The following is a 57,671-nucleotide window of genomic DNA, read 5'->3' as shown; positions in this document are numbered from 1 at the left end:
CTGGTGATCCTGGACAAGGAATCGCCAACCAAGCCCGTCGTCAAAGAGATGAAGGAACAGGAAGTCTACATGGGCGAATTGCCGCTCATGACGACCACCGGTTCGTTCGTGATCAACGGCACGGAGCGGGTTATCGTTTCCCAGTTGCACCGTTCGCCTGGCGTGTTCTTCGAGCACGACCGCGGCAAGACCCATTCGTCCGGTAAACTGCTGTTCTCCGCGCGTATCATTCCTTACCGCGGTTCGTGGCTGGACTTCGAGTTCGACCCGAAAGACATCCTGTTCTTCCGCGTCGACCGCCGCCGCAAGATGCCAGTGACGATCCTGCTCAAAGCCATCGGCATGTCGCATGAGCAAATCCTGGCGAACTTCTTCGTCTTCGACAATTTCAACCTGCGCTCCGAAGGCGCGGAAATGGAATTCGTTTCCGAGCGTCTGCGCGGCGAAGTGGCGCGTTTCGACATCGTCGACAAGTCGGGCAAGACCCTGGTGCTGAAAGACAAGCGTATCAACGCGAAACACGTGCGTGATATCGAAGCTGCCGGCATCAAGCACATTTCCGTGCCGGAAGACTACCTGCTGGGCCGCGTATTGGCGAAGAACATCGTCGATGGCGATACTGGTGAAGTCGTCGCTTCCGCGAACGATGAGCTGACCGAAGATCTGTTGGGCCGCCTGCGCGATGCCAACATTTCCGAAATCCAGACCTTGTACACGAACGACCTGGATCAGGGCGCCTACATCTCGCAAACCCTGCGTATCGACGACACCGCCGACCAGATGGCTGCGAAAGTGGCGATCTACCGCATGATGCGTCCAGGCGAACCGCCAACGGAAGATTCCGTTGAAGCGCTGTTCAATGGCCTGTTCTACAACTCGGACCGCTATGACCTGTCGGCCGTGGGACGCATGAAGTTCAACCGCCGCATTGGCCGCGATGAACTGACCGGCGCCATGACCCTGTCGAACGAAGACGTGCTGGCCGTGATCAAGATCCTAGTGGAACTGCGCAATGGCCGCGGCGAAGTCGACGATATCGATCACCTGGGTAACCGTCGCGTACGTTGCGTGGGCGAACTGGCCGAGAATCAATTCCGCGCCGGCCTGGTGCGTGTTGAGCGCGCCGTCAAGGAACGCCTCGGCCAAGCCGAAGCGGACAACCTGATGCCGCACGACCTGATCAACTCGAAGCCGATTTCGGCCGCGATTCGCGAGTTCTTCGGTTCGTCCCAGCTGTCGCAGTTCATGGACCAAACCAATCCTCTGTCGGAAATTACCCACAAGCGCCGCGTATCGGCTCTGGGACCCGGCGGTCTGACACGCGAACGCGCCGGCTTTGAAGTGCGCGACGTGCATCCGACCCACTACGGCCGCGTCTGCCCGATCGAGACACCGGAAGGTCCGAACATTGGTCTGATCAACTCGCTGGCTCTGTATGCCCGCCTGAATGAATACGGCTTCCTGGAAACCCCGTACCGCAAGGTCGAAGGCTCCAAGATTACCGATCAGATCGACTATCTGTCCGCCATCGAAGAAGGCCGCTACATCATCGCTCAGGCGAATGCGACCATCAACGACGAAGGCATGCTGTCCGATGAACTGGTCTCGGCCCGTGAAGCCGGCGAAACCATCCTGGTCTCCCCGGAACGCATCCAGTACATGGACGTGGCGCCAGGCCAGATCGTTTCCGTCGCTGCCTCGCTGATTCCGTTCCTCGAACACGATGATGCAAACCGTGCATTGATGGGCGCCAACATGCAACGCCAGGCTGTGCCTTGCTTGCGTCCGGAAAAAGCGCTGGTCGGTACCGGTATCGAACGCACTGTTGCGGTCGACTCGGGCACCACCGTGCAAGCGCTGCGTGGCGGTATCGTCGATTACATCGATGCGGGCCGTGTCGTGATTCGCGTCAACGATGACGAAGCAACCGCTGGTGAAGTGGGCGTCGACATCTACAACCTGATCAAGTACACCCGTTCGAACCAGAACACCAACATCAACCAGCGTCCTATCGTGCAAGTGGGCGACCGTGTTGCCAAGCGCGACGTGATCGCCGACGGCGCATCGACCGACCTGGGTGAATTGGCTCTGGGCCAGAACATGACCGTGGCCTTCATGCCATGGAATGGTCTGAACTTCGAAGATTCGATCCTGATCTCGGAAAACGTCGTCAAGGACGACCGCTACACCTCGATTCACATCGAAGAGTTGTCGGTTGTTGCCCGTGACACGAAACTGGGCGCGGAAGAAATTACGCGCGACATCTCGAACCTGGCTGAAAATCAGCTGGCACGTCTGGATGAGTCCGGTATCGTCTACATCGGCGCTGAAGTACAAGCCGGCGATACCCTGGTTGGTAAAGTGACGCCAAAAGGCGAAACCCAGCTGACCCCGGAAGAGAAGCTGCTGCGCGCGATTTTCGGCGAAAAAGCATCCGACGTGAAAGATACGTCGCTGCGCGTGCCATCGGGCATGATCGGTACCGTGATCGACGTGCAAGTCTTCACCCGTGAAGGCATCGTGCGCGACAAGCGTGCCCAGCAAATTATCGATGACGAACTGAAACGCTTCCGTCTGGATTTGAACGACCAGATGCGTATCGTTGAAGGCGATGCCTTCCAGCGTCTGGAAAAAATGCTGATCGGCAAAGTTGTCAACGGCGGCCCTAAAAAGCTGGCCAAAGGCGCCAAGATCACCAAGGATTACCTGGCCGATCTGGACAAATACCACTGGTTCGACATCCGCCCTGCGGACGACGATGCAGCGGTAGCGCTGGAAGCGATCAAGGAATCGATCAACGAGAAGCGTCACCAGTTCGATCTGGCCTTCGAAGAGAAGCGCAAGAAACTGACGCAAGGCGATGAGCTGCAACCAGGCGTGCAAAAAATGGTCAAGGTGTACCTGGCCGTGAAACGCCGCCTGCAGTCGGGCGACAAGATGGCAGGTCGCCACGGTAACAAGGGTGTGGTTTCCCGTATTGTTCCTGTGGAAGACATGCCATACATGGCCGACGGCACGCCAGCCGACGTTGTGCTGAACCCGCTGGGCGTTCCTTCGCGGATGAACGTTGGTCAGATTCTCGAGACTCATTTGGGCTGGGCTGCCAAGGGCCTGGGTATCCGCATCGGCGAAATGCTGAAGGCGCAAACCAAGGTCGAGCAAGTGCGCAAGTACCTGACGACGATCTACAACGACAACGGCCGTGCCGAAGAGTTGAACGACTTCGACGACGAAGAGATCATGAAGCTGGCGGAAAACCTGAAAAAAGGTGTTCCATTCGCCACGCCAGTGTTCGACGGCGCCAATGAAGAAGAGATCCGCCGCATGCTGGACCTGGCGTATCCGGACGACATCGCCAAGAACCTGGGCATGACCGCTTCGAAAAACCAGGTGACCATGTATGACGGTCGCACCGGTGAAGCGTTCGAGCGCAAGGTCACTGTCGGCGTCATGCACATGCTGAAACTGCATCACTTGGTGGATGACAAGATGCATGCGCGTTCGACCGGTCCTTACTCGCTGGTGACGCAACAGCCACTGGGCGGTAAAGCCCAGTTCGGTGGTCAGCGTTTCGGTGAGATGGAAGTCTGGGCACTGGAAGCGTATGGCGCGTCGTATGTCTTGCAAGAGATGTTGACCGTCAAGTCCGATGACGTGAATGGCCGTACCAAAGTGTACGAGAACCTCGTCAAGGGCGACCACGTGATCGACGCCGGCATGCCGGAATCGTTCAATGTGCTGGTCAAGGAAATCCGTTCGCTGGGTATCGATATCGACCTCGAACGCAACTAAACGACAGGCTTATTGACCCAATAAGCGTCATTTGGTTTGGGAAACACAAAGCCCGGCTGGGAAACCACGCCGGGCAATGTAGTCTCAGGAATATAGAAATTTAATCACCTCTGGAGTGATACATGAAAGCACTGCTCGATCTATTCAAGCAAGTACAGACCAACGAGACCTTCGATGCAATCAAGATCGGTCTCGCTTCGCCTGAGAAAATCCGTTCGTGGTCCTACGGCGAAGTCAAGAAGCCGGAAACCATCAACTACCGTACCTTCAAGCCTGAGCGCGACGGCCTGTTCTGCGCCAAGATCTTTGGCCCGATCAAGGATTACGAATGCCTGTGCGGCAAGTACAAGCGCCTGAAACACCGCGGCGTGATCTGCGAAAAGTGCGGCGTCGAAGTCACGCTGGCCAAGGTGCGCCGCGAGCGCATGGGCCACATCGAGCTGGCCTCGCCGACCGCCCACATCTGGTTCCTGAAATCGCTGCCGTCGCGTCTGGGCATGGTCCTGGACATGACCCTGCGGGACATCGAACGCGTGCTGTACTTTGAAGCATACGTCGTGACCGATCCAGGCATGACTCCGCTGAAAAAGTGCCAGATCATGTCGGAAGACGACTACGCCGCCAAGTACGAAGAGTACGGCGACGACTTCACCGCCTTCATGGGCGCCGAAGGTATCCGTGAACTGCTGCGCTCGATCGACATCCACCGCGATGCCGAAACCCTGCGCGTGGAACTGAAGGAATCGAAATCCGAAGCCAAGATCAAGAAATACGCGAAGCGCCTGAAAGTGCTGGAAGCGTTCCAACGTTCGGGCATCAAGCCTGACTGGATGATCATGGAAGTGCTGCCAGTGCTGCCGCCGGAACTGCGTCCGCTGGTACCGCTGGATGGCGGCCGTTTCGCGACCTCGGATCTGAACGATCTGTATCGCCGCGTCATCAACCGTAACAACCGTCTGAAACGCCTGATGGAGCTGCGTGCTCCAGAGATCATCACGCGCAACGAAAAGCGCATGCTGCAAGAAGCGGTCGATTCGCTGCTGGACAACGGCCGTCGCGGCAAAGCGATGACCGGCGCCAACAAGCGTCCGCTGAAATCGCTGGCAGAGATGATCAAGGGCAAGGGCGGCCGTTTCCGTCAAAACTTGCTGGGCAAACGCGTCGATTACTCCGGTCGTTCGGTCATCGTCGTGGGCCCGCAATTGAAACTGCATCAGTGCGGCTTGCCGAAACTGATGGCGCTGGAACTGTTCAAACCATTCATTTTCAATAAACTGGAACTGATGGGTCTGGCGACCACGATCAAGGCCGCGAAAAAGCTGGTCGAGATTCAAGAGCCGGTCGTGTGGGACATCCTGGAAGACGTGATCCGTGAACATCCGATCATGTTGAACCGCGCACCTACGCTGCACCGCCTGGGTATCCAGGCATTCGAGCCAGTCTTGATTGAAGGCAAGGCCATCCAGTTGCACCCGCTCGTCTGCGCCGCATTCAACGCCGACTTTGACGGTGACCAAATGGCGGTCCACGTTCCTCTGTCGATCGAAGCGCAGATGGAAGCACGCACTTTGATGCTGGCATCGAACAACATCCTGTTCCCATCGAACGGCGAACCGTCGATCGTTCCTTCCCAGGATATCGTGCTGGGTCTGTACTACGCGACCCGCGAAGCGATCAATGCGAAGAACGAAGGGATGATGTTCCCTGACGTGTCGGAAGTGATCCGCGCCTACGACAACAAGGAAGTCGAACTGACGACCCGCGTCACCGTGCGTATTACCGAATACCCGAAAAACGCCGAAACGGGCGAATTCGAGAAAACGGTTACCCGCTACGAAACGACGATCGGCCGTGCGATCCTGTCGGAAATTCTGCCTAAAGGCTTGCCGTTCTCCGTCCTGAACCGCGCGCTGAAAAAGAAAGAAATTTCCAAGCTGATCAACACGTCGTTCCGCAAGTGCGGCCTGCGCGCCACCGTGGTGTTCGCAGACAAACTGATGCAATCGGGTTTCCGCCTGGCGACACGCGCCGGTATCTCGATCTGCGTCGACGACATGCTGGTACCACCGCAAAAAGTCACGCTGATCGCGACGGCCGAATCGGAAGTCAAGCAGATCGAACAGCAATACGCCTCGGGTCTCGTGACCGCCGGCGAGCGTTACAACAAGGTAGTCGATATCTGGGGCAAAACCTCCGATGAAGTCGGCAAGGCCATGATGGACCAGCTCAAAGTCGAAGACGTGATCCGCCGCGACGGCACCAAGTCGACGCAAGAATCGTTCAACGCCATTTACATGATGGCCGACTCCGGCGCGCGCGGTTCCGCAGCCCAGATTCGCCAGTTGGCCGGTATGCGTGGTCTGATGGCCAAACCGGATGGCTCGATTATCGAAACGCCGATTACCGCGAACTTCCGCGAAGGTCTGAACGTTTTGCAGTACTTCATTTCGACCCACGGCGCTCGTAAAGGTCTGGCCGATACGGCGCTGAAAACGGCTAACTCCGGTTACCTGACGCGTCGTCTGGTTGACGTGACGCAAGACTTGGTGGTGATCGAGGACGATTGCGGCACCATGAACGGCGCCGTCATGAAGGCACTGGTCGAAGGTGGTGAAGTCATCGAACCGTTGCGTGACCGTATCCTCGGCCGCGTGGTGGTGCATGACGTCGTCAATCCTGAAACCCAGGAAACGCTGTACGAAGCCGGCACCTTGATGGACGAAGACATGGTCGAAGAGATCGAGCGTCTGTCCATCGATGAAGTCAAGGTTCGCACGCCACTGACTTGCGACACGCGCTTCGGCCTGTGCGCCAAGTGCTATGGCCGCGATCTGGGCCGCGGCATGCTGGTCAACGCCGGCGAAGCCGTCGGTGTGGTGGCAGCGCAGTCGATTGGTGAGCCTGGTACCCAGCTGACCATGCGTACGTTCCACATTGGTGGTGCGGCATCGCGTGCAGCAGTGGCATCGTCGGTGGAAGCCAAGTCGAACGGTACCATCCGCTTCACGGCAACCATGCGTTACGTGACGAACGGCAAGGGCGCGCAAATCGTCATTTCCCGTTCCGGCGAAGTGCTGATCACCGACGACCATGGCCGTGAGCGTGAGCGTCATAAAGTACCGTACGGTGCGACCCTGATCGTCAAGGACGGCATGGTCATCAAGGCCGGTACGGCCCTGGCAACGTGGGATCCGCTGACCCGTCCGATCATTACCGAATACGCCGGTCAAGTGCGTTTCGAGAACGTCGAAGAAGGCGTCACCGTAGCCCGTCAAGTCGACGAAGTGACCGGTCTGTCCACCCTGGTGGCGATCGATGCGAAACGTCGCGGTTCGTTGACGAAAACGTTGCGTCCGCAAGTCAAGCTGATCAACGACGCGAACGAAGAAGTCAAGATCGCCGGCACCGAACACTCGGTGGCGATCGGCTTCCAGGTCGGCGCGCTGATCATGGTCAAGGACGGTCAACAGGTATCGGTTGGTGAAGTGCTGGCACGTATTCCTACCGAATCGCAAAAAACGCGCGATATTACCGGTGGTCTGCCACGCGTTGCGGAACTGTTCGAAGCGCGCTCGCCGAAAGATGCCGGTATGCTGGCGGAAGTCACGGGTACGGTTGCGTTCGGTAAAGAAACCAAGGGCAAGCAGCGTCTGGAAATCACGGACATGGACGGCAACAAGCATGAGTTCTTGATCACCAAGGACAAACAAGTGCTGGTGCATGACGGCCAAGTCGTGAACAAGGGCGAGATGATCGTGGACGGCCCGGCCGATCCGCAAGACATCCTGCGCCTGCTGGGTATCGAAGCGCTGGCACGTTACATCGTTGACGAAGTGCAAGACGTGTACCGTCTGCAAGGCGTGAAGATCAATGACAAGCACATCGAAGTGATCGTGCGTCAGATGCTGCGCCGTGTTCAGATCGTCAATGCCGGCGACACCAACTACATCGTTGGCGAGCAGGTAGAGCGTTCGGAACTGCTGGACGAGAACGATCGCATGGCCGTTGAGAACAAGATTCCAGCGACCTACGAAAACGTCTTGTTGGGTATTACCAAGGCATCGTTGTCGACCGATTCGTTCATCTCGGCCGCATCGTTCCAGGAAACCACCCGCGTGCTGACCGAAGCGGCGATCATGGGCAAGCGCGATGGTCTGCGCGGCCTGAAAGAGAACGTCATCGTCGGCCGTCTGATTCCTGGCGGTACGGGCCTGGCCTTCCACCGCGCACGCAAAGAGAAAGAAGCGTGGGAAGTGGAAGAGCGTCAAGCACTGCTGCTGGCCGAGAAAGCCTCGATGGCTGGCGAAGCTGCCGAAGCGCTGCAGGACATCGAAACCCAGCAACACCACGGCGACGAAGCGTAATCTACGCTGCTAGCTGACAAGAACGGCACCTGCGGGTGCCGTTTTTTTATGCGCGCTGCCGTAATTTGCACCGGTAAATTGCACCGAATACGCAAAGAGCTAGCAGCGTGGGAAAGTGAAGAGCGTCAGTTGCCACGCTGCTAAAGGGGAATCGGCTACCTCGGCAATTAATAATCACGGTACCTGGGAGAAATTCCTGGTGCCGTTTTTTATGCCCGTATTTCCTTCATGCGCCGATTTATCCGGTATCGGGCATTCAATGAAAAGCTGGCCAATTTGAATCATGCAAGTGTTAATCAATTGAATGGAACGGGTTTCCTGTTTTATTAAGGCGGGCTATTGAATGGCATTATTGAAGAACGGAGCATTCAATAATCTGTTGCACGGACATGGCAAATACAGGCATTGATCCTGGCGGTTTATCGGGTGGCATTGCCCGGCGTTTTATCGAGTTGCCGCGGTTGCCGCTGCGTGGCGAGGCGAGGCGCGGAAAGTTGCGGTTGGAAGCAGTCATAGTAGTGAGCGCTCACAAGCTTGCCTGGTGCCGCCCGCTTTTCTGCCGGCGCGGCTGGCCGGAGACGGCGTGGCGGCGCACTGTTGCGCCACCGCCTGCGATTAGCCCTGCCGCGCCAGTTTCCAGTTTATTCATGCTAAGATTTGGCACATGATTGCCCAAGCCCTGTTTACTCCCGCCCAGCAGAAATTGCTGGGACTGCTCTTTGTCCGCGTGAATGAAGGCTTTCACTTGAACGAGATCATGCGCTTGACGGGATTGGGCAGTGCGTCGGCGCAGCGGGAACTGCGCCGGCTGCATGAGTCCGGGCTGATCACGTCGGAGCGGATCGGTAATGTGCGGCGCTTTTGGCCCAACAAGGAAAGCCTCGTGTATCCGGAGTTGAGCGGACTGGTGCAGAAGACCTTCGGCATCGTCGGCGTGCTCAGCATGACGCTGGCGCCCTTGCGTGCCCAGCTGCACCTGGCCTTCGTGTCTGGCGCCACGGCGAAGGGACAGGACATGCCTGGCAGCGCCATCGATTTGCTGCTGGTGGGCGAAGAAGCCAATTATGGCGATCTGTTGACGGGATTGGCCCCGGCCGAGCGAACCTTAAGGCGTAAAATCAATCCCAACTTATATACGCTGGCCGATTATCGCCGACGCCTGCGTGAAGGCCAGCCATTTCTGCTGCAGGTATTACAGCAGCCGAAGTTGTTTGTCATCGGCGATGAATCGCTATTGCAAGCGCTGGCTTTGCCAGATTCCTCAATGCAGACGAATGACATGCCATCTGTATTTTAAAGGCCGGGCCTGGCATTCAATTTTTAATGCATGACATTGTTGGCCAGGAAAATATCTGAGGCGGATTGATCGTATGATGAATAAACTACAGGCTTTCGGTTTAATTGTTTCCCAGGCGGTGCGCGGTGAATTAACATTTCCCACAAGTGTTAATTCCGCACTGCAATTGCAATTGGCCCTGGCTGAACCGGATTGCCATATCGACCATGCCATCAAACTGGTACTGGCCGAACCCTTGCTGGCGGCGCGCACGGTCGCGCTGGCCAACTCGGCCGTGTACAGCCGCGGCGATGCGGCGCCGGTGACCAGCGTGCGCGCCGCCGTCATGCGCATGGGCTACCGCAATCTGTACGCGCTGGTGGCGGCCATGGTGGTGCGCCAGTTCGGCAGCAAGATCATCGACCCCATCCTGCGCCAGAAGGCGACACAGCTGTGGGAGCACACGGCCCACGTGGCGGCGCTGGCGCACGTGCTTGCGCGCCGCGTGACGCACGTTGATGCCGACACGGCACTGTTCGCCGGCATCGTGCATGAGGTGGGCGGTTTTTACCTGCTGTCGCGTGCCGATGAATTCCCCGGGCTGCTCGATGACGATGCGGATCACTGGATGGAGTCCGCCGAAGAGATCATTTCCCGCGAAGTCATGAAGAAGCTGCTGATCCCGGCGGCCGTGAGCGAGGCCATCGAAGGCTTGCGCGATGGCTTGCTATCGATCCCGCCCGATTCCCTGCTCGATACCTTGTTGTTGGCCAAGCAACTGTCGCCCGTGCCGTCGCCCTTGCAGGTGACGTACGTGGAAATGCTCACCCCATCCGATTCCGTCATCGATTTCATTATCGACAACGAGACCCTGCAAAGCATCCTGGCCGAATCGGCCGAGGAAGTGCGCTCGATGAGTGCCGCACTTCTGGTGTAGTCTCAAACGCTCAGGCGAAAAAAACGGCAACCCCGTCAAGGGCTGCCGTTTTGCTTTCAGGTGCGGTCGCTTACTTCTGTTGCGCGATCCACCGGTCGACCTTGGCTTCCAGCAGTTTCAAAGGCAGGGTGCCGTCGCCAAGTACCACTTCGTGGAACTTCGGCAGGCTGAATTTGTCTCCCAGCGCTTGCTGCGCGCGCTGGCGCAGTTCGACGATCTTCAGCGAACCGATCTTGTAGCCCAGGGCTTGGCCCGGCCACGCCATGTAGCGCTCCGTCTCGCTTTTCGCCACGGCGTCATAGCCGAGGGTGTCGCGCATGTACTTGATCGTCTGTTCGCGCGTCCAGCCCTTGGTGTGCAAGCCCGTGTCCACCACCAGGCGCACGGCGCGCAGCATCTCGTCGTTCAAATGGCCGAAATACTGGGCCGGATCCTCGAACAGGCCCATTTCCTTGCCCAGGGTTTCCGCATACAGGGCCCAGCCTTCCGTGAAGGCATTGTTGCCGCCAAAACGGCGGAAGTTCGGCAAGTCCATCTCTTGCACCAGCGCCAGGTGGAAATGGTGGCCAGGTTTGCCTTCGTGCAGGAACAAGGTGGTCATGCCCGTGTCGCCATACAGTTTCGGATCGGTGACGACGGACCAGAACACGCCGGGGCGCGAACCGTCGGCGGCCGGTGCCGTGTAGTGGTCGGCGGCCGTGTCGCGGCTCAGTTCAGGCTCCAGGCGCAAGTCCAGCGGCGCCTTCGGCACCAGGGTGAACAGGGCGGGCAATTTGCTGTCGAGCAGCACGTTCAGCTTGCGGTAGACGTCGAGCACTTCCTGTTCCGTCTTGAACGGGCGGTATTTTGCCTGTTCCGACACCCACACGGGCAAGCCGGCGGCCGGGCCGTTGTAGCCCATCTTCGGGCCCACGATCGCATATTGTTCCTGGATGCGCGCCACTTCCTTCAAGCCGATGGCGTGGATCTGCTCCGGCTTCAAATCCGTGGTGGTGCTGCTGGCCACGCGCGCCTGGTACCAGGCAGCGCCATCGGGCAGGGCGCTCCAGCCGCTGCTCGCGCGGCCGGCCGGCAGGTAATCGCGTTCCATGAAGGTGGCCAGGCGCTGCAGCGCGGGCATCAGTTTGGCCTCGATGATGATGCTGTAGGTTTGCGTCAGGCGCGCCTTGTCCGCGTCGGAAAAGCTGGCCGGCAAGTTCTTGATCGGCGTGTAATAGACGCTGTCCTGCGGCGTGGCGCTGACGAGTTTCTTGAATTGCGGCAGGGCCGATTCCGTCAGCGCCTTCGGCAGCACGATGCCCTTTTGCATGCCGACTTTCATGTTGGCGATGGCCTGGTCTATCCAGCCCGGCAACTGGCCAATACGGCTCAGGTAAGCGTCATACTCCTTGACCGTGGTCAAAGGCTGCGATGCCTCGCCGCCCGCATAGTTGGCCAGGGTGACGGGCATGCTGTCCATCTGGTTCAAGGGCAGCAGGTATTCGGGGAAGCGCTCGAAGCTCAGTGCCGTGGCCAGTTCATAGTCGAGAATATCGTAGTTGATCTGGTCCTGGTGCGACAGCTGCGCGCGGGCAATGCTGCGCAGGGTCTTCTGGTACTGGCGGTACAGCGCGAACTGTTTTGCGCGCGCGGCGGGCACGATGGCTGAACCGAGCTGGTCGTCAAAACGGTTGTCGCCGCTCTCGGTGGCATTGATCGGCTCGAAACGGGCCAGCGCATCGTAGTACTGATCGGCCACGACCTGCAATCGCTGCTTGGCTTGCGGCGCGCTGACGGCGACGGTTTTGGTAGCGGGCTGGGCCGCTTGCGCCATGGGCGCATGGGCGAGCAACAGGGAGATGGCCAGGGTGCCGAGGGTGCCGGCGGCAATACGATGCTTCATGCGCGATGTCCTTTGTAAGGAAGGAGAATGAACGGAGGCGTAGCGAGGTCGGGGTGGCCGGTCGCGATGGAACAGCCGGGGCGTAAGCATACGCGATTGCCCAGTGCGTTTGGACAAATTATTGGGGAGGAATGTTGCTATTTGTCCGCTGGCGCGACCACGGCTTTCATCGCCTGCCAGTGCTGGCTGTTCAAGGGGACGCAGGCGGGGCAGGGCGTGGCGGCGATCAGGCTGCGGATCTGCTGCGCGCGCGCCGCCGTCTGCGGGTGAGAGGAAATCCATCCCGGCACGCTGGCCTTGTCCTTGTCGTCGAGCTTCTGGAAAAAGCGCAGCATGCCGTCGGGACGGATCTGTGCGCGCTGCAAGGCAAGCAAACCCAGGCGGTCCGCCTCTTCTTCCATGTCGCGGCTGAAATACAGGGTGCCGGCCTGGTGCGCCAGCATGGCGGCCACGGCGCTGATGTCGCCGATGGTCACGCCCACCAGGGCGCCCCAGCCCAGGCTGCTGATCATTTGCCGCAGCGAATGGCGTTGCTCCACATGCTGCACTTCATGCGCCAGCACGCCGGCCAGTTCGCCCGGGTCGGCTGCCTGGCGCAGCAAGCCCGTATGTACGACGATGATGCCGCCCGGCATGGCAAACGCGTTGACCGTGTCGTCCTGCTTGACCAGCCAGCGGTACTGGTAGCGCGAACCGGCCGTCAGCTTGCGGCCGATCTCCTGCACCGTCTGCTGCGCCACGCCGCTTTCGCTGATGCCGCCCTGCGCGCGCACTTGTGCCAGGGCCAGTTCGCCCAGCTGCTTTTCCGTCGACAAGGGGATCCATCCCGCCAGCGCGCCGACGGCATGGCCGCCCTGCCACCACAGCAGGGCGGCGGCGACGATGGTCGCGCCCGTCAAGCCGGCCAGCCAGCCCGATACTTGCCGCCGGTTGCGCTGGCGCTCGCCCCACAGGCGCTGCAGTTGCGGCTGCAGCGCGGCCGGCGCTTCGCGCAAGACGGTGGCGATGTCGTCCGCTGTCAGCGGCTTGAGCGAGGCTTGCCGGCCTTGTCCGTCGAGCCAGTTCAGGAACAGTTCCGGTCCGTCGACACCGCCCACGCTGACGACCAGCTGCGTCACATCGACAGTGGAGCCGGGTGCATCGATGGCCAGCTGGCTGCCGAAGAAGTGCGCGCTGACGGCCGTGCCGGCGGAGCCGCCATCGGGGCCGGCCAGCAGTGCCTGGAATGGCGTCATGCCACCGCCTCGGCAAAGCGGCTTTCGTACAGGGCTGCCATCAGGTCGGACTGGCTGATGATGCCGGCCAGGCGCTCTTCATCGTCGAGGATGGGAATGTGATGGTAGCCGGCATCGGCCATCAGGGGCACGAGGTCGATGATGGGCGTGCCCAGGCGGGCCGTGTGCGGCGACGGCGTCATCAGCTGGCCCACCACTTCCGGTTTGTCGCTGTGGGACAAGCCGCTGCGCTGCAGCAGGCCGCGCAGGCGCTGGCGCATGCCCTGATAATCGTCGAGGCCGCCGTGGCGCAGGAAATCCGTCTGCGTGATGATGCCGATGACGCGGCGCGCCCGGTTCAGCACGGGCAGGGCGCCCACCTGATGCTCGCGCATGGTGCGCCAGGCAACATCGAGCGGCGTGCCGAATTCCACGCTGAGCACGTCTTTCGACATGATGTCGGCGCAGGTGACGACGCCGAAGCGGCGCTGGTAGGCGCGCATTTCCGTTTGCAGGAAGATGGCCTGCAAGTCGTCGCGGCTGATGTCGAGCACTTCGCTGTGCTGGCGCAGCACGGCATCGAGGTCGTCCGGCGAAAAGCCCAGGCGGTTGCTGGGCACCTCATCCTTGGTGTCGTGCGGATGCGGCGCCACCAGTTGCTGGATGTGCGGGTAGCGGCGCCCCGTCAGGTTGTTGTACAGCACGGCGCAAGCGACCAGCACGGCGGAATTGAACAGCACGGTGATGAAGACGAATTCAAAGCCGGCCGCATGCACGCTGGCGCCGCCAACCACCGTGGTCAGGGCCACGGCGCCGCCCGGCGGATGCAAACAGCGCAGGGCAAACATGGCGCCGATGGCCAGGCAGGCGGCCAGCGCCGCCACGCCCACGCTGGGGCCCAGCCATTTCACGCAGGCCATGCCGACCAGGCCGGAGACGACATTGCCACCCACCACGGACCACGGTTGCGCCAGCGGGCTGGCCGGCAGGCAGAACAGCAGGACGGCCGAGGCGCCCATGGGTGCGATCAGGTAGACGCTGGCGCTGTCGGGGGCCAGCAGGAAATGGCAGATCAGGCCCGTCAGCAGCAAGCCGCAGATGGCGCCCGCGCAGGCGCGTAATTGTTCGCGGCGGCTGCCGTTGTTCGGTTGCGGCAGCCAGCGTGCCAGGAAAGAAGTCGTCATGGGGGAGGGCGCGTTCGGGCCGCGTTGCTCAGTGTGAGCCCCATATTATCCCATGCGTTCCATTTCGCTGCCTGCGGGCACTAATCCTCGGCGCAGACGGCCTGCAAGCCATGCTGTGCCAGCAAGTTCTTGGCGGCCTCGACGCTGGACGGCTCCGGCTGGCTGCTGGCGCAGGCATAGATATCATTGAGGACCGTCTCAGCATCCTTGTGCGTGACGGCGGCCATCAGCTCGGCCAGGTTGCGGTCGGAAAAGTGGTCATACAGCAGGGCCAGCACGGCGAAATACGCCGTGTCTGGCATGCCGCCGGGATAGGCGCTGCGCAGCATGCGCGCGGCGCCGGACAAAATCGGGGGCAGGGTATCTGGCGTGCTCAAGCGGCTTCTCCTTGGCGGTGCTTATACGTTTTCCGCATAAGCACAGTGCAATTAAATGGTGGATATTTCCTACAAGCAGGCATATTCTAGACAATCACGCCCGCTGGCAGTTGTTCAGCTGGCTTCACGATTTCTCTCAGGAGCCCCGCATGCGCGTTTCCCGTTTCGTTTCCCTTTTCCTTGCCAGCCTGCTGCTTGCCGGCACCGCCGTTGCCGCCGCCCCCACACCGGGCAACCCTGTCGCCACGCCGCATTTGCCGTACAACGCGGCGGCCGACGCCAAGGCCGACGTGGCGCGCGCGCTGGCCGAGGCCAAGACGGCGCACGTACCGGTTTTGCTGATCTTTGGCGCGAACTGGTGCGAGGATTGCCGCGCGCTCGACAGGGCCTTGAAGGAAGGCAAGAACGCCGAGCTGATGCAACAGCAGTTCAAGGTCGTCAAGGTCGACGTGGGTAACTTCGACCATAACCTCGATGTGGCGCAAGCCTATGGCAATCCGCTCAAGAAAGGCATCCCCGCTGCCGTGCTCGTATCGAGCGACAACAACCAGGTGCTGTACGCCACCAAGGGCGGCGAACTGGCAAATGCCCGTCGCATGAGCGAAAGCGGCATTTATGATTTCTTCAAGCAAGCGGCGAGCGTGAAGTCACCTGCCCTGTAATTTCCTTAAAACTCTTCCCACGCATCGCTGGCCGGCACTGTCGGGCGGGACGGCGTGGGCAGCATGGGCTTGTGCGCCGGCTGCTGCGGTGCCACATGCCCGCTTTCCTCCAGCTTGAAGACGCTGACCACCTGCGCCAGCCGCCCAGCCTGATCCTGCAGGGATTGGGCTGCTGCCGCCGCTTCTTCCACCAGGGCCGCGTTTTGCTGGGTGGCGTCATCCATCTGCGTGACCGTGGCATTGACTTGCGCGATGCCCTGGCTTTGCTCCTGGCTGGCCGAGGCGATTTCGCCCATCAGGTCGGCGACTCTCTGGACGGAGACGACGATGTCCTGCATGGTGGCGCCGGCCGAGTCGACCAGCTTGCTGCCCGCCTCCACCTTGCTGCCCGAGTCGACGATCAAGTCCTTGATTTCCTTGGCCGCCTGGCTTGACCTCTGCGCCAGGTTGCGCACCTCGGTCGCCACCACGGCAAAGCCGCGGCCCTGTTCGCCCGCGCGGGCCGCCTCGACCGCCGCATTCAGCGCCAGGATATTGGTTTGAAAGGCAATGCCGTCGATCACGCCGATAATGTCGGCGATCTTGCGCGAACTTTCCGTAATCGCGCCCATCGTCTGCACGACTTGCCCGACCACTTCGCCGCCCTTGACGGCGTGGCTTGAAGCCGACACCACCAGCTGATTGGCCTGGCGCGCATTGTCCGCGTTCTGTTTCACCGTCGACGTCAGCTCTTCCATGGCTGCCGCTGTTTCTTCCAGGCTCGACGCCTGGGCTTCCGTGCGCGCCGACAGGTCCAGGTTGCCCGAGGCGATTTGGCTCGATGCGCTGGCAATGGCCCCGGTACTGTCGCGAACTTCGCGTATCGTCACGTTCAGCGATGCGACGAAGCGGTTGAAGGCGGCGGCCAGCGCACCGACCTCGTCTTCCGATTCGACGGGCATGCGGCGGCTCAGGTCGCCATTCCCGCTGGCGATCTCGCTGAGCATGTCGGCCGCCCGCGCGACGGGGGCGGCGATGGCGCGGCTGATGACATAAATGATGAGCAGGGCGATGCCGCCACCGACCAGGCCGGCGATCAGGGCGGCGATCAGGGCCGATCGCGTCACATTGCCCAGCACTTCCGCTTCCGGTACTTCAGCCATCACATACAGATTCAATTCCGGCACGAAGGAGGCGGCGACGAACTGGCGTCCCGCGGGCGCGTCATAGATGGCGTACGCGTATTTTTTGCCCGTCAACAGGCTCTGGCTCAGGGTATCGCTAAAGCCCGGTAAATCCTTGAGCAGATGCTTGCCGTCGGCCAAGGCCGTGTCGCGGTGCACCAGCAGCACGCCGTTGGCGCGCGCCAGGTAGACATGGCCCGTCTGGCCGATCTTGTAGCTACGGATGGTGTCGGCCAGCGCATTGATGGACAGGCCCAGTCCGGCCGCGATCTGCTTGCCGCCCGCCGTCTGGCCACGCGCATTCAGGTACAACATCAGGTCGCTGGAGTTTTCCGCCTTGTCGATATCGAGCGTATAGGCCTTGTCGCCGGCCAGCAAGCCATAAAACCACTGGTCGGCCACCTGGTTCTTGTCCAGGGTGCGCAGCAAGCCGTCCGTGGTGAAGTATTTGCCCGTACTGGCGGAAGCCCAGTTGATTGAAGCCGCCTTGTTCTTTTCCTTGACCACGCTGGCGTAGCGCTGGAAGGTGGCGATGCCGCTGTCGGGCAAGCCAGCGTCTTCCCAGTCTTGCAGGTAGACATCGTTGGCCATGGTCTGCACCACGGACAGGGGCTGGCTGATCTGGCGCAACACGTCGTTGCGGATCTCGCCCACTTGCGCCGGCAATTCCTGGCTGACGACGCGCTCGCGCACGTAGTCGCTGCTCATGCGCACGCTGAGGAAGGACGAGATCGCCATGAAGAGCAGCAGGCACAAGCCCATGCTGAACAGGAGTTTTTTCTGGATGGAGAGGCGGCGGAGCAGAGACATGGAAGACCTTGGATGGTGGCCTGCACAAGGTGCAGAAAAGCGGGCAGACAAGCGGACAGTATACCGGCCGCGCTGCGCGTCCCGCCGCACCATTGCTGCTTTTCGTTCATTTATGTTGCATTGCAGCAACGTGATTTTCCACGTCCGCCTGGCGTGGATGGAAAACGCTTCAGGCAGGCAAGCCGTGGGCGATCAATTCCAGCGGCAATTCCGTGCTGCATTTGATCTGTTCCATGGAAAAGGCGGAGGACACGCCCGTCAGCTGCACGGCCTTGATGAGCTTTTTGTAGAAGGTATCGTAGCCCTTGATGTCGGTGGTGACGACTTTCAGCAGGTAGTCGATATCGCCGCTCATGCGGTGGAATTCCTGTACTTCCGGCAAGACGATGACGGCGGCGGCAAAGCGGCGCAGCCATTTCTCATCGTGCTGGCCCGTGCGCACGCTGACGAAGACGGTCACGGGCAACCCCACTTTTTGCCGGTTGACGATGGCCACGCGGCTCTCGATATAACCTTCTTCCTCCAGGCGCTTGACCCGTTTCCAGCATGGCGTGCTGGACAGTCCGATCTTTTCGCTGAGGGCGGCGATCGACAGGGTGCCGTCCTGCTGCAGGGCTGCGAGGATGGCGCAGTCGAATTTGTCGAGCGAGGTGTTTGGTGAATTCATTTTATTATTCCGGTTTTTATGGCATGAACATGCTGCATAGTACCGTAGTTGCAGTGTCTTTTGGCATATCTTCACGGGCGCAGGCCGGTAGACTATCCATATGTTTCAGCCGCTTGCTCTGCCCCTTTTTAGCTGTGCCCTTTTATAGAATACTCAGACTGCCATCATGAAAGAAATCTACCTCGACAGCAATGCCACCACCTGCGTGCTGCCCGCCGCCGTTGCCGCCGCCCGGCAAGCGATGGAGCAGGGCTATGGCAATCCCAGCAGCACCCATGCCACGGGATTGCAGGCCAAGGCCATGATGGATGGCGTGCGCCAGCGCGCCGCCCGCTTGCTGGGCGTGGGCGACGGCCGGTTGATGTTCAATAGCGGCGCCACCGAAGGTATCCAGACGGCCGTGCTGTCGGCCCTGTGCGCGCTGCGCGAACGGCGCGATGCGGGCAAGCGCATCGGCAGCCTGCTGCTGTATGGCGCGACCGAGCACAAGGCCGTGCCGGAAAGCCTGGCGCACTGGAACCGCTTATTGGGCCTGAACCTGGAAGTGCGCAAGCTGCCTGTCGATGCGCAAGGGCGCCACGATCTGCAGGCCCTGGGCGCGCTGATCGGCGATGCGGCCATGCTGTGCACGATGGCGGCGAATAATGAAACGGGCGTCGTCAGCGATTTGTCCGCCATCGCCCAGTTGCTGCAGGAACGGGGCGCCGACGCCTACTGGATGGTCGATTGCGTGCAGGCGCTGGGCAAGCTGAAACTGAACCTGGCCGCCACGCGCATCGACTACGCGCCGTTTTCCGGCCACAAGTTGTATGCGCCCAAGGGCATCGGCATGCTGTACGTGCGCGCCGGCGCGCCGTTTACGCCCCTGATGATGGGCGGCGGCCAGGAAGGTGGCCTGCGCTCGGGCACGGAAAACATGGCCGGCATCGCCGCGCTGGGCGCCGTGCTGGCCGCGCTCGACGATGGCAAGACCTTCCGCAGCCACGCCGACCTGGCCGCTTTCCGCGAGCAGCTGGTGGCCAGCCTGGAACGGGCTTTTCCCGGCATCGTTTTCAATATGCCGTTCGACTTGTCCTTGTCGACGACGCTCAATTTTTCCGTGCCGGGCCTGTCCTCAAAAGAGCTGCTGGACCTGTTCGACGCGGCGCGCGTGCGCGTCAGTTCGGGCAGCGCCTGCTCCGCCGCCAAGGCGCTCCCCAGCTATGTCCTCGAAGCGATGCATGTGCCGCAATGGCGCGCCAGCTCGGCCATCCGTCTGTCGTTCGGCCCCCTGATCGACGCGGCGACGATTGCCGCTGCCTGCGCGCGCATCGAGCGCTGTGGCGAGGCCCTGCGCAGCAGCTGTCTGCTGCCGTCGGCGCTGGCGCCATCGCCGCAGGACGGCGCGCAGGACGGCATAATCCAGCTGAGCGTGGATGGCCAGTGCACCTGGCTGATCAGCGACGCTGCCAGCGCCAGTTGTGTCGTCATCGATCCGGTCGCCGCGCTCGTGCCGCGCCTGGCCGCCTTCATCCGCTGCCAGCAGCTGGCCTTGCGCGCCATCGTGCACACGGCGCCGCCAGCCGACCATGGCGTGGCGCGCCTGGCATTGCTGCAGGAACTCGCCATCGAGCAGGTGGGCCGCATCGATATCGACGGTGAGCTGGCACTGGGCCAGCAGCGCCTGCGCCGCGTCGAGTGTGGTGAAAACCATGTGTACCTGCTCGATCAGCGCTTCGCCTTCATCGGCAACCTGGCGCCCGAGGCGCTGGCGCCCCTGCTGGATGCGGCGCTGCTGACGCAAGACACCGTGCTGTGCGCGTCAGGCGACGACGGCAGCATTTGCGGCACCGTGCGCAGCGTGCACGAAGGTATCGTGCCTGCCGCCGAACTGCAGCTCGATGCGGCCGCCTTGCCGGCCTTCCTGCGCCAGCATCCCGACGCCATCCTTGTCGACGTGCGCGAAGCATATGAACACGCGGCTTGCGCCGGCACGGTATTCGAGGGCTGCGCCGTGCGCAGTGTGCCGCTGAGCCGCCTGGCGGGCCAGGTAGCCGCGTGGCTGCAGCAGCCGCAGCGCCCGCTGGTCTTTTTCTGCCGCAGCGGCAACCGCAGCGCGCGCGCCGCCGCCTGCCTGCGCCGCCTCGGTCACGGCGCGGCATGGCAACTCAACGGCGGCATGGCGATGGCGGAGGCGACACGCCACCCGCTGGCCATCGCTGCCTGAGCGGCTTGAACTTTCTTCCGTGAAATATTGCGCCGTGCCATCATTGGCACGGTGCTGCTACTCATTTCCCTCTGTTCATTTCCTCCAGGAATTTTTCTCCCGTTTTACTCGCTGATTTCTTTGCCGGTACGCCCCTAAAGCGCCGGGTATGTACGCTAGCGCACGGTCTTGCGCACAGGGCGCCCCTACGATGAAGTTCAGAAAATCTCCCTATACCCTGAGATTCGTCGCAACGCTCCGGCGCTTCGCTTTCCGTCTTCGCCAGTGTCCGATCGTGTTCTTCAGACTGGGCCAGCGTGACGGCGGCCGCTGGCTGCCTGCGCGCACCTAGCGAGGCCAAGTTGAAAGAGTACACAGCAGTTGTCACGCAGCAGATCAAGGACCAGGTTTCCAAAGTCAGGGAAATCTTCCGCGACCATTCCCTCGCACCGGACACCTTCGACGCCGCGCGCGACGACGCCTTGCCCCTGCGTTCCGAATTATTCAGCGCCATCCAGATGGCCGCCCACGGCAAGCACGTGGCCGCCGGCCATGCGGTAGGTCGGCATCATGGCCGCGACCGCCTGCTGGCGCGCCTGGCCGACAATGCGGCCCTGATCACGGCTACCGTGAACGAGCTGACGGCCACGGTGAAAAGCGGGCGCCAGGTCACGCCCGCCTCGGAATGGCTGCTTGATAATTTTTACCTGATCGAAGAGCAGATCCGCACCACGCGGCGGCATTTGCCGAAGAACTACAGCAAGGAGCTGCCACGGCTGACCTCTGGGGCGGATGCTGGCTGTCCGCGCGTGTACAAGATCGCGCTGGAAATCATCTCGCATGGCGATGGCCGCGTCGACCTGGAAAACCTGTGCCACTTCGTCGAGGCGTACCAGGACGTGGCCACCTTGACCCTGGGCGAGCTGTGGGCCGTGCCCATCATGCTGCGCCTGGCCCTGATCGAAAACCTGCGCCGCGTCGCCGTACGCGTGGCCGATGACCGCATGCAGCGCGACCTGGCCAATACCTGGGCCGACCAGATGACGGAGATCGCCGAGCGCAATCCCAGCGGCTTGATACTGCTGGTGGCAGACATGGCACGTTCGAATCCGCCGATGACCAGCGCCTTCGTGGCCGAATTGTCGCGCCGCCTGCAGGGACAGAGTTCCTCGCTGACCCTGGCGCTATCGTGGCTGACGCACAAGCTGGCCGAGTCGGGCCTCACCATCGAGCAGCAGATCCAGTCCGAGATCGGGCAGCAGGCGGCCGACCAGGTGTCGATCGCCAACAGCATCGGCAGCCTGCGTTTTCTCGGCACCATGGATTGGCAGGAATTCGTCGAAACCATGAGCGTGGTCGAGCAGACCCTGCGCCTGGACCCGGCCGGCACGTATGGCTTGATGGATTTTGCCACGCGCGACAGCTACCGCCATGCCATCGAACGCATCGCCAAGCGCAGCGCGCGCAGCGAAGTGGAGGTGGCCGAGATGGTGGTGCAACTGGCGCACACGCACGGCAACGGCAATGACGCGCGCCGCGGCCACATCGGCTTTTACCTGGTGGGGCGCGGCGTGCTGGTGCTGGAAAAGCAGGCCGGCGCCAGGCTGCCTTTCATCGAGGCGCTGCAGCATACGGCGCGCGCCGCGCCGCTGGCCGTCTACCTGGGCGCGATCTCGTTCCTGACCCTGGCGACGAGCGCCTTGCTGCTCGAGCGCGCCGTGCGCCATGGCGTGCAGGGCTGGCCCCTGGCGGCGCTGGGCGCGCTGGCGCTGCTGGGCAGCAGCCAGCTGGCCGTGGCCGTGGTGAACTGGCTGGCGACCCTGATGACGTCGCCGCATCCGCTGCCGCGCATGGATTACCAGGCCGGCATTCCATCGGATGCGCGCGGCATCGTCGTCGTGCCGACCCTGATCTACAGCCAGGAAAACGTGGCGGCCCTGTGCGAGGCGCTGGAAGTGCGTTATCTCGCCAACCGCGACCCGAACCTGCGCTTTTGCCTGCTGACCGACTTCGTCGACGCGGAAGTGCAAACGATGCCGGGCGACGAAGCCCTGCTGCGCCAGGCGCAGGAGACCATCCGTGGCTTGAACGAGAAATACCGCGTGGAGGGCGTGGCGGCCAAGGAAAACGGCGACCCGGCCGACCCGGAACAGCTGGGCCAGGTGGGGCCGTTCCTGCTGCTGCATCGTCCGCGCCTGTGGAATTCGCAGCAGAATGCGTGGATGGGGCAGGAGCGCAAGCGCGGTAAATTGTCCGACCTGCACGCATTTTTGCGGGGCGGCGCGCGCGACAAATTCTCGCTGGTGGAAGGCGAGTTGCGCGGCCTGCGCACCATCAAATACGTGATCACGCTCGACACGGATACGCAGCTGCCGCGCGACGCGGCGCGCGAATTCATCGCCACCATGATGCACCCGCTGAACCGTCCCGTGCTGGACGCGGCCGGCACGCGCGTGGTGGCCGGCTACGGCATCTTGCAGCCGCGCGTGGCCGTGGCGCTGCCCAGCGCCAACGCCTCGCGCTACGAGCTGCTGTGCGGCGGCGAGCCGGGCATCGACCCCTACACGCGCACCGTGTCCGACCTGTACCAGGACGTGTTCTATGAAGGCTCCTTCATCGGCAAGGGCATCTATGACCTCGACATGTTCGAGCGCGTGCTGGGCCAGCGCCTGCCCGACAATAAAATCCTCAGCCACGATTTGCTGGAAGGCTGCTACCTGCGCGCCGGCTTGCTGAGCGACTCGCAACTGTACGAGGAATACCCGGCCCGCTATGACGCCGACGTGAGCCGCCGCCAGCGCTGGATCCGCGGCGACTGGCAACTGGTCGGCTGGCTGCTGGGCCGGGTGCCGGGCCGCGCCGGCAAGCGCGAACGCAATCCTTTGTCGATGCTGTCGCGCTGGAAGCTGTTCGACAACCTGCGCCGCAGCGTCGTGGCGCCGGCCACCACCTTGTCGCTGCTGCTGGCGTGGGGCTTCCTGCCGCAGGTGGCATTCTGGAGCGCGGCCGTGCTGGCCATCATCTTCCTGCCGCCCGTGTTTTCAGCCCTGTACGATTTGCTGCGCAAACCGCGCGACACCCTGTGGCGCCAGCACCTGGCCGCCTTCGAGCGGCGCTGCGGCGTGCAGTTTTCGCACGCCATGCTGACCCTCGTCTTCCTGCCGTATGAAGCGTGGATCAGCCTGGACGCCATCGTGCGCACCCTGTGGCGCCTGGGCGTGTCGCACAAGCACTTGCTCGACTGGCGCGCTTCGAACCTGCATGTATCGTCGGGTTCGCAGGCCGACAGCTGGCGCGCCATGTGGTGCTCGCCCGCGCTGGCGCTGGCCGCCTTCGGCGCCTTGCTCTACTGGCGCCCCGAGGCCTTGCCCGCCGCCGCCGTGGTGCTGCTGCTGTGGCTGGCCGCACCCGCCATCGCCTGGTGGATCAGCCGCCCCATCGAGCGTGCCGTGGCGCGCCTGTCGGCCGAGCAGGGACGCTTCCTGCATGGCGTGGCGCGCAAGACCTGGGCCTATTTCGATACCTTCGTCGGACCGGACGACCACTGGCTGCCGCCCGATAACATGCAGGAGCATCCGAACCTGGTGGTGGCGCACCGCACCTCGCCGACGAATATCGGCCTGGCCCTGCTGGCCAATTTGACGGCCTACGATTTCGGCTACCTCACCCTGGGCCAGTTGATCGAGCGCAGCCGCGCCACCCTGCACAGCATGGGTGAGCTGGAACGTTTCCAGGGCCACTTCTATAACTGGTACGACACGCAGACCCTGAAGGCGCTGCAGCCGATGTACATCTCGACGGTCGACAGCGGTAACCTGGCCGGCCACCTGCTGACCTTGCAGCCGGGACTGGTGGAACTGTATGACGCCCCGATCATCGGCGCGCAGGTGGTGCAGGGCATCCGCACGACGGCACAAGTGCTGCAGGAATTCATCGCCGCCGAAGGCGAGAGCAAGGCCATGCGCGAGAGCATGAGCCTGCTGCAGGCGCAGGCCGCGCCCGCCAGCCTGGCCGAATGGCATGCCTATCTCGCCGCCGCGAATGGCGCCGCCGAGGCGCTGCTGTCGCTGACCTTGCAAAGCGAGGATGGCGAGCTGTCCATGTGGAGCGGTGCGCTGGCGCGCCAGTGCCGCGCGGCGATGGCCGAGTTGCTGCAGCTGGCGCCATGGGCGGCGCAGGCGGGCGTCGATCCGGCGTGGCTGCGCGTGCCGACCCTGCGCGAACTGGCCAATCTGGAAACACCGGAAGGCACGCCTTCGGAGTTGGCCGCCTTGCTGGCGCAGGGCCGCGAACAGGCGGGCCGCCACATGCGCGATATCGCCCACGCGGCGGGCCAGGCGCGCGACTTCGCGCAGATCGAGTACGCGTTCCTGTACAACCCATCGACCAAACTGCTGGCCATCGGCTACAACGTCAGCGAGCGGCGCCTGGACCCCAGCTACTACGATTTGTTGGCTTCCGAAGTGCGCCTGGCCAGCTTCATCGCCATCGCCCAGGGCCAGCTGCCGCAGGAGCACTGGTTCGCCCTGGGCCGCCAGCTGTGCATGGTGGCCGGCCAGCCCGTGCTGCTGTCGTGGAGCGGCTCGATGTTCGAGTACCTGATGCCGCTGCTGGTGATGCCGAACTACCCGAATACCCTGCTTGACCAGACCTACCACTCCGTCATCGAGGCGCAGATCGACTATGGCCGCCAGCGCGACGTGCCATGGGGGATTTCCGAATCCGGCTACAACACGGTCGACGCCAGTTTGAACTATCAATACCGCGCCTTTGGCGTGCCGGGATTGGGTTTGAAACGGGGCCTGGCTGACGATCTGGTGGTGGCGCCATATGCCAGCATGATGGGCCTGATGGTCCAGCCGGAAGCGTCTTGCCAGAACCTGCAGCGCATGCAGGCGGCCGGCTACATGGGCCGTTACGGCTTCTTTGAAGCCATCGATTTCACGACGGCGCGCCTGCCGCGCGGGCAGGGCAGCGCCATCATCCGCTCCTTCATGGTGCACCACCAGGGCATGGGCTTCCTGGCCCTCAGCTACCTGCTGCACGACCGTCCGATGCAGCGCCGTTTCGAGTCCGATCCGCTGCTGCAATCGGCCTTGCTGGTGCTGCAGGAACGCACGCCGCAGGCCGGCGCGTTCTACTCGAACACGGCCGAACTGGCGGTGCTGCGCAGCGGCGCGCCCGAGCAAGCCATGCCGATGCGCATCCTCACGCAAGCCAACAGCGCCGTGCCGGAAACGCAGCTGCTGTCGAATGGCCGCTACCACGTCATGGTGAGCAATGCAGGCGGCAGCTACAGCCGCTGGAAAGACCTGTCCGTGACGCGGTGGCGCGAAGACAGCACGCGCGATAACTGGGGCAATTTCTGCTACCTGCGCGACCTCGACGACGGTGCCGTCTGGTCCACCATGTACCAGCCCACCTTGGCCGAACCGAAGAAATATGAAGTGATCTTTTCCGAAGGGCGGGCGGAGTTCCGCCGTGCCGACCATGGCCTCGACCTGTACACGGAAATCGTCGTCTCGCCCGAGGATGACATCGAAATCCGCCGCACGCGCATCAGCAATAATTCGAACCGCCAGCGGCGCATCGAGATCACCAGTTTTGCCGAAGTGGTGATGGCGCCGGCGGCGGCCGATGCGGCCCATCCCGCGTTCAGCAAGCTGTTCGTACAGACGGAAATCCTCGCGCATGAAAAAGCGATTTTATGTACGCGCCGGCCCCGCTCCAAGGAAGAGCAGATGCCGTGGCTGCTGCATGTGATGACCGTGCACGATATCGAGCGCTACGAAGTATCGTTCGAGACGGACCGCGCGCGCTTCATCGGCCGCGGCAATACGGTGCAACTGCCGCAGGCGCTGCAGGAAAGTGGCCCGCTCAGTGGCGGCCACGGCTCCGTGCTCGATCCCATCGTGGCCATCCGCTATGTCATCACGCTCGAACCCGACCAGGCCGTCACCGTCGACAGCGTCACCGGCATGGTGGAGCAGCGCGACGCGGCACTGCACCTGATCGACAAATACCAGGACCGCCACCTGGCCGACCGCGTGTTCGAACTGGCCTGGACGCACAGCCAGGTGGTGCTGCGCCAGTTGAATGCCAGCGAAGCGGACGCGCAGCTGTATGCGCGCCTGGCCAATGCCGTGATCTATCCGAATGCGGCCCTGCGCGCCGAGGCCAGCATCCTGATCAAGAACCAGCGTGGCCAGTCGGGCCTGTGGGCGTATGCCATTTCCGGCGACTTGCCCATCGTGCTGCTGCAGATACGCGACGCGGCCAATATCGAACTGGCGCGCCAGATGGTGCAGGCGCATGCCTACTGGCGCCTGAAAGGCCTGATCGTCGACCTGGTGATCTGGTATGAAGAGCAGTCGGGCTACCGCCAGCTGCTGCACGACCAGATCATGGGCTTGATCGCCTCGGGCATCGACGCGCAGGCGATCGACCGCCCGGGCGGCATCTTCGTGCGCCTGGCCGAGCAGATCGCCAACGAGGACCGCATCTTGCTGCAATCGGTGGCACGCGCCATCATCAGCGACCTGCGCGGCACTCTGGCCGAGCAGGTCAAGCGTCCGCCGAGCCCCGTGCTGCGCATGCCGCCGCTGCTGCAGGACCCGGCCCGCGAACATGGCGGCGTGCCGCACCGGGCGCAGGCGCGCGAGCTGATCCTGGAAAATGGCCTCGGCGGCTTCACGCCCGATGGCCGCGAATACGTGATTACCACGGGAGAGGGCAAGCAGACGCCGGCGCCGTGGTCGAACGTGCTGGCCAATGCGCAATTCGGCACGGTGGTGTCCGAAGCCGGCCAGGCGTATACGTGGAGCGAGAATGCGCATGAATTCCGCCTCACGCCATGGCAGAACGACCCCGTGTCCGACCTGTCCGGCGAAGCGTTTTATGTGCGCGATGAGCAAACGGGCCAGTTCTGGTCACCCTCGTCCCTGCCCGCGCGCGGCAGCGGCGACTACGTCACGCGCCACGGCTTCGGCTACAGCGTGTTTGAACACAGCGAAGGCGGCATCGCCACGGAACTGTGCACCTATGTGGCGCTCGATGCGGCCGTCAAATATTCGGTCATCAAGGTGCGCAACGACAGCGGCGTGCCGCGCCGCCTGTCCGTCACGGGCTATGTGGAATGGGTGATGGCCGACCTGCGCGCCAAGTCCGGCATGCATGTGGCCACGGAGGTCGACACGATCAGCGGCGCCCTGTTTGCGCGCAATAACTACAATACGGAGTTTTCGGGCCGGGTCGGCTTCTTCAATACGGATGCCAGCATCCGCTCCATCACTTGCGACCGCAATGAATTCATCGGCCGCAATGGCAGCCTGGCGCAGCCGGCCGCCTTGCGCCGCGTGCGCCTGTCCGGCAAGGCGGGCACGGGACTGGATCCGTGCGCGGCCATCCAGGTCCCGTTTGAATTGCAGCCGGGGCAGGAACGTGAAATCGTCTTCCTGCTCGGCGTGGGCGGGCGCCGCAATGCGGACGCCAGCACCATGGTGCAGCGCCATGCGGGCAAGGATGCGGCCCGCAGTGCGCTCGACGCGGTGCGCGCGCACTGGGAAACTACCCTGGGGGCCGTGCGCATCGAAACGCCCGATCCATCGCTGGACGTGATCGCCAATGGCTGGCTGATGTACCAGACCATCGCCTGCCGCCTGTGGGCGCGCAGCGGCTACTACCAGTCGGGCGGCGCCTACGGTTTCCGCGACCAGCTGCAAGATGCGATGGCGATGATCCACACGGCGCCGCAGCTGCTGCGCAATCATTTGCTGCTGTGTGCGGCGCACCAGTTTGTCGAAGGCGACGTGCAGCACTGGTGGCATCCGCCATCGGACCGCGGCGTGCGCACGCATTGCTCCGACGATTACCTGTGGCTGCCGCTGGCCGCCTGCCGCTATGTGATCGCCACGGGCGACGTCAACGTGCTGTCGGAAGTGGCGCCCTTCATCGAGGGCCGCGCCGTCAAGCCGGAAGAGGATTCGTATTACGACCTGCCCGTGCGTTCGGGCGAGTCGGCCGACCTGTACGAGCACTGCGTGCGCGCCATCCGCCATGGCTTGCGCCTGGGCGTGCACGGCTTGCCGTTGATCGGTTCCTGCGACTGGAACGACGGCATGGACAAGGTGGGCGAACATGGCAAGGGCGAGAGCGTGTGGCTGGCCTTCTTCCTGTACGAAGTGCTGCAGCGCTTTGCCGAGGTGGCCGTGCTGCGCGGCGATGCTGCGTTTGCCCAATTCTGCCGCGACGAAGCCGTGAAACTGGCGGCCAGCGTCGAGGAACATGCGTGGGATGGCGAGTGGTACCGGCGCGCGTATTTCGACGACGGCACGCCATTGGGTTCGCACACGAACGAGGAGTGCCAGATCGATTCGATTTCGCAAAGCTGGGGCGTGCTGTCGGGCGCGGCCAACAAGGAGCGGGTTGCCGGCGCCATGCGCCAGGTCGATGCGCGCCTGGTGCGCCGTGATTCCGGCGTGATCCAGCTGCTCGATCCGCCGTTCGACAAAGCCGACCTCAATCCTGGCTATATCCGCGGCTATGTGCCGGGCGTGCGCGAGAACGGTGGCCAGTACACGCATGCGGCCATCTGGACGGCGATGGCGTTTGCGCGCCTGGGTGACGGCGAAAAGGCGTGGGAACTGCTGCGCATGATCAATCCCGTGCGCCATGGCATGGACGCACAGGCGGTGGCGCGCTACAAGGTGGAACCGTATGTGGCGACGGCCGATGTGTATGCCGTCGCGCCGCACGTGGGACGCGGCGGCTGGAGCTGGTACACGGGATCGTCGGGCTGGCTGTACCGCCTGATCGTCGAATCCCTGCTGGGCTTGACGCGTGAAGCGAACGTGCTGCGCATGGCGCCCACCATGCCGGCCGAATGGGACAGCTTCAAGCTGCATTACCGCTTCGGTGCCAGCAGTTATGCCATCACGGTGGAGCAGGCGCAGGGGCGGCCTGCGGGATTGTCGCTCGATGGCGTCGCACAGGGCGGCAACAGCATTGCCTTGCGCGACGAGGGCCGCGAGTATGCGGTGCTACTGCTGCTCTAGTATTGTCCAGGTGTCGTGTTCGGGCCGGCGCCGGCCAGCCAGCAGGATCAAGCCGGCGCCGAACAGCAGCAGGTCGCGCGTGCGTACCTCGGGCGCGGACTGCGCTGCTGTCTGGCGGTGGTAGTTCAAGGGTATCGCCATGGCGGTGATAGGCTGGCTGGCGCAAGCGGCCAGGCACAGCGCCGCCACTTTTCTGTTTAACTGCATACATTCCTCAAGAAGGCGCGCTGCTCGCTCGGGATGGGCGCGCCGGTACTCATGTCGCCGACATTGTAATTATGAGCATGAATATTGTAAATGAGAAATTATATCAGGCTGCCTCAGAACCCTAGTGCCGCGCCCGCGCCCAGCAGGGTGGCCACGCCCAGCACGGCAAAGACCAGCGCCGCGATGCCGTGCACGAGGCGCAGCGGGACGCGATTGGCGATCCTGTCGCCCAGGTAGACGGCCGGCACGTTGGCCAGCATCATGCCGAAGGTGGTGCCCAGCACAACAGAGACAATGTCGTGATAGCGCGCCGCCAGCGCTACGGTCGCCACCTGCGTCTTGTCTCCCATTTCCGCCATGAAGAAGGCGATCAGAGTGGTCAGGAAGACGCCATACCTGGCCAGCTTCGTTTCGCCTTCATCGAGCTTGTCGGGGATCAGGGTCCAGGCGGCCATGGCGAGGAATGATACGCCCAGTACCCAGCGCAGCACATCGGGCCCCAGCATGCTGGTGATCCAGGTACCGACGGCGGCGGCAAACGCGTGATTGGCGATGGTGGCGACGAAGATCGCCAGCACGATGGGCAGGGGCTTGCGGAATTTGGCGGCCAGCAAAAAGGCCAGGAGTTGGGTTTTGTCGCCGATTTCAGCGAGACCGACGATGCCGGTGGAGATGAGGAATGCTTCCATGAGATTGCAAGAGTACGCGGGCCGGACGAATTAACCAATGATCCACGGGCGACTCCGGCCCATGCGGCCGCCCTGGATCAATGGTCTCGTCAAGTTCTGCAACCACCTGCACCATGGCCTGCGGGCCAATCATGTTGATACAGGTTCCCGCGGCAGGACCGCGGGACGACTACTCCCCAATGTTCGAGGCGCATCATACGCCAATGCCCGCGCCGGCGCCAGTGCCGGCGGGGGATGCTGCGGCCTGGTGTGTGGGACTTCGACAACAATGATCGATTTGCAAACAGACTCGACTTAGAATGCAGTCTGCCCACGACTCCCAGATGGAATGCGCCATGCCGGTCCTTGTCCGCTTGCTTGCCTTATGTTTGACCTTGTTTGCTCCCTTGCCCGGCCTGTGCGCCGCCGCGCCCTTCGACGACAAGTTCCGCCAGCTGGAAGAACTGCTGCCTACGCCGAATGCCTACCGCACGGCGTCCGGTGCGCCGGGTCACGCCTACTGGCAGCAGCGCGCTGATTACGTGATCCGCGCCACGCTCGATGAGGCACGGCGCGCCATCACGGCCAGCGAACAGATCACTTACCACAACCGCTCGCCCGACAGCCTTGCGTACTTGTGGCTGCAGCTGGACCAGAATGGCTTGCGCCAGGATGCCGACCAGCGCCGCGTATTGAGCGCGCCATCGCGCCAGGCCTGGTTGAGCGGCAGCGAGGACGAAGCGCTGAAATTCGAGGACTTGCGCGCCATCCATGCGGGCCGCGAATTCGACGGCGGCTTCAAGCTCACCGCCGTGAAAGCGGCCAACGGCAAGCCGCTGCCGCATGTGGTCAACCAGACCATGCTGCGCATCGATCTGCCGGTGGCGCTGGCGCCTGGCCAGAGCGTCACTTTCAGCATCGACTGGTCGTATCAGATCAATGACCAGAAGGTGCTGGTCGAGCGCTCCGGCTATGAGTACTTTGAAGACGACAAGAACGCGATTTTCCAGATCGCGCAATGGTTCCCGCGCATGGCTGCGTACTACGACGCCGTCGGCTGGCAGCACAAGCAGTTCCTCGGCTCCGGCGAATTCACCTTGGAGTTTGGCGATTACGAGTTGTACCTGACGGTGCCGGGCGACCATGTGGTGGCCGCCACGGGCGAGTTGCAAAACCCTGCTAGCGTGTTGAGCGCGGCGCAGCGCGAACGCCTGGCGCGGGCAAAGAACAGCAATACGCCGCTGCTGGTGATCACGCCCGCCGAGGCGCTGGCGGCGGAAAAGAGTAAAGCGGTGGGGATGAAAACCTGGCACTTCAAGGCGGCCAATGTGCGCGACGTGGCGTGGGCCTCGAGCCGCAAGTTCATCTGGGATGCGCAGGGACTGGACAGCGGCGGCAAGCGCGTGATGGCCATGTCCTACTATCCTAACGAGGGCAATCCGCTGTGGCAGCAGTACAGCACGCGCGCCGTCGTGCACGCGATCGAGCAGTACAACAAGTACAGCTTCGACTATCCGTATCCGAACGCGATCTCCGTCAATGGCGCCGTCGGCGGCATGGAGTACCCGATGATTGCGTTCAATGGCGGACGCCCCGTGAAGGACAAGAAGACGGGAGAGCTCACGTATTCGAAGACGGCCAAATATGACCTGATCGGCGTGATCATCCATGAAGTGGGCCACAATTATTTTCCCATGATCGTCAACTCGGACGAGCGCCAGTGGACGTGGATGGACGAGGGCCTCAATTCCTTCCTGCAGTACCTGGCCGAGCAGGCGTGGGAAGAGCATTTCCCCTCCTGGAATGGCGAGCCGCGCAAGATCGTCGACTATATGCGCAGCCAGAACCAGGTGCCCATCATGACCAATTCCGAGTCCTTGCTGCAGTTCACGGCGAATGCCTACGACAAGCCGGCCACGGCACTCAACATCCTGCGCGAGACTATCCTGGGGCGCGAACTGTTCGACTTCGCCTTCAAGCAGTACGCCTTGCGCTGGAAGTTCAAGCGCCCCACGCCCGCCGACTTTTTCCGCACCATGGAAGACGCTTCCGGCACGGACCTGGACTGGTTCTGGCGCGGCTGGTTCTATACCACGGACGCGGTCGACATCAGCATCGACGGCATCAGCGAATATGGCGTGAGCACGAAGAATCCGGAAGTCGAGAAAGCGTGGAAGAAGGCGCAGAAGGCCGCGCAGCCCATCTCGATCTCGGACCAGCGCAACAAGGCGCTGCCGAAGAAGGTCGACCTCGATCCCGCGCTGAAGGATTTCTATAACCGGCACGATGAATTCACGGTCACCAACAAGGACCGCAACAGCTATGCGGAAGAGCAGGAAGCGCTGGAGCCGTGGGAGAGACAGCTGCTGGAACAGCGCAACATGGGCAAGCATCTGTACCTGGTCGACTTTTCGAATCTCGGCGGCCTGGTGATGCCGCTGATACTGGAGATTGAACTGAAAAGCGGCAAGAAGATCATCGAGCGCGTGCCTGCCGAAGTGTGGCGCTATGCGCCGCACAAGATCAGCAAGGTGATCGTCACGGACGAGCCGATGGTGGGATTGGTGCAGGACCCGTACTGGGAGACGGCCGATATCGACACCAGCAACAATGCGTGGCCGAGAAAAATCACGCCATCGCGCCTCGAACTGTTCAAGCAGGACCGCGACAAGAACAACCTGATGAAGGATTTTAATGCGCCGCTGAAGGCACCCGAGGCCAAGCCGGAAGCCAAGGCCGAGACGAAATAGGGAAACGGCGCCGGCCAGTCCGGCGCTTTTTTCTGCCGGCCTGCGCCGGAAGTGCTATTCTGCGCGACGCCCCGGCGCACACGGACCGGGGCTTTCGCAAATCATTCAAAAGACGACCATGCAAACTTTGACCTTCCTGCGCGCGCTGGGCTGTGCGCTACTTTGCCAGGTAACCCTGGCCGCGCACGCCGACCCCCTCAGCTACGCGCGCTACGACCAGGTGCGCACGCGCGACCTGCAGCTGGACCTGAAAGCGGACTTCAAGCAAAAGACCCTGTCCGGCTATGCGGAGCTGTCCTTGAACTGGATCGATCCGGCGGCGCGTACCCTGGTACTCGATACGCGCGATTTGTCGATCGCGAAAGTGCAGGTACAGGACAAGCGCGGCGCATGGCAGATGGCGCCGTACCAGCTGGACAAGGCCGATCCGGAAAAAGGCCAGGCGCTGCGCATCACCACCACGGGCCAGCCGGGCAAGGTGCGCGTCTACTATCACACGGCGCCGAACGCCATCGCGCTGCAGTGGCTCACGCCGCAGCAGACCATGTCGGGCAAGCTGCCTTTCATGTTCAGCCAGTCGCAAAGTATCAACGCCCGCTCGTGGGTACCGTCGCAGGATACGCCGGCCGTGCGCTTTACGTACAGCGCGCGCATCGATGCGCCAGCGGGCATGCGCGTCGTGATGAGCGCCGAGAATGACGAAAAGGCGACGGGCAAGGGCGGCTGGAAATTCAGGATGCCGCAGCCGATCCCCTCGTACCTGCTGGCCATCGCCATCGGCGAACTGGAAGTGCGCAAGCTCGGTCCCCGTTCCGCCGTATATGCCGAACCGCCGCGCATCAAGGCGGCCGAATACGAGCTGGCCGACACGGAAAAGATGATCCAGGCAGCCGAAGCGCTGTACGGTCCGTATGGCTGGGGGCGCTACGACATGATCGTGCTGCCGCCATCGTTCCCCTACGGCGGCATGGAAAACCCGCGCCTGACCTTCCTTACGCCGACCATGATCGCGGGCGACCGCAGCCTGGTCGACCTGATCGCGCATGAACTGGCCCACTCGTGGTCGGGCAACCTGGTCACCAATGCCTCGTGGAAGCACATGTGGCTCAACGAAGGCTTCACTACCTACGTCACCACGCGCATCGTCGAGCAGCTGTATGGCAGCGAAGTGGCGCAGATGGGCGTGCAGGTCGACCAGGAAGAACTGGCCGCTGCGATCCGCGAATTGCCGGCAGCGAAAACGGCATTGATCACGCGCGATGCGGACGCCAATCCCGCTGAAACCTACACGGACGATGGCATCATCTACCCGAAAGGCGCCTGGTTCCTAGCCACCATGGAGCGCCGTGCCGGCCGCGCCGTATTCGACCCCTTCCTGCGCGGCTGGTTCGACCAGCATGCATTCCAGAGCGTGACGACGGAGCAGTTCATCGCCTACCTGCGCAAGAACCTGCTGGCGCAGCATCCGGACGTGATGCCGGAAGCGGAACTCGATGAATGGCTGTATGGCACCGGCGTGCCGGCCAGCGCGCAACGCGTCGTCTCGCCGCGCCTGGCACTGCTCGACCAGCACCGCGACGCCTGGCTGAAAGGCGAGCTGGCGACCAAGGACCTGGGCATGGACAAGTGGATCGCCATCGAATCGATGCACTTCCTGAACGATATCAACAACAAGGCCAGCGCAGCGCAATTGCGTGAGCTGGACCAGGCCTACGGCGTGGGCAAGAGCGGCAACAATGAAGTCGCTTACCGCTTTTATCTGGCCTCCGTGAACGCCGGCTACGATGTGCGCCAACCCTTGCAGGCGTTCCTGATGAGCGTGGGCCGCCAGAAGTTCGTCGTGCCCCTGTACAGCGCCTTGATGAAGACGCCGCAGGGCCATGCCTGGGCCAAGGACGTGTATGCGAAGGCGCGTGAACGCTACCACCCGGTGACGCAGGAGAGCGTTGATAAATTGATGGCCGCGCAAGCGCATTGAACCTTCTTTGGACATCCTGACCATGCATACCATGAACCGTCTTGCCGCCGCCATCGTGCTGGCGTTTTCCAGCATCACCGTGCCGGCGCTGGCTTTGGACGCCGCACCCGTCGTTGCCGCTGCACCGGCGCCCGCGCCCGCCTTCGATCTTGACCGCGACGTTGCCACCGCCCTGAAAGTGTTCGACGTGCCCGGCATGGCGATCGCCATCGTCAAGGATGGCAAGGTCGTCACCGCCAAGGGCTTTGGCGTACGCAAGCTGGGCGAACCGGCCGCTGTCGATGCGCAGACCCTGTTCGAAGTGGCATCGAATTCGAAAGGCTTCACGGCCGCCGCGCTGGCCATGCTGGTCGACGATGGCAAGCTGGCCTGGGACGATCCCGTCACCAAGCACTTGCCCGGTTTCCAGATGCACGATTCCTACGTGACGGGTGCCATGACCATCCGCGACCTGCTCACGCACCGCAGTGGCCTGGGCCTGGGCGCGGGCGATTTGCTGTGGTGGCCGACCACCACGTTCAGCACCGACGAGATCATCGAGAAGCTGCGCTACATCCGTCCGGCCACGAGTTTTCGCAACAGCTATGCCTACGATAACCTGCTGTATATCGTGGCCGGCAAGATCATCGCCGACAAGGCGGGGAAAAGCTGGGGCGAGGCCATGCATGAACGCATCCTGGCGCCGCTGGGCATGACGGGCACCACCACCAGCCTGCTTGAAAACGCGGGCAAGTCCGACGTCGCCAGTGCGCACAGCAAGATCGACGGCAAGATCGCCGCCGTCAAGTCCATGCCCGTGCCGAATGCCGTGGGTGCCGTCGGCATCAACACGAATGCGGAAGATATCGCCAAGTGGATGATGGTGCTGCTAGACGGCGGCAAGATCGCCGGCGTGAAGGACAAGGATGGCAAGGACGCGCGCCTGTTCAGTGAAAAGCAGGGCCGCGAGATGTGGACGGCGCAAACGCCGATCAAGATTTCCGAGCCGAAGCCGGCGCTGGCCGCAACGAAACCGAATTTCAGCGCGTATGGACTGGGCTTCCAGCTGCGCGACTACAAGGGCATGAAAGTGGCCATGCACGGCGGCGCGCTGCAAGGATTTTATTCGCGCGTGGTGATGGTGCCGGAAGCAAAGCTGGGCGTGGCCATTCTGACCAATGCGGAAAATGGCGGTTCCATGACGGCGCTGCAATGGCGCATCCTCGACCATTACCTGCAGGCGGCGCCGTCGGACTGGCTGGCGCTGGTGGCCAAGGTGGAGCAGGACCAGCATGCCGAGGAAGTGAAAAAGCAGGGCAAGGCGTCGAGCGCACGTGCGGCCAGATCGCAGCCATCGCTGCCGCTGGCGGCGTATGACGGCGAGTATGAGGATGCCTGGTATGGCAAGGTCACTATCCGTCCGGAAGGCAAGAAGCACATCCTCAGCTTCACGCGCACGCCGGACCTGACGGGCGAGCTGGAACACTGGCAGCACGACACCTTTATCGTGCGCTGGAAGGAGCGCAATTTCAACGCCGATGCCTACGTGACGTTCTCGCTCAATCCCGATGGCAGCATCGATCGGGTAAAAATGGCGCCGGTGTCGGCCGAGACGGATTTCAGCTACGACTTCCAGGATCTGAGCCTGGTGCCGGTGAAGCCGAAGGAAGCAAAGAAATAAGGTATCGATACAAGAACCGCAGCCTGTGCTGCGGTTTTTTTTCGCCTGTTTCCATGCAAATGCACGGCAGGAGGGCGGCGGGCCAGTTTTTATTCCATGAAATGGGATGAAAAAGAAACGTTATCTTGTTTTATTGTTTGCGTATTTATTAACTTTTCAAGGTGTTACTATTTCCGTGCGCCATGAAATTCGTCTCTCGACAGGCAGTTTCCGGCGGCTGGCGTCTTTGTCTTCCAGTGGTTTTATATAACAACTCAACTCTTTGGGAACGGGATAAAAATGATCAATGTGAAAAAAGCCGTATTTGTCTTTTGCGCCGCCGTCGGTTTTGCCGGCGCCATCAGTTCTTCCGCATATGCCCTGCCAACCCGTGAAACCTGCGAGGAAGCCTATACCGCGTGCGTGACGGATGGCGATGCCAGCTCCTGCTCCCTGGTCAAGCGCCTGTGTGGCGTGTACGGCATTTACCTGTAAGGCGCGCTGCGCGCACAGGACGATGGCGGCGCGCCGTTTCGGCCCGCCGCCATCGTCTTGTCAGTGACTCAGGGTTTGACGAATTTCAGGGTCATGCGGTCGCTCTCGCCGATGGCCGTGTATTTGGCCCGGTCCACATCCTTGTTGGCATAGGTCGGCGGCAGCGCCCACACGCCGCCATGGTGGTCGGCATGGTCCTTCGGATTGGCGTTGATGTCCGACTTGGCCGCCAGTTTGAAACCTGCGCCTTCAGCCAGCTTGATCACATACGCTTCGTGCATGTAGCCGCTGCTGGCCGTGGCATCCTGCGCCTTGTTGGCCGGCAGGCGGTGCTCGACGACGCCGAACACGCCGCCCGGTTTCAGGCTGTCGTACACTTCCTTGAACAAGGTCTGCATGCCGGCTTCGCCGATGGGTATCCAGTTGTGGATATTGCGGAAGGTGAGCACCATGTCGGCCGTACCCTTGGGCGCGATGCGGTAGGTGGTGGGCGGCGCGAAGGCGCCGATCTCCACCTTGCCGAAAGCCGCCGGGTTGGCGTCGAGCTTTTGCTGGAAGCGCGCCGCGCCGCGGCGGGCGCCTTCGCTGCTTGACTGCGGGTCGTTGCCGGCGGCGATCAGCTTGCCGTTGTCGCGCAGGTAGGGTGCCAGGATCTCCGTGTACCAGCCGCCGCCGGGCGCCAGTTCCACCACTGTCATGGTCGGCTTGATGCCGAAGAACGCCAGCGTTTCATACGGATGGCGGGCGCTGTCGCGCAGCGCGTTGGCCGGCGTGCGCGCACTGCCGGCGATGGCCGCCTTCAGGGCCGCGTCGCCCGCATCGGCGGCCAGTGCCGCACCGCTGCCGCCACAGGCCAGCATGACCGTCAAGGCCGCGGTCAGGGTTACTCGCTTCATCATCATATGCTCCATGCGTGATTGGATCGGTTGCTCAATTGGTGGCGATCGCCATCAACGCCGATCATCGGGCAAGCACGCTGGCCGGTCAAGCGGATTCCGTCCCCCATGCGGCTGCATACGCGGGCATTTCGCTGGTGTTGAGCGCATCGGCGATGGCTGCGCCCCGCCCGTGCGTAAACGGCAGTTCGCCCGTCCAGACGGCATGCGCCATGTCGCCCGCGTCGTCGAGCGGGCCGCCCTTGCGCTGTTTGACGGCGCATTCGTCGAGCGCGATGCGCAGCACGGTGGTGGCCGCGTATTCCTTGGCGCTGCCGCCGCGCACCTGCGCCAGGCGTCCCGGCGCCAGTTTTTCCATCAGCGCATCCATGGCCGCATGCTGCTGGCCGATATCGCTCACTTTTTCAAACTGCCCGTACACCATCGCCGAGCGGTAGTTCATCGTGTGATTGAAGGCGGAGCGCGCCAGCACCAGGCCGTCGAGATGGCTCACCGTTACGCACACATCGGTATCGTGCAAGAGCTGCTTGAGCATGCGGCTGCCGTTCGAGCCATGGATGTACAGGTGCCCGCCGATGCGCCAGCAGGCGGTCGGGATGCAATGGCTGCCCGTGTCGTCGCGGAAGGCGATATGGCACAGGTAGGCGGCATCGACGATGGCGTACAGGGTGGCTTGCTCGTAGCTGGCCAGTTCGGCGACGCGGCGCACGCGGGTACGGGGGCTGGGAGGCAGGGCGGTAGCGGTCACGGCGGAAGTCCGGTTGGTTGAAGAAGCAGGCCGCACTATAATCGGCATCTGGCCCTGAAAAAAGATCCAGAACCGACAAATAATTTGGAGCCACCAAGGAAACGCATGGATTTTGCTTTGCTGCTTGATGCATTCGAGCGCACGCACCGCGAGCGGGGCTGGCCGCGCCAGCGCCTGCTGCATGAATGCCTGCGCGCGGCGATCCGCAGCGGGCAATTGGCGCCCGGCACGCGGCTGGCCGCCACGCGCGTGCTGGCCGCCGAACTGGGACTGGCGCGCAATACCGTGCTGTACGCCTACGAGCAATTGGCCAGCGAAGGGTTTGTCTTGCCGGACCGGCGCGGCACCGTCGTCGCCGGCAGCGCCGGCATGCCGGAAGCCGTGCCGGCGGCCGGCAGCAAGGATGGCTTGTCGCGCCGCGCCCGGCATTTGCGCGGCGTGGCGGGACAGGATGTGAATGCGGCGCTGGTGTTTCCCGCCGACGCCATGGGCGCGTTCGCGCCTGGCGTGCCGGCGCTCGATGAATTCCCGCTGGCGCAGTGGCGGCGCATGCTGGACCGCGCATGGCGGGCGCTGACGCCGCGCCAGCTCAATTACGGCGACCCTGCCGGCGAGCCGCAGCTGCGCATGGCCATCGCCGAGCATTTGCGCGCCGCGCGCGGCGTTGTCTGCGATGCGGGCCAGGTGTTCATCACGGACGGCACGCAGAGCAGCCTCGATGTCTGCCTGCGCGCCTTTGCCGACCAGGGCGATACCTTGTGGATCGAGCATCCCGGCTATGGCGGCGCGCTGGCTGCGGGCCGCGGCGCCGGCTTGCAGGTGACGGGCATCGCCGTTGACATGGATGGCATCGCGCCGACGGATGACGACTGGCGCGAGACGCCGCCGCGCCTGATCTACACCACGCCGTCGCACCAGTATCCGACGGGCAGCGTGCTCAGTCCCGCGCGCCGCATGGCGCTGCTCGAACGCGCGCGCGTGGCCGGCGCCCTGATCATCGAAGACGATTACGACAGCGAATTTCGCCATGGCGGCCCGCCCCTGGCCGCCATGCAGGGACTGGTGGCCGACGCGCCCGTCGTGTACCTGGGCACCTTCAGCAAGACCATGTTTCCCGCCTTGCGCATCGCCTTTATCGTCGTGCCGTCCGCGCTGGCCGGCGCCTTCGCGCAGATGCAGGCGCAGGGCGCCGCGCGCGGACGGGTAGCCGAACAGCTGGCGCTGGCCGACTTCCTGCGCAGCGGCCTGTTTGCGCGCCACGTGCGCCGCATGCGCCGCCTGTACCGCCAGCGCCGCGACGCCTTGAGCGAGGCCTTGCAGCGCCATGCGTGTGGCGGCGCGGCCATCCATGGCGGCACGGCCGGCATGCACCTGGCGCTGCGTTTTCATGAAACGGAATGGGATGACCTGGCGCTGAGCCGGAGCGCCGCGCAGGACGGCATCGTGGCGCTGGCCCTGTCCGCGCACGGCACGGGAGAAGGGATGGGCTGGAACGGCTTCCTGCTCGGTTATGCGCAGGTGCCGGCCGAGAACATGGACGGCCTGGCACGCCGCCTGGGCGCGCTGCTTGCGTAAGCTGGCGCGGCTGGGCAGGCGAAGCGGTCACAATAGGCCTTTGCCAGGACGAGGAAGAGGACTACCCATGATACTGAGCTGGAAAGCCCCGGTTGATTACCATGACAAACTGATCGGCTCCTACGACAAGGAAGGTGGATCCTATGAGACGGCTGGATCGAACTTCGACTATCTGGCGCTGCTGCAGGGGGCTCCGTATCCGTTCGGTATGGACAGGCCCCCCGTGCATTTCGTCTGCACCCGGGAAAGGCTCCTGAAACATGACTGTCTGTGGCTGCTGGGGGACGTGCCGCTGGTCTCGGCCCGCCTGGCCGGGTTCCTGGCCGGCGCCGCCGGCCAGGACGTGGAATTGCTCGCTCCCGCCTGCATCATGGCGGGCGGTGAACCTGTGGAGCAGCCGTTTTACATCGTGAATGCGACGCAACACGTACAGACGGTGGACCTCGAACGTTCAATCGCGGAAAAAGATGACAAGGGCAACGTCATCTACTTCACGCGGACGTTTTTGCGCGACGAGGAACTGGCGCCCAGGCAGATCGCCAGGGATGCGCAATCGGGCGACCTGTTGATCTCCAGCGAGCTCGCTGACCTGATGAAAGCCGCGCGCTTCAACGGCGGCAAGAGCCTGGGGTTTTATCGCGCCGCAGGAAACTGGCAGCCTGTCCTGGAATGAGATCGCATGGCTTACTGCTGGTCCTGCATCCACTGCTTCAAGCCATTGACCCAGTTCTTGGCGGGCAGGTTGAACTGCTTCTTGATGGCGGCGGCGCGTTCGTATAAATCGCTGAAGTCGAGCGATGGCGATTTTTTGAAGGCCAGCACGACGATGTTTTCATCTTCCATTTCCGGCACCCAGACGACGGCGTCGAAAACCAGTTCCATCGCCTGTAGATTCTTGTCGTAGTTGGGGAAGTCGCCGAAGACATTCGTGCACATGATGCCGTCGTCCGCCAGGCAGTCGTGGCAAGCCTGGTAGAACTCTGGCGTGTCGAGCACGGGACCGCGCGCGTCTTCGTCGTACAGGTCCACTTGCAGCGCGTCGACCGTGCCGTGGTTGGCAGGATCGAGCACGAAGTCGAGCGCATTCATTTCACGCACATCGAGGCGCGCGTCGTTCGGCGGCAGCGCGAACTGGGCGCCGCAGATGGCGATCACGTTCGGATTGAGTTCAATGGCCGTGACCGTGGCGTCGGGGAAGCGGCGGTAGCTGAATTTGGTCAGCGCGGCGCTGCCCAGTCCCAGCTGCACGATGCGTTTGGGCTGCGTCTTGAACAGCATCCACATCATCATCATCTGCACGTATTCGAGCTCGATGGCATCTGGCTTGTCCAGGCGCATGGCGCCCTGCACCCACTTGGTGCCCAGGTGCAGGTAGCGGATGCCGCGGTGTTCGGTGGTGGTGGCAGGCGGGTGGCCCGGGTGGCTGAAAGCGGTATGGCTGGTGGAGGTAAAGTCGGTCGTCATGGCGCCAGTTTAGCAGCCGGGTGAAAAAAAGACGCCGCAGCGTCTTTTGGGGGGGAGCTCAAGATTGCTTGCGGCGTCGTGCCAGGAAGCCCAGTATGCCCAGGCCGGCCAGCAGCATGCCATACGTTTCCGGTTCAGGAACGGGCGCCAGGTTCAGGTTGAAGGTGCCGCCATAGCTGCCGCCGTTGCTGTTGCCCATGACGGTGAGGACCATCGGACCGTTGAACAGCAGTGTGGTTGGCGCCAGCACCTCGCCCTGGGCATAGCCGAAGACGGTGGGGCCGCCAAAACCGGTCAGGGAGATGCCGTTCAGATTGGCGCTGGTGAAGTTGATGGAAGCCGGGTCGCTGCCCGTGACCGACAGGTTGGCAAGGAAGGCTTGCGCGGTCGAACCGAAAGTCGCGTCGGGAGTGAACGTGAACGTATCGGTAAAGGCGCCTAGCGGCGTGGGAGTGGCGTTGAAGCCCCCCGTCCACAGGTTGCCCGTGGTGTTGGTCAGGTTGATGGTGTACGACGCAGCATATGCGCTACCGATGGTTGCAGCGCCCAGTACCGCTGCTGCGATGAGTGATTTCAGTTTCATATTTATCCCCGCGAAAAAACGATTAATGTTTCAAAAAAAACCGTGCCGCTCAGATAAATTATCGCCAGGACATTTCATTGTCAATGAGCTATTTTTATATCATTATGCAAACTTAAATAGCTTATTTCTAACACACGGGCATGGCGCTCATGAAGTTGCAATATTAAAAACTATAATTATCAATATTGTACCGAAAAATAATTGCGCAGCGTGTGATGAAAAAATCGTTACGCCAGTAACTAATTTCTGTCCAGCAAGGGCAGAATCAATGTCACCGCCAGGCCGCCACCTTCGCGGTTGGCCAGGGTGATGCGCCCGCCATGGGCTTCGGCGATTTCGCGCGCCAGCGCCAGGCCAAGTCCCGTGCCGCTGCGCTTGGTGGAATAAAACGGTACCAGCGCATTTTCCAGCACGGCGCCGCTCATGCCCGGGCCGCGGTCGCGCACTTCGATGCGCAGCTGCCCTTGCGCCTGGCTGACGTGCAGGCCGATATGCTCTTGCCGCGAACCGGATTCCAGCGCATTCTTGAGCAGGTTCAGCAGTGCCTGCTGCATTTGCGCCGCATCGAACACGGCCGCCTGTGCGGGCGGTACGCAGTCGAGCGCGAAAGCCGCCTGCGAGGCCAGGCTGTCGAGAAAGGGCTGCCACTCGCACGGCGCCAGGCGTGGCGCGGGCAGCTTGGCAAAGCGCGCATAGCCGAGGATGAAGGTTTCCAGGTGGCGCGTGCGCTCCTCGATGGTGGCAAGGATTTGCGGCAGGCGCTCCGTCTGGCCGCGGCGCACCAGCTCGGCGCCGGAATGGGCCAGCGAGGCCAGCGGCGCCAGCGAGTTGTTGAGTTCATGGCTGATGACGCGGATGACTTTTTTCCAGGTCTGCACTTCCTGGCGCCGCAGTTCCAGGGTCAGCTGGCGCAACAGCAGCAGTTCGTGCTTGCGCCCGTTCAGGCTGAAGCTGCGCCGCGCCAGGTGATATACCTCTTCCTGCTCCCCTTCGCCGCTGGTAAACAAGCCGTCGCTGCGGCGCGCCAGCGCTTCGGCCAGGGCCGGCGCCGCCTGTTGCACGATGTCGGCCAGATGATGCCCCTCGAGCCGGCGGCCGTGGTGCAGCAGCTGGCGCGCGGCCAGGTTGGCGTAGACGATAGCGCTGCCCTCGGCCACCAGCAGCATGGCCACCGGCGTGTTTTGCACCATGGTGTCGAGCAGCAGTTCGCGCTGCACCAGGTCCAGGCGCTGCTTGCGCAGCACGTCGCCCAGCGCATTATGGGCCGCCACCAGGTCGGCCAGTTCGTCATTCTGCGGCCAGCGCAGGCTGAAGCCGAAGTCGCCGTCCTGGTAGCTGGCGACGGTGCCGCTCAAGGCGCGAAACAGCGACAGCATCGCTTGCAGCTGTGCGCGGATGGTAATCACGGCCACCGGCAGCACGCACAGCAGGGTACCAGCCAGCACCAGCAGCGGCTGGCCGGGTAAAAAATGCGCGAGCAGCAGGGCGATGACGATGCCCAGCACCAGCAGGGTGACGATCAGCGCCGTCCAGCGCGTGAGCAGGGAAAGGCGCATGGGACGGTAGGCCATCAGCCGCGCGCGATGCCCAGGCGTTCCATGCGCCGGTACAGCGCCTGGCGCGACAGCCCCAGTTCCTGTGCCGCCTGCGCTACCACGCCGTGTGCGCGCGCGAGCGCCGCGGTGACGCTGTCGTGGTCCGGCTCCGTCGCGGCGCCATCCTGCGGCGCGCGCAGCGATGGCACACCCGCCAGCGGCAAGCCCGTTTCCTGTGCGCGGATCACGGGACCGGCCGTCAGCAGGCTGGCGCGCTGCATGACGTTTTTCAGTTCGCGCACGTTGCCGGGCCAGCCGTGCGCCAGCAGGGTGGCCTGCGCTTGCGCGTCCAGGGTTTTTTCGCTGCCCAGGAAATGCTGTGCCAGCACCAGGATGTCGAGCGGGCGCTGGGCCAGCGGCGGCAGGCGCAGTTCGATCACGTTCAGGCGGTAGAACAGGTCTTCGCGAAACGTGCCGGCCTTGATCATCCCAGGCAGGTCGGCGTTGCTGGCGCTGATGACGCGCACTTTCACTTGCCGCTCGCGGTTCGAGCCGAGGCGCTCGAAGCGTCCCGTTTCCAGTACGCGCAGCAGTTTCATTTGCCCGGCCAGCGGCAGGTTGCCGATCTCGTCGAGGAACAAGGTGCCGCCGTCGGCCGCGTCGAACTTGCCGTCGCGCGCGCGCGTGATGCCCGTGTAGGCGCCCGCCTCGGCACCGAACAGTTCCGCCTCGATCAGCTCGACCGGCACGGCGCCGCAATTGAGCACGACGAAGGGGCCGCTGGCGACCTGGGAATTGGCTTGCACGATGGCGGCGATGCGTTCCTTGCCGCTGCCATTTGGTCCCGAAATGAGCACGGGCACGTCGGCCCGGGCCACCTGGCACGCCAGGTGCACGACTCTTTCCGTGGCCGGGTCTTGCCACACCATGCCGCGCAAGTCGAAGTCTTTTTCCAGCGCGTGGCGCTGGCGCTGCTCGGCCACGACGCGCTGGCGCAGCGCGCGGCTGGCCTGTCCCAGTTCCAGCAGGTTCTGCACGGAAGCGATCAGGCGCCGGTCATCCCATGGCTTGGCCAGGTAGTCGGCCGCGCCGGACTTGATCAGGTCGACGGCCGCGTCGAGCTGTGTCCATGCCGTCAGCAGGATCACGGGCAGATCCGGGTAGCGCGCGCGGATCGCGTGGAACAGCGCGCTGCCTTCCTCTCCCGAAGTGGTGTCGGCCGTGAAGTTCATGTCCTGCACCACCAGGTCGATGGCGTGGCGCTCGAGCAGCTGCAGGCCCTCCTCGGGCGAGGCGGCGCGCACGGCGTCGATCTCGTGCAGGGAGAACAGCACGTCCAGCGCGATGGCCACGGCGGCATTGTCGTCAATAATCAGTACAGTAGGCATGCGCGCAGCATATCACTCAGGTGCCGGCTCAGGTACTGCGGGTGGCCGTGGCCGGCGAAATACTGGCAGCGCGCCAGGCTGGCCCATACACGGCGCCCACGCCCAGCAGCCAGAATACCAGCGCGCCGGCCAGCAGGTAGCCGGGCGGCAGGCGCGCCATTTCCAGCTGGCTGACCAGCAGCTGATTCAGGCCCAGCGCCAGCACCACGCCAGCCGCCACGCCGACGCTGGTGATCATGAAATTCTCCGTCAGGAAGTAGCGCAGGATGTCGATGCGGCGCGCACCGAGCGCGCGGCGCACGCCGATCTGCTTGCGCCGCTGCGAGACCCACAGGCTGGCGATGCCGACGATGCCGCTGGCCGTCACCAGCAGCAGCAGGGTGCTGACGGCGATGAGCATCCAGGACAAGCCCTGGTCTGCCAGATAACGTGTCTTGCGGTGCTGCTCCAGGGTATCCGTGCGCACCAGCAGGCGCTCGGTGCTGGACGTGCGGATGGCTTGTTCCGCCTCCTTCATCAGGCGGTTGCGCTGGCCTGGTTCTGCCCGCACGGCAAATAGCAGCGAATCGCGCCCGCCCGTCAGGCGCGCCGGCAGGATGATCGAATACTCGCCCTGGGCGCTGACCTGGCCGACCTGCGTCTGCAGCCGTTCCACCACGCCGATCACGCGCATCTCGTCATCGTTGTCGCCGGTGCCATTGAACAGGGGTTTGCCGACAAAGCTGGTTTCGCCTGGCCAGATTTTTTGCGCCGCGGCGCGCGTCACGATCACCACCTTGGGGAAGGTTTCATCGACGTCTTCATTGATTTCCGGGACCTCGTCGGGATGGAAATCGCGGCCTTCCACCAGCTTCAGGCCATATGTCCTGACCAGCGAATCGGGCGTGACGTACATCGAGGTGCTGGCGCTGGCCTCGGCCTGTCCGCGTTTGGCCGCGACGTTGGTGCTGCTGCCGGAACGCGACAGCACGGCCTGCGTGGTTTGCGCCACGGAGACCACGCCCGGCAGGGCGCGCAGTATCGCGGCCTGGCGCTTCTGTTCGGCTATCTGGCGCTGCGGGCTGCCTTTGTCCATGCTCTGGACTTTGACATAGAAGATGTCGTTTTCGGCCGCTACGCCGGTGGGACGGGCGGCGATGGCCTGGCGCAGGTTGACGATGTACAAGGCGTTGGCCAGGATGGCCAGGCTGATGGCAACTTGCACGGCGACGAGCACGGCGCCGGTCTTGTTGCGCATCAGCGCCGACAGGATGGGGCGGATTTCCATGTGGGGCCTCATTGTGAAATGGTGGGTGTCATTGGGATTTGAGTTGCATGGCCGGCGTGACCTGGCAGGCGCGCCAGGTGGGCAACAGTCCTGCGAGCAAGGCCGCCAGTACGGAAACGGCAAACGTCAGCAGCAGCATCGGGACATCCAGGTGCGCCACGGTGCCCAGCTCCCTCGATTGCGCGCTCACCACGGCCAGGGCGGCATAGGCCAGCAGCAGGCCCAGCACGCCGCCGGCCAGGCCGATGACGCCGGTCTCGATCAGGAACTGGCGGAAGATGTCGCGCCGCGTGGCGCCCAGTGCGCGGCGGATGCCGACTTCCGCCGCCCGCGCGGAGAACTTGGCCAGCAGCAGGCCGATGGTGTTGACCAGGCAGAGCAGCAGGAAGCCGAAGGCCAGCCAGGCAGCCAGCTTGTTGTCGTTGTCGACCACGTTGAGGAAATCGAGCCACTGCCTGACGTCGTACAGCATGTTGGGCGCATGGCGTGGCATGCGGCCCAGCTTGCGCTGTTCGGCCGCATAGCTGTCGAGATAAGCCTGCAGCTCGCTGCGTTCGCCGGCGCTGGCCATTTCAAACCAGAATTGCAGCCAGGTGCAGTCCGATGCCAGGATGCCCTGGTAACCGGGGCTGCGCTCGACGCCGCTGCAGGCCATGCCGCCGTCATGTCCCGTTTCGTGGCGGATGGCACTGGCAAACGGAATGAAGAATTCATCTTCCGTGCCAAAGGCGCCCTTGCTGCCGATGATGCGGTGCACGCGCGGCACGGGATCCCAGCGATCGAGCACGCCGCTGACCAGATAGGGGCGTCCCAGCACCGTCACGCGCTGGCCCACGGGATTGGTTGTGCCCAGCAGCTTTTCCGCCAGGGCGCGGCTCAGGACGATGACGTCGGCGCCGCTGGCGTCGTCGGCCTCGCTCCATGGCTGGCCATACAGGAACGGTACTTCAAACATGGCGAAGAAATCGCGCGTGGGGGCCAGGCCCTGGGCCCGGAAGGCGCCGAGGTCCCTGCGCGCCGGCTCCACGGGTCCGGCCACGCCGTACATGACACTGCGGCGGATGCCCATCTTGCTGGCCATGAAGTTCTTCGCATCGGTATAGGCGAGCTGTGACTGGCCAAAGCTGGGTTTGGTGCCCGGCGTATAGCCTTTCAAGGGAACTACATCGATCATCGGCACGAACAGGCGGTCGCTCTTGTGCGGCAGCGGATCGCCCGACATCGCATGCAGGATGGTGACGGTGGCCACGCTGGCGGCCACGCCGACGGCCAGGGTCAGCACCATCAGCGCCGTCAGGGCGGGATTGCGGCGCAGGTTGCGCAGGCCCAGCTTGAAATAGTATTGGAACATGGCGGCTCCTAGGCGGTCGCGTGCTGCGGCTTGAGCGACAGCGTGGCGCCATGCTGTACCAGGTCCGACACCTGGCCGTCGATGATGTGCACATTGCGCTGGCTGCGCAGTGCCAGTTCCGGATCGTGCGTGACCATCAGGATGGTGGTGCCTTGCGCATTGATTTCTTCCAGCAGCTCCATCACGCCGCGCGCCATCTGCGTGTCCAGGTTGCCCGTCGGTTCATCGGCCAGCAGCAGTTTCGGCGAGCCGGCCAGTGCGCGCGCGATGGCCACGCGCTGCTGCTGGCCGCCCGACAATTCGGCCGGATAGTGCTTCATGCGCGACGCCAGGCCCACCTTGGCCAGCGCCTCCTCGATGCGCTCCTTGCGTTCGGCGCGGTTGAAACCCCGGTAGCGCAGCGGCACGTCGACATTGTCGAACAGCGACAGGTCGGGAATCAGGTTGAAACCCTGGAAGATGAAGCCCAGTTTTTCATTGCGCAGGCGCGAGCGGGCATTGTCGTCCATGCCCCTGACGTTGACGCCGTCGAGGATGTATTCGCCATCCGTAAATTCCTCGAGCAGGCCGGCGATGTTCAGGAAGCTCGTCTTGCCGGAGCCGGACGGTCCCGTGACGGTGACGAATTCGCCCTGGCGGACGTGGATCTCGAAGCCGCGCAGCGCGTGCGTTTCGATCATGTGGGTGCGGTAGATCTTGCTCAGGTTTTGCATGCGCAGCATGGAGGGCTCCTGGTTGGATGAGTATTGTTAGTTGAGCGAGACGCGGGCCGCGTTCGCGAAATTTTCCGTGCCGGCGACCACCACCTTGTCGCCCAGTTTCAGGCCGCCGAGAATCTCGACGGCAGAGACGCTGGTGGCGCCCAGCTTGATGGGCGTGCGGACGGCCACGCCATCGCGCACCACGTAGGCAAAGCGTCCGCCTTCCGCTTCGACGAAGGAACCGCGCGCCAGCATCAGCACATTGGGCCGCTCGTCGATCAGCAGGCGTGCCGAGACGCGCTGGTTCTGGCGCAGGCCGGCCGGCTGTTCGCCGTTGAAGCGCACGCGCGCCAGCACTTGGTTCTTGACCACTTCGGGCGACAGCGCCGACAGCTTGCCGGTCGCCTTGATGGCGCCCGTCTCGATCTCGGCGCTCATGCCCAGGCCGATGTCGGCCACATACGTTTCCGGCACTTCCAGCTCCACTTCCAGCTGCGACAGGTCGACCAGGGTCATCAGGGCCGTGTTGGCCTGCACCACGCTGCGGTTGGCCACCGACAGCGTGCCGATGAAGCCATTGACGGGCGCACGCACGGTCAGCTCGTCGACCCTGCGCTGCGCGTTGTCGCGGCTCAGGCGCTGGCGTTCCAGTTCGTTGACCCGGGTCTTCAGCGCCAGGGTCACGTCTTCGCCTTCCAGGCCGGCCGCCTGCGAAGCGTGCTTGCTGCGGATCTCGGCGGAATTCAAGGCATCCTTGGCCTTCTGGTAATCGATCTTGGCAATGATGCCCACCTGCGCCACGCTTTCATAGCGCTCCAGCGTGCGCTGGGCGGACAGGCGCTCGATTTCCGCCGTATCCGCTTCGCGCCGGGCCAGCAGTTTCTGTTTCTTGGCCAGGATCTGCTGGCGCGCCACTTCCGCTTCCAGCTGCTGCACGCTCGACTGCTCGCGTTTCAGCGCGTCCGACAGGTCGGGCGATTCCAGCACGGCGAGGATATCGCCCTTTTTGACGGTGTCGCCGGCCTTCGCTTTCAGCGTGACGGTGGCCACGGTGGTCGAATACAGCGTGGGGCTGATGGCGGCCACCACGCGTCCGTTCACGGCGGCGTCGCGGATCAGGGTGCCGCGCGTGACGTCGGCGATGCGCAGGCGGTCGGCATTGACGGAATGTTCGCTGTTGCGCCAGCCGGTAACGGCAGCGATGGCGGCGCCGATGACGACGGCGGCGCCGGCCAGCAGCAGGGCGCGTTTCTTGTGGCGCTGGCCCGGCGGGGCGGACAGTACGGCGTCTTGGGAGGAGGTATCGCGGATCATGGTCAGGTCTCGTGAAGGATGCCTTTTCCAATGCACGATCCATGCCAGTTGTTAAGTCATTGATTTGAATCGGGAAAAATTCTGGCGTCCGGCTGTCCGCCGTGTCCGCGCCGTCCAGCGTGTCCGTCCGCGCAGGTTCCACTTGATAAATTGGCAATCGCCTGCATCTGCTGTGGCGACTCTTTTTTGACTCCTCCCCAAGGCGCCATGCATCCGTTTTTCCAGCAAATTTTCCCTGCCCGTGCCTTTGCGCCAGCGCTCGATTATCCTTTTGCGCGCAGCGACGTGGCGATGCTGCAGCGGCTGACGGGCGAGGCGCCATCGCTCGATGGTCAGACCTGGAACGAACTGTTGCTCGACCAGTACGCGTCGCAACTGGCGCGCGAGACCAGCATCTTTGGCCAGCAGGAGCTGCACCGACGCCTGAGCGGCGGCCAGGCCGATCCTGGCTCCATTGCGCGCGTCCAGCGATTGCTGGATGACCCGGCCCAGGCGGCGAGCCTACAGCGCGCCTGCCTGCCCTTGCGCCAGGCCGATACGGAAGTGAGCGAGACCCTGTTCGGTGCGGCGCTGGCAGCGGCGCCATGGTGGAGTGCCTGGCTATGGCTGGTGCCGCTGGCCTTGCTGCTGGCCATCGCCGCCAGCTGGCTGGCAGGTTGGCCGGCGCTGTTTGGCGTGCTGGCCGCCTGTGTTGCGCTGATGACCGTGCAGGTGCGTTTTTACGAAAGCGCCAAGCTATGGGAACGCACGCTCGATACCTTGCGCCATCTGCTGAAAACCCGTGCCGCGCTGGTGTGGCTCGATGTACCGGCAGCCTTGCCATTGGCTGCCGGCAGCGCGCAGGCGGCCAAGCTGACGCGCGCCATCGAGCGCTCGCTGCTGCATTACGTGCCCTTCATCGATACGCTGCTGGTCGAATATGGCGACTGGCTCCTGCTGAAAAACGTCAAGCGCTATTTCCGCACGCGCCAACTGGTCGCGCAGCAGTTGCCCTTCCTGCGCGATAGCTTTACCCAGGTGGCCCAGCTGGAAGCGGACCTGGCGCTGGCGCGGCAATTGCATGCGACCCCCGTGTTTTGCTGGGCGGGCATTGCGGCGCCGCGCGTGCTGGCCTTGCGGGGCATGCTGCATCCCTTGCTGGAGAGAGCTGCGCCGTTGTCGTTCGGCGTGCAGGGCAAGGGGGGCTTCATCTCCGGCCAGAACGGCATCGGCAAGAGTACCTTGCTGCGTTGCATAGGCTTGAACCTGGTCTGTGCGCGGGCCTTTGGCTTCTGTTATGCGGACAGTGCTGATGTGCCGCGCCTGGCCGTGTATGCGAGCATGCAGAATGACGATTCGCTCGACGGCGGCGAAAGTTTATATATCGCCGAATTGCGGCGTGCACGCGAATTGCTGGCGCTGGCCGAGAAGGGCGCGCCGGCGCTGTTCCTGATCGATGAAATCTTCCGCGGCACGAACCACCTCGAATCCGTGGCGGCGGCCGCCGCCGTGCTGCATTCCCTGGCCGCGCGCCACCTGGTGATCGTCTCGTCGCACAATCTGGTATTGGGGCCGCTGCTGGAAGACTGCCTGGCGCCGTGGTGCGTGGGCCGCGATGACGCCGGCGCGCTGCTGCTGGCGCCGGGCGTGCTGCAGGCCACGAATGGCATCGCCCTGCTGGCGCAGCGCGGCTTTGACGCCGGTATCGCAGACAAGGCCGGGCGCGTCTTCGACTGGCTCAGCACGCACATGGCGCAGCCGGCCGATTGCGGCGGCGTGCTCGAACGGGTCTGATGGTCGCGCTTATTTTTCCTGCTTTTCCGGCGTGCTCTTGTCGATCACTTCGCGGCAATCGCTGCGGATGATGGCGTTGTCGTAGTTGGTCCAGCCGTAGCTGTCGACGTAGCGCTTGTGCTGCTTGAAGCGGGGGCTGGCGATGCTCCACTCGGGCTGTTCGCCGGCGAAGCGGATGTCGCCCAGGTCGAGCAGCGTATGGAACATGTTTTCCGTCGACAGGCGCGCCTTTTGATGGCGCTGCAGCTGTGTCACCTTGTCCGGATAGTGCCGCTGGAATTGCGGCGAGTACCAGACGAAGGCGGGCACGTGGAATTCGAACTGTGTGTTGTGGCCGTGGAAGGCCAGGCGGCAGGTGCCGTCGTACAGGGTCTGGCCATGGTCGGCCACATAGACGAGCGAGCTGCGCAGGGCGGTGCGCTGGCCATCGTCCTTCAGCATGCCGATCACGTTCGACAGGAACCAGTCCGTGTACAGGATGGAACTGTCGTAGCTGTTGTTCAGCTGCGGCTTGATGGCCGTGTCCGTGTAGACGGGCTTGTCGACGCCGAACAGCGACGGTTGCCACTTGTCGAACGCTTTCGGATAGCGCTGGCTGTAGTTCCAGTGGCTGCCCAGGGTGTGCAGCACGATGAGTTTTTTCGGCGCGGGGTCGGCCAGCGCGTTCTTGAACGGGTCGAACAGGATCTGGTCGAAGTTTGAATTGTTGGTAAAGCCGCCCAGGTTCAAAAATTGCACCACGTCCGCTTCCTTGGCAAAGACGGACACGGGCGTGTCGAACTGGCCGAACGAAATCTGGTTCGACAGCCAGTAGGTCTTGAAGCCCGCTTCCTTGTAGGCGGTGAGGAAGGATTTCTCCGAGAAGCCATCCTTGAGGCTTTGCGTGGCCGGCTTGCGCGAGATGATGACGGGCACGGACAGGCGCGTGGCGGAAACGGCCGTGATGACGTCGGCCAGCGGCACCAGGTTGGCTTCCTGCTTCAGCAGGGGATTGGTGTCGCGTTCATAGCCGTTCAGGCTCCAGCGGTCGTAGCGCGACGATTCACCGATTACCATGACCACCACTTCCGGATGGGGATCGGGGTGCTGCTGGTGCGCGCCGAAACGGAAGCTGCTGCTTTTCTGTCCCAGCTCGGCCAGGTAGCGACGCTCCTTGTAGAAATCGAAGCCGCGCGCGGCCAGGCCGAAAGGCCAGGAGTTGCTGACAGTGTCGAAGGCGTAGGGCAGACGCGCCCAATGGGGCAGGCTGGGCCAGCCCAGGCCCGTCTCGTCGGCGCCGGCGATGCTGGCGTTTTCCGGCTTGCTGCTTTCTTCGTCTTCCTCGGCCGTTTCATCGTCGGCCGAGCTGGCGTCGCCGAAGCCGGAGGCGCCCGCCTTGCCGCTGACCGCCGGCCCGCTGGCCTTGGCCGGTGCGGCGGTGCTGTGCAGGACCTTGGCCTCGAAACCGAATTCATAGCCATACCACCAGAAGCCGCCCAGCAGGATCAGCAGCACGAAGGCGGCCGGGCGCGTCTTGCCGCGCCAGTCGAGGTCGCGCGTGCGCGTGGCCGCATACCAGCCGAGCAGGCACCAGGCGATCACGCCCAGCATGACGGCGCCCATCAGCCACACTTTTTGCCCGAGGAATTCCATCGCTTCCTTGGGGCTGGTTTCAAAGATGATGCCCAGGTGGTGCGTGGAAATGCCCTGGCCATAGAAGATGAACAGGTAGATTTCCGTCGGCAGGGCCAGGAAGGCAGGCACCAGCAGCCAGTGGAAATACGCGGGGCGCTTGAACACGCTCCAGACGGCCAGCCAGGCCAGCAGCTCGAAGGTGAGTATCTGCCAGGGATGCTCGGGGGCGCGCCCCAGCAGCGCGGGAATGAAGGGCACGGCCGTCAGCAAGGCATACGTCAGGAGCAGGAACAGATTGGCGGGGCGAAGCAAGGAGCGCATAAGGGAGGGCAGCGAAAAATGTCCGCTATTATCAATCCTTTTGTTATCTTGCGGTCATACAAGAATGTGCGCGTCCGGTGCTTGGCCGCAGAGAAAGAATGTCAAATCATCAATTGCCGCGTAGCGCCGGTGTCCGCGCGCTGCGGCCAAAGATTAGTCAAAATGCCACAAAAGCGCCTCTTTTTTGCCTTTTTTTATAGCAAAAAGCGGTAAACTGATTGACCCCCTGTAACACAAGGTCTAAACTAGCGAGTTCTCGATTTTATTCTGCTCATCGTTTACGTATTGCTTGGCATTTCATGGCCGCTCCTTATCGAGTGGCTGCGGGCGCCTCCGGTGCGCAGTAGATGAAAGCGGGACGAGGTTTTAGTCGCCGGGCATCTTGCCCGGGTTATTAATCGTAGTTTTTTGTTGGATTTATAACGATGCCAACCATCAATCAATTGATTCGCAATCCACGCGTCGCTTTGACCGTGAAGAGCAAATCGCCGGCGCTGGAAAACAGCCCGCAAAAACGTGGCGTCTGCACACGTGTTTACACCACGACTCCAAAGAAGCCAAACTCGGCTCTGCGTAAAGTCGCTAAAGTTCGTCTGACCAATGGTTTCGAAGTTATTTCGTACATTGGCGGTGAAGGCCATAACCTGCAAGAGCATAGTGTTGTGCTGCTGCGCGGCGGTCGCGTTAAGGATTTGCCGGGTGTGCGTTACCACATGGTTCGCGGTGCCCTGGATACCCAAGGCGTTAAAGACCGTAAGCAATCGCGTTCGAAGTACGGTACCAAGCGCGCTAAAGCAGGCAAGAAGTAATAAGTTGTACGCAGCAAACCCAAGTTTCGCTCAGTGGCAACTAGCTAAGTGAATGTAGTCGACCGCATCTGGTCGAGTAAGTGGAGGACTATGATGGTCGTCCGCGAGTGTGCGAAGAACGCGCGCTCAACTGAAGATTGAAAGGAATTGATATGCCACGTCGTCGTGAAGTACCCAAGCGCGAAATTTTGCCAGATCCAAAATTCGGCAACACTGATGTCGCTAAATTTGTAAACGTGCTGATGCTGTCCGGTAAGAAATCGGTTGCAGAAAACATCATCTACGGTGCTTTCGAGCACATCGCAGCAAAATCGGGCAAAGATCCACTCGAAGTTTTTGCTACCGCAATCAACAACGCCAAGCCGCTGGTTGAGGTGAAATCCCGTCGCGTCGGTGGTGCAAACTACCAGGTGCCGGTTGAAGTTCGCCCAGTCCGTCGTATGGCTCTGTCCATGCGTTGGTTGCGTGAAGCTGCTAACAAGCGCAGCGAAAAATCGATGCCACAACGCCTCGGCGGTGAGCTGATGGAAGCGGCTGAAAGCCGCGGCGGCGCGATGAAAAAACGCGACGAAGTCCATCGTATGGCTGAAGCGAACAAAGCGTTCTCGCATTTCCGCTTCTAATATAAAGCCAGCTACCGCAAGGCGGCTGTCAAGCATCTGTTGTTCGAGGCCGGGCTCATTTTTGCAAAAAAATGCTGCTCGGTTTTGTCCATTCATTTAGGATTAATTATGGCCCGCAAGACCCCCATTGAGCGCTATCGTAATATCGGTATCTCCGCTCACATCGATGCAGGTAAGACGACCACGACCGAGCGCGTCCTGTTCTACACAGGCGTGAACCACAAGCTGGGCGAAGTCCATGATGGCGCTGCCACCACCGACTGGATGGCACAGGAGCAAGAGCGCGGTATCACGATTACCTCGGCTGCTGTTACGTGCTTCTGGAAAGGCATGGCTAACAACTTCCCAGCTCACCACATCAACATCATCGACACCCCAGGCCACGTTGACTTCACCATTGAAGTGGAACGTTCGATGCGCGTGTTGGATGGCGCCTGCATGGTTTACTGTGCAGTCGGCGGCGTGCAGCCACAATCGGAAACGGTATGGCGTCAGGCTAACAAGTACAAAGTGCCACGTCTGGCCTTCGTGAACAAGATGGACCGTACCGGCGCCAACTTCTTCAAGGTCTACGATCAGATGCGTTCGCGTCTGAAAGCCAACCCAGTACCTATTCAGATGCCTATCGGCGCTGAAGACGTCTTCACCGGTGTTATCGATCTGGTCAAGATGAAAGCGGTTATCTGGGACGACGCTTCGCAAGGCATGAAGTTTGAATACGGCGACATTCCTGCACACCTGGCCGCTGATGCTGCCAAGTGGCGCGAAAACATGGTTGAAGCCGCTGCTGAAGCGTCGGAAGACCTGATGAACAAGTACCTGGAAGAAGGCGACCTCTCGGAAGAAGAGATCAAGGCTGCCCTGCGTCAGCGTACCATCGCCAGCGAAATCGTTCCAATGTTGTGCGGTACCGCCTTTAAAAACAAGGGCGTGCAAGCGATGTTGGACGCGGTCATCGAGTACCTGCCATCGCCAATCGACATTCCACCTGTCCCAGGTCTGGACGAGGACGAGCAGCCAGTCGAGCGCGCAGCTGACGACAATGAGAAATTCTCGGCATTGGCGTTCAAGATCGCAACCGATCCGTTCGTGGGCCAGTTGTGCTTCATCCGTTGCTACTCGGGTACCCTGAATTCGGGCGACTCGGTGTTGAACTCCGTGAAGCAGAAGAAAGAGCGTATCGGCCGTATCGTGCAGATGCAAGCGAACGAACGCGAAGAAATCAAGGAAATGCGCGCTGGCGACATCGCCGCCGTTGTGGGTCTGAAAGACACCACCACTGGCGATACGCTTTGCGACGAAAAAGCCAGCGTAGTTCTGGAGCGCATGGTCTTCCCTGAGCCAGTGATTTCGCAGGCAGTCGAGCCAAAAACCAAGGCCGACCAGGAAAAAATGGGCCTGGCGCTGAACCGTCTGGCAGCAGAAGATCCATCGTTCCGCGTGCGTACCGATGAAGAATCGGGCCAGACCATCATCGCCGGTATGGGCGAGTTGCATCTGGACATCATCGTTGACCGCATGAAGCGTGAGTTCAACGTTGAAGCGACCGTCGGCAAGCCACAAGTGGCTTACCGCGAAACGATCCGTAAAGTGTGCGAAGAGTCGGAAGGCAAATTCGTCAAACAATCGGGTGGTCGTGGTCAATACGGTCACGTGGTTCTGAAGATCGAACCGCAAGAACCGGGCAAGGGCTTCGAATTCGTTGACGCGATCAAGGGCGGTACCGTTCCTCGCGAATACATCCCTGCAGTTGAAAAAGGTGTGCGCGACACGCTGACTTCGGGCGTGATGGCTGGCTACCCAGTCGTTGACGTTAAAGTCACGCTGTTCTTCGGTTCGTACCATGATGTTGACTCGAACGAAAATGCATTCCGCATGGCCGCTTCGATGGCATTCAAAGATGGCTGCCGCAAAGCATCGCCAGTCATCCTGGAGCCGATGATGGCCGTGGAAGTGGAAACGCCGGAAGACTACGCCGGTACCGTGATGGGCGATCTGTCGTCGCGTCGCGGCATGGTGCAAGGTATGGATGAAATTGCTGGCGGTGGCGGCAAGATCATCAAGGCCGAAGTGCCTCTGTCGGAAATGTTCGGTTACGCCACGTCGTTGCGTTCGTCGACCCAAGGTCGTGCGACTTACACGATGGAATTCAAGCACTATGCTGAAGCACCTAAGCATGTGACTGAAGCAATCGTAAGCTCGAAAGCTAAGTAATAGAAGTTCCGGGCCGGCTTTCACGAGAATGCCGGTCCCTACATTTAAATCATTGTTCTAAGGAAGAATAAAATGGCAAAAGGTAAATTCGAACGGACCAAGCCGCACGTCAACGTCGGCACCATCGGCCACGTCGACCACGGTAAAACCACGCTGACCGCTGCAATCGCAACGGTTCTGTCGAAGAAATTC

Annotated in this window: 37 protein-coding genes and 1 riboswitch (1 of these 38 running past the window's edge); of the genes, 18 read left to right on the top strand and 19 right to left on the bottom strand. The window is 62.4% G+C overall.

The genetic code is table 11. The features are described 5' to 3' along the window. From rpoB to O3297_RS28555, 4 genes are all read left to right on the top strand, one after another. Positions 1–3,792, top strand: the 3' portion of a protein-coding gene (gene rpoB / locus O3297_RS28570; RefSeq protein ID WP_034783248.1) for a DNA-directed RNA polymerase subunit beta. 315 nt of this gene lie to the left of the window's left edge; the window shows 3,792 of its 4,107 coding nt (coding positions 316–4,107); its start codon lies beyond the left edge, outside the window; it ends in the stop codon at positions 3,790–3,792. Between the two features lie 122 nt (positions 3,793–3,914). Next, the gene (gene rpoC, locus O3297_RS28565) at positions 3,915–8,156 is read left to right on the top strand and encodes a DNA-directed RNA polymerase subunit beta' (protein WP_034753138.1); all 4,242 of its coding nucleotides are present in this window, start codon (positions 3,915–3,917) and stop codon (positions 8,154–8,156) included. A 745-nt stretch (positions 8,157–8,901) separates the two neighbouring features. Next, positions 8,902–9,453, top strand: coding sequence for an ArsR family transcriptional regulator (locus O3297_RS28560; protein ID WP_305051270.1), 552 nt, complete (start codon positions 8,902–8,904; stop codon positions 9,451–9,453). 76 nt (positions 9,454–9,529) lie between these two features. After that, the gene (locus tag O3297_RS28555) at positions 9,530–10,369 is read left to right on the top strand and encodes an HDOD domain-containing protein (RefSeq protein WP_070259968.1); all 840 of its coding nucleotides are present in this window, start codon (positions 9,530–9,532) and stop codon (positions 10,367–10,369) included. Between the two features lie 70 nt (positions 10,370–10,439). Here O3297_RS28555 and O3297_RS28550 read toward each other — a convergent pair whose 3' ends face one another. The 4 genes from O3297_RS28550 to O3297_RS28535 form a co-directional block, all read right to left on the bottom strand. Continuing rightward, on the bottom strand, positions 10,440–12,251 hold the full coding sequence (locus tag O3297_RS28550; protein WP_305051269.1) for a DUF885 family protein: 1,812 nt from the start codon (positions 12,249–12,251) through the stop codon (positions 10,440–10,442). A 137-nt stretch (positions 12,252–12,388) separates the two neighbouring features. Beyond that, positions 12,389–13,486, bottom strand: a complete 1,098-nt coding sequence (locus O3297_RS28545) for a M48 family metallopeptidase (protein ID WP_305051267.1) — start codon at positions 13,484–13,486, stop codon at positions 12,389–12,391. After that, entirely contained in the window at positions 13,483–14,649 is a 1,167-nt protein-coding gene (locus O3297_RS28540) for an HPP family protein (RefSeq protein ID WP_034783256.1), read from the bottom strand. Before O3297_RS28540 ends, O3297_RS28545 begins: the two co-directional genes overlap by 4 nt. A gap of 80 nt (positions 14,650–14,729) precedes the next feature. Then, complete coding sequence (locus O3297_RS28535) at positions 14,730–15,026, bottom strand: DUF3349 domain-containing protein (RefSeq protein ID WP_081345887.1); 297 nt, start codon at positions 15,024–15,026, stop codon at positions 14,730–14,732. Between the two features lie 149 nt (positions 15,027–15,175). Between O3297_RS28535 and O3297_RS28530 the strand changes: the two genes are divergently transcribed. Beyond that, complete coding sequence (locus O3297_RS28530) at positions 15,176–15,688, top strand: co-chaperone YbbN (RefSeq protein ID WP_034783258.1); 513 nt, start codon at positions 15,176–15,178, stop codon at positions 15,686–15,688. A gap of 5 nt (positions 15,689–15,693) precedes the next feature. Here the strand turns inward: O3297_RS28530 and O3297_RS28525 are convergent, their stop codons facing one another. Together O3297_RS28525 and O3297_RS28520 are read right to left on the bottom strand one after the other, a co-directional pair. Then, positions 15,694–17,661 carry a methyl-accepting chemotaxis protein gene (locus tag O3297_RS28525; protein ID WP_305051265.1) on the bottom strand — a complete coding sequence of 656 codons (1,968 nt, stop codon included), beginning with the start codon at positions 17,659–17,661 and terminating at the stop codon, positions 15,694–15,696. A gap of 169 nt (positions 17,662–17,830) precedes the next feature. Then, the gene (locus tag O3297_RS28520; RefSeq protein WP_034783259.1) at positions 17,831–18,328 is read right to left on the bottom strand and encodes an Lrp/AsnC family transcriptional regulator; all 498 of its coding nucleotides are present in this window, start codon (positions 18,326–18,328) and stop codon (positions 17,831–17,833) included. 166 nt (positions 18,329–18,494) lie between these two features. On the opposite strand from O3297_RS28520, the gene O3297_RS28515 reads away from it, so the two are divergent. Continuing rightward, positions 18,495–20,534: an aminotransferase class V-fold PLP-dependent enzyme gene (locus O3297_RS28515; RefSeq protein ID WP_305051264.1), complete on the top strand. Its 2,040-nt coding sequence runs from the start codon at positions 18,495–18,497 to the stop codon at positions 20,532–20,534. A 404-nt stretch (positions 20,535–20,938) separates the two neighbouring features. After that, positions 20,939–29,566 (top strand): GH36-type glycosyl hydrolase domain-containing protein, encoded by an 8,628-nt coding sequence (locus O3297_RS28510; RefSeq protein WP_370385455.1) that lies wholly within the window; start codon positions 20,939–20,941, stop codon positions 29,564–29,566. Here O3297_RS28510 and O3297_RS28505 read toward each other — a convergent pair. Next, positions 29,552–29,773 (bottom strand): hypothetical protein, encoded by a 222-nt coding sequence (locus O3297_RS28505; protein ID WP_305051263.1) that lies wholly within the window; start codon positions 29,771–29,773, stop codon positions 29,552–29,554. The genes O3297_RS28510 and O3297_RS28505 overlap by 15 nt on opposite strands. Positions 29,774–29,886: 113 nt before the next feature. Next, the gene (locus O3297_RS28500) at positions 29,887–30,462 is read right to left on the bottom strand and encodes a TMEM165/GDT1 family protein (protein ID WP_070278880.1); all 576 of its coding nucleotides are present in this window, start codon (positions 30,460–30,462) and stop codon (positions 29,887–29,889) included. An 11-nt stretch (positions 30,463–30,473) separates the two neighbouring features. Then, positions 30,474–30,652, bottom strand: a riboswitch (yybP-ykoY riboswitch). A gap of 145 nt (positions 30,653–30,797) precedes the next feature. Between O3297_RS28500 and O3297_RS28495 the strand changes: the two genes are divergently transcribed. The 4 genes from O3297_RS28495 to O3297_RS28480 all read left to right on the top strand — a co-directional run bounded on the left by O3297_RS28495 (position 30,798) and on the right by O3297_RS28480 (position 37,303). Next, complete coding sequence (locus tag O3297_RS28495; RefSeq protein WP_305051261.1) at positions 30,798–33,191, top strand: M1 family aminopeptidase; 2,394 nt, start codon at positions 30,798–30,800, stop codon at positions 33,189–33,191. 118 nt (positions 33,192–33,309) lie between these two features. Further along, positions 33,310–35,169: a M1 family metallopeptidase gene (locus O3297_RS28490; RefSeq protein WP_230523297.1), complete on the top strand. Its 1,860-nt coding sequence runs from the start codon at positions 33,310–33,312 to the stop codon at positions 35,167–35,169. 22 nt (positions 35,170–35,191) lie between these two features. Next, entirely contained in the window at positions 35,192–36,829 is a 1,638-nt protein-coding gene (locus tag O3297_RS28485; RefSeq protein WP_305051257.1) for a serine hydrolase, read from the top strand. Between the two features lie 279 nt (positions 36,830–37,108). Continuing rightward, positions 37,109–37,303 carry a hypothetical protein gene (locus O3297_RS28480; protein WP_034783267.1) on the top strand — a complete coding sequence of 65 codons (195 nt, stop codon included), beginning with the start codon at positions 37,109–37,111 and terminating at the stop codon, positions 37,301–37,303. 68 nt (positions 37,304–37,371) lie between these two features. On the opposite strand, the gene O3297_RS28475 is transcribed toward O3297_RS28480, so the two are convergent. After that, positions 37,372–38,202, bottom strand: coding sequence for a class I SAM-dependent methyltransferase (locus tag O3297_RS28475; protein ID WP_305051255.1), 831 nt, complete (start codon positions 38,200–38,202; stop codon positions 37,372–37,374). Positions 38,203–38,287: 85 nt separating this feature from the next. Beyond that, entirely contained in the window at positions 38,288–38,947 is a 660-nt protein-coding gene (locus O3297_RS28470) for a pyridoxamine 5'-phosphate oxidase family protein (protein ID WP_070278884.1), read from the bottom strand. A gap of 105 nt (positions 38,948–39,052) precedes the next feature. Here O3297_RS28470 and O3297_RS28465 point away from each other — a divergent pair, with 105 nt between their 5' ends. Next, entirely contained in the window at positions 39,053–40,522 is a 1,470-nt protein-coding gene (locus O3297_RS28465; protein WP_305051253.1) for a PLP-dependent aminotransferase family protein, read from the top strand. Positions 40,523–40,589: 67 nt separating this feature from the next. Then, the gene (locus tag O3297_RS28460; protein ID WP_305051252.1) at positions 40,590–41,195 is read left to right on the top strand and encodes a hypothetical protein; all 606 of its coding nucleotides are present in this window, start codon (positions 40,590–40,592) and stop codon (positions 41,193–41,195) included. Positions 41,196–41,206: 11 nt separating this feature from the next. Here O3297_RS28460 and O3297_RS28455 read toward each other — a convergent pair whose 3' ends face one another. From O3297_RS28455 to O3297_RS28420, 8 genes are all read right to left on the bottom strand, one after another. Continuing rightward, positions 41,207–41,986 carry a spermidine synthase gene (locus O3297_RS28455; RefSeq protein ID WP_305051251.1) on the bottom strand — a complete coding sequence of 260 codons (780 nt, stop codon included), beginning with the start codon at positions 41,984–41,986 and terminating at the stop codon, positions 41,207–41,209. 58 nt (positions 41,987–42,044) lie between these two features. Further along, entirely contained in the window at positions 42,045–42,569 is a 525-nt protein-coding gene (locus O3297_RS28450) for an FxDxF family PEP-CTERM protein (RefSeq protein WP_211552326.1), read from the bottom strand. A 239-nt stretch (positions 42,570–42,808) separates the two neighbouring features. Further along, complete coding sequence (locus tag O3297_RS28445; protein ID WP_370385454.1) at positions 42,809–44,140, bottom strand: PAS domain-containing sensor histidine kinase; 1,332 nt, start codon at positions 44,138–44,140, stop codon at positions 42,809–42,811. Further along, a complete protein-coding gene (locus O3297_RS28440) occupies positions 44,140–45,492 on the bottom strand; it encodes a sigma-54 dependent transcriptional regulator (RefSeq protein ID WP_305051247.1) in 1,353 nt (450 codons plus the stop codon). The genes O3297_RS28445 and O3297_RS28440 overlap by 1 nt, the downstream gene beginning before the upstream one ends. 28 nt (positions 45,493–45,520) lie before the next feature. Further along, on the bottom strand, positions 45,521–46,759 hold the full coding sequence (locus tag O3297_RS28435; protein ID WP_211552328.1) for an ABC transporter permease: 1,239 nt from the start codon (positions 46,757–46,759) through the stop codon (positions 45,521–45,523). Positions 46,760–46,787: 28 nt separating this feature from the next. Continuing rightward, positions 46,788–48,110 (bottom strand): ABC transporter permease, encoded by a 1,323-nt coding sequence (locus tag O3297_RS28430; RefSeq protein ID WP_305051246.1) that lies wholly within the window; start codon positions 48,108–48,110, stop codon positions 46,788–46,790. Positions 48,111–48,118: 8 nt separating this feature from the next. Beyond that, entirely contained in the window at positions 48,119–48,832 is a 714-nt protein-coding gene (locus O3297_RS28425; RefSeq protein ID WP_070259929.1) for an ABC transporter ATP-binding protein, read from the bottom strand. Between the two features lie 27 nt (positions 48,833–48,859). Continuing rightward, positions 48,860–50,125: an efflux RND transporter periplasmic adaptor subunit gene (locus tag O3297_RS28420; RefSeq protein WP_305051244.1), complete on the bottom strand. Its 1,266-nt coding sequence runs from the start codon at positions 50,123–50,125 to the stop codon at positions 48,860–48,862. A gap of 186 nt (positions 50,126–50,311) precedes the next feature. Between O3297_RS28420 and O3297_RS28415 the strand changes: the two genes are divergently transcribed. Continuing rightward, entirely contained in the window at positions 50,312–51,898 is a 1,587-nt protein-coding gene (locus O3297_RS28415; RefSeq protein ID WP_305051242.1) for a DNA mismatch repair protein MutS, read from the top strand. Positions 51,899–51,907: 9 nt separating this feature from the next. On the opposite strand, the gene O3297_RS28410 is transcribed toward O3297_RS28415, so the two are convergent. Then, complete coding sequence (locus tag O3297_RS28410) at positions 51,908–53,833, bottom strand: phosphoethanolamine transferase (protein WP_305051240.1); 1,926 nt, start codon at positions 53,831–53,833, stop codon at positions 51,908–51,910. Between the two features lie 425 nt (positions 53,834–54,258). Here O3297_RS28410 and rpsL point away from each other — a divergent pair, with 425 nt between their 5' ends. The 4 genes from rpsL to O3297_RS28390 all read left to right on the top strand — a co-directional run. Beyond that, on the top strand, positions 54,259–54,642 hold the full coding sequence (gene rpsL, locus O3297_RS28405) for a 30S ribosomal protein S12 (protein ID WP_010394376.1): 384 nt from the start codon (positions 54,259–54,261) through the stop codon (positions 54,640–54,642). Positions 54,643–54,794: 152 nt separating this feature from the next. After that, positions 54,795–55,265 carry a 30S ribosomal protein S7 gene (gene rpsG, locus O3297_RS28400; protein WP_010394377.1) on the top strand — a complete coding sequence of 157 codons (471 nt, stop codon included), beginning with the start codon at positions 54,795–54,797 and terminating at the stop codon, positions 55,263–55,265. Positions 55,266–55,373: 108 nt separating this feature from the next. Further along, complete coding sequence (gene fusA, locus O3297_RS28395; protein ID WP_034753184.1) at positions 55,374–57,479, top strand: elongation factor G; 2,106 nt, start codon at positions 55,374–55,376, stop codon at positions 57,477–57,479. 72 nt (positions 57,480–57,551) lie between these two features. Further along, positions 57,552–57,671 (top strand): GTP-binding protein (locus O3297_RS28390; RefSeq protein WP_017452634.1); only part of this gene is annotated, 120 nt, incomplete at its 3' end.

It is taken from the genome of Janthinobacterium sp. SUN128 (assembly GCF_030587275.1).
Lineage (GTDB): Bacteria > Pseudomonadota > Gammaproteobacteria > Burkholderiales > Burkholderiaceae_D > Janthinobacterium > Janthinobacterium lividum.
This window is presented reverse-complemented; position numbering and strand designations above follow the sequence as displayed.

Coding starts and splice junctions, on each gene's coding strand:
- rpoC (WP_034753138.1), top strand. CDS start 3,915: ATGAAAGCACTGCTCGATCTATTCAAGCAAGTACAGACCAACGAGACC.
- O3297_RS28555 (WP_070259968.1), top strand. CDS start 9,530: ATGAATAAACTACAGGCTTTCGGTTTAATTGTTTCCCAGGCGGTGCGC.
- O3297_RS28550 (WP_305051269.1), bottom strand. CDS start 12,251: ATGAAGCATCGTATTGCCGCCGGCACCCTCGGCACCCTGGCCATCTCC.
- O3297_RS28545 (WP_305051267.1), bottom strand. CDS start 13,486: ATGACGCCATTCCAGGCACTGCTGGCCGGCCCCGATGGCGGCTCCGCC.
- O3297_RS28540 (WP_034783256.1), bottom strand. CDS start 14,649: ATGACGACTTCTTTCCTGGCACGCTGGCTGCCGCAACCGAACAACGGC.
- O3297_RS28530 (WP_034783258.1), top strand. CDS start 15,176: ATGCGCGTTTCCCGTTTCGTTTCCCTTTTCCTTGCCAGCCTGCTGCTT.
- O3297_RS28525 (WP_305051265.1), bottom strand. CDS start 17,661: ATGTCTCTGCTCCGCCGCCTCTCCATCCAGAAAAAACTCCTGTTCAGC.
- O3297_RS28520 (WP_034783259.1), bottom strand. CDS start 18,328: ATGAATTCACCAAACACCTCGCTCGACAAATTCGACTGCGCCATCCTC.
- O3297_RS28515 (WP_305051264.1), top strand. CDS start 18,495: ATGAAAGAAATCTACCTCGACAGCAATGCCACCACCTGCGTGCTGCCC.
- O3297_RS28505 (WP_305051263.1), bottom strand. CDS start 29,773: ATGCAGTTAAACAGAAAAGTGGCGGCGCTGTGCCTGGCCGCTTGCGCC.
- O3297_RS28500 (WP_070278880.1), bottom strand. CDS start 30,462: ATGGAAGCATTCCTCATCTCCACCGGCATCGTCGGTCTCGCTGAAATC.
- O3297_RS28495 (WP_305051261.1), top strand. CDS start 30,798: ATGCCGGTCCTTGTCCGCTTGCTTGCCTTATGTTTGACCTTGTTTGCT.
- O3297_RS28490 (WP_230523297.1), top strand. CDS start 33,310: ATGCAAACTTTGACCTTCCTGCGCGCGCTGGGCTGTGCGCTACTTTGC.
- O3297_RS28485 (WP_305051257.1), top strand. CDS start 35,192: ATGCATACCATGAACCGTCTTGCCGCCGCCATCGTGCTGGCGTTTTCC.
- O3297_RS28480 (WP_034783267.1), top strand. CDS start 37,109: ATGATCAATGTGAAAAAAGCCGTATTTGTCTTTTGCGCCGCCGTCGGT.
- O3297_RS28475 (WP_305051255.1), bottom strand. CDS start 38,202: ATGATGAAGCGAGTAACCCTGACCGCGGCCTTGACGGTCATGCTGGCC.
- O3297_RS28465 (WP_305051253.1), top strand. CDS start 39,053: ATGGATTTTGCTTTGCTGCTTGATGCATTCGAGCGCACGCACCGCGAG.
- O3297_RS28460 (WP_305051252.1), top strand. CDS start 40,590: ATGATACTGAGCTGGAAAGCCCCGGTTGATTACCATGACAAACTGATC.
- O3297_RS28455 (WP_305051251.1), bottom strand. CDS start 41,986: ATGACGACCGACTTTACCTCCACCAGCCATACCGCTTTCAGCCACCCG.
- O3297_RS28450 (WP_211552326.1), bottom strand. CDS start 42,569: ATGAAACTGAAATCACTCATCGCAGCAGCGGTACTGGGCGCTGCAACC.
- O3297_RS28445 (WP_370385454.1), bottom strand. CDS start 44,140: ATGGCCTACCGTCCCATGCGCCTTTCCCTGCTCACGCGCTGGACGGCG.
- O3297_RS28440 (WP_305051247.1), bottom strand. CDS start 45,492: ATGCCTACTGTACTGATTATTGACGACAATGCCGCCGTGGCCATCGCG.
- O3297_RS28435 (WP_211552328.1), bottom strand. CDS start 46,759: ATGGAAATCCGCCCCATCCTGTCGGCGCTGATGCGCAACAAGACCGGC.
- O3297_RS28430 (WP_305051246.1), bottom strand. CDS start 48,110: ATGTTCCAATACTATTTCAAGCTGGGCCTGCGCAACCTGCGCCGCAAT.
- O3297_RS28425 (WP_070259929.1), bottom strand. CDS start 48,832: ATGCTGCGCATGCAAAACCTGAGCAAGATCTACCGCACCCACATGATC.
- O3297_RS28420 (WP_305051244.1), bottom strand. CDS start 50,125: ATGATCCGCGATACCTCCTCCCAAGACGCCGTACTGTCCGCCCCGCCG.
- O3297_RS28410 (WP_305051240.1), bottom strand. CDS start 53,833: ATGCGCTCCTTGCTTCGCCCCGCCAATCTGTTCCTGCTCCTGACGTAT.
- rpsL (WP_010394376.1), top strand. CDS start 54,259: ATGCCAACCATCAATCAATTGATTCGCAATCCACGCGTCGCTTTGACC.
- rpsG (WP_010394377.1), top strand. CDS start 54,795: ATGCCACGTCGTCGTGAAGTACCCAAGCGCGAAATTTTGCCAGATCCA.
- fusA (WP_034753184.1), top strand. CDS start 55,374: ATGGCCCGCAAGACCCCCATTGAGCGCTATCGTAATATCGGTATCTCC.